The organism is Streptomyces sp. NPDC091682 (genome assembly GCF_044756625.1).
Lineage (GTDB): Bacteria > Actinomycetota > Actinomycetes > Streptomycetales > Streptomycetaceae > Streptomyces.
The window spans coordinates 310,153-364,086 of sequence record NZ_JBIVTH010000001.1 but is presented as its reverse complement, the minus strand read 5'-3'; the positions used below and the strand labels follow the sequence as shown (position 1 = coordinate 364,086).

Genomic DNA, 53,934 nt, shown 5'->3' with positions numbered 1-53,934 from the left:
GCGAGTGGACAGGGGCGGACAGGACTGAGCGGTCATCGTCCCCGCCCGGCATGGATAGTGGACACCGTCCGCGTCGAGTCTGTGCGTCATGAACCTTGGACGCACGAAGGGCGGGACCGCCGCCCCACCCCGCCAGGGGGCCGCGCTCGCGGCCCTGGCCGCAGCGCAGTTCACCGTGATGCTGGCCACCTCGATCGTGAACGTGGCGCTCCCGCAGATCCGGTCCGGAGCGGGCCTGTCGGACGGCGGGACCACCTGGGTGGTCAATGCCTACGGCCTGGCGTTCGGCGCGCTGCTGTTGGCCGGGGGCCGGGCAGGTGACCTGCTCGGCCGCCGCCGGGTGCTGCTGGCCGGCCTCGCGGTGTTCGCGGGGGCCTCGCTGGCTGCGGGGCTGGCCCAGTCTGCGGGCCTGCTGATCGCCGCCCGAGCCGTGCAGGGCGTCGGCGCCGCAGCCGTCGCCCCCGCCGCGCTCGCCCTCGCGATGAACCTGTTCCCTTTCGGCCCCGGCCGCGGACGCGCCCTGGGCGTGTGGGGCGCCGTCTCCGGTGCCGGGGGAGCGGGTGGCGTGTTGCTGGGCGGTGTGCTCACCCAGGCGTGGGGCTGGCCCTGGATCTTCCACTCGGTGGCACTCGGAGCGGCGGCCGTGCTGGTCGCCGTGGCGACGCTCGTGCCCCGGGCCGCCGATCGTGGATCCGGGCGGTTCGATCTGTTGGGTACTGCGACCGTCACCCTCGCCCTCACCTGTCTGGTCTGGGCACTGACCACCGCACGCGCCGCCGGCTGGACGGACGCCGGGGTGCTGGCCGCCCTCTTGGGGGCCTTCGTGCTGCTCGTCCTCTTCGCCCTGGTCGAACGTCGCCGGCCGGACGCCCTGATCCCGCCCAGGCTGTTCTCGACCGGCCGGGTCGCCGCGGGCAATCTACTGATGGCGCTGCTGGGGTCCGTGTGGATAGCCCTGTTCTTCTTCCTGCCGCTCTACCAGCAACAGGTCCTCGGAATGAGCCCGCTGGCCACCGGTGCGGGCCAACTCCCGCTCACCGTGGCGAACATGCTCGGCGCGGTCCTGGCACCCCGCATCTCGGGCCGCATCGGCGCCACGGCGACCGTCACCGCCGCCCTGCTGACCGAGGCCGCGGGTCTGCTGTGGCTGTCGTGGATGCGGGCGGACGGGAGCTACCTCGTCGATGTCTTCGGGCCGAGCGTCCTGATCGGACTGGGCCTGAGCATCGCCTTCGTCCAACTCACCGCGCTCGCCGTGGACGGCGTACCGCGCCAGGACGCGGGCCTCGCCGGCGGACTGGTGAACACCACCCGACAGGTCGGCGGCGCGATCGGACTCGCCGCCCTGGCCACCCTGGCCGGCTCCGTCACCACCCACGCCCCCACCGACCAGCCCCCGCTGGAAGCCCTCACCACGGGATACCAAGCCGCCTTCACCGCCTCCGCAGCAGTCCTCACCGCCACCGCACTCCTCGCACCGCTCCTCACCCGCTCGTCCCGGCGCGCCCGCCGCCCCCGCTGCCCCGTCCCGCCCCGTACGTCCGCATCCCCTGCACCGCCCCAACAGGGCCGAGCGGCCGACCGGGCACCCGCCTCCTGATCCGCGCCAAGACCCGATAAGGGCTCATAAGAGCCGATGAAGGCCGATAGGGCCCGATGGGAACCGGCGGCGACGTCCGTGCACGCCCTCGACCAGAGGTCCAGTGGCCACGACCAGTTGCTCGCCGCCCCGCCACCGCCACCCACCCCTGATGGAGGTCTCCACCATGTCCGGCCCCGCAACCGTTCTGCCGCCCGCCGCCCATGCCCGCCCCGCCGGTCGCCCGCGCGAGGTCGACAACCGCGCGGCCTACCTCAGCTTCGGACTCGCCTACCTACTCGGCCACGGCGCCGCCGCAGCTTCCGAGGGCGCTGCCCCCTTGCTCGACCTGCCCGGCTGGCTCCCCGTGACGCTGCTCGGAGGCGGACTCGCGGCCGGCATCGCCTTGACCACAGCCGCCGCCCTGCGGGCGCAGCGAGGAGCCACCCCACCGGAGATCCTCTCCGGCAAGCTGCTCGGCGCCGCCTGGATCACCGCCTTCACCGCCCTGTTCCTCGCCATCACCGGCCTCACCTCCGTGCTCGACCAGCCCGAACTCCAGTCCGTCCTCTGGCCCGCCGGATCCGGTCTGATCGTCGGGCTGCTCTACCTCGCCGAGGGCGCCGTACGCCGCAACCTGCTGCACTACGGCCTCGGCACCTGGCTCGCCCTGACCTCCACCGCGGCCCTCTGGCTCACCGCGCCCACCTTCTACGGGGTCCTGGCCGTCGCGGGCGGCGGCGCCTACGCCCTCGCCGCAGCCCTCGAACACCGCCGCCTCCGCTTCCTCGGGGCACACCACCGCGCCTGATGCTCGGCCCCTTCGCCCGTCAGGGTCGCAAGCCGGCCCGCCTGAGGGCGATCTCGGAGAGGTCGGCGATGACTTGCTGGTCCCCGCGCCGCCAAGCGTCAGCGAGACCGCCCGGAGGCGCGGGGAGCGCCGCGAGGTCGCCCAGCCGGCCGGTGAGGGCGCGCAGAGCCAGCAGGTCGGCGCCTCCGGGTGCGTCGAGGAGGCGCCGCATGGTGCTGCTGCGCCGGATCCAGCGCAGGCGAGCGGGGAACCAGAGCAGCAGGACGACGGCCACCGGCACCACGATCAAGGCCAGTGTGGTCAAGGTGGCGACCTGGCTGACGGCGTCCTGCAGCGACTGTCCGGCGTCGGCGATCCCGGTACTGGCATCGGCCGCGGACTGGAGGGGCTTCTTCAGGAGGTCGCCGACGAACGGCACGTTCGAGGCCGCGTCACCGGCGTTGTCGAGTTCGGTGGCGAGGCTGTCGCCCGAGCTTTCGACCCTCCGCCCCGGTTCGGTCAGCAGCATGATGGCTCCGTGCACGGCCAGGGCGAACCTCACGGCGGCGGCCACCAGGACCACGGCGATCAGGTCCGCGAGGATCTGACGGTTCCGACGTGCTGGAGTCTGTGCGTAGAGGCGCATCGGCGGGCTCCCGTTCGGGTCAGACGACGAGGAGGACCGGCCCCGCCCGGTGGGGCTCGGCCGGTCGATCGACCGTACGCCGGACTCGACCTCCGCACCGGTCTCTGTGGACGGACGTCCACCACGCGACGCCTGGTCGGCGCACCGGGACCGGCAAACGGCTTCCCGCGTCCGCGTCGCCGTCGCCGTCGCCGTCGCCGTCGCCGTCGCCGTCGCCGTCGCCGTCCCCGTCGCCGTCGTCGTCGGACGGGACGCGCACCGCAGCGGCGTCAGCGGACACGTTCACCTGCCCGGAGGCCGCACCCGGGGAACGACGCGTTGGCCCCGTACGGCGTCCCGCGCCCGTACCTCAAGAAGAGGGGCCGGTGACCGGAAGGGCCCCGATGCCGCCCTCGTGGTCGACCGCGAGGGCACCGGCAGGGCAGACTCTGAGGAGAAGGAAAGGGGCAGGCGATGACCGCACAGCCGATTCACCGGCACGAGCCGGAGCGGGTTCCGCGCAATGCGAGGGGCATCGCCGACGCGCTGACACAGGAGGCCGCGAAGGAGTTCTACGCCGAACTCCTGGCCGCCCGGCCCGAAGAGGCGAAGGGCGTACTGCTGCGCTGGTGGGGCCGCGCGATGCTCGAATCCGATCCGGGCCGGCAGCGCCGGGTCGAAGCCGCACTCGCGGGAACGGTTCCCACGATCGCCGTGCAGGACATGCTCGACCGGCGGCGGGCGGCGGGACTGCCCGTTGAATGAGGCCGTGGACGACGGCCCGGAGGGCTTGCCGTGCGTGCTGTCCGAGGACGTCACCGCCTTCATGACCGACCCGACGCTGCCGATCTGGGCGATGGGCCCGATCGTGGCCGCGATGGTGGAGATCGGCGAGACCAGGGGACTCGTCGCCGCGAGCACGGCGGCGGAAGACTGGCCGGAGTGCCGGCTCCTGCCGCTCGGTGAAGACGGGGCGCTCGGCATCATCGAGTACGTGATCGCCAAGGACGCCGTCCCACCGCAGGTGATCGTCACCCGCATCCTGCTGTACTGAACGACCTCGTAGCGCCGGCCGACGATGCGCCACACCCGCCCGTGGAGCCCCCGGAGCATACCCCCTCCGGGGCCCGGACATCCCGTGCGCCGCGACCCTCGTGGCCCCGGCGGCGGCTGCGCCGTACGGATGGACTCGGGCCGTACGGCAGCCGGTACGGGGTCTCGCTGCGCGGGGCGGCCTACCTTCGCACTGCTCGACCACCCTCCACGAAAGGCAGTACTCGTGCGATCGATCCGCCCCGCCCTGACCGCTCTCGCCGCCGGTGGCATCCTCTTGGCGGGCGCGTCCGCCGCCTCTGCCGACGACGCCTTCACCGTCTACGCACCGGTCAGCAACACGTACTCGATCGTCTTCGGTGACCTGAGCCAGGTGGCCGGTGACGACGTCTTCAACGCCGGCCACGACAACACCGTCGGCTCCCACAACGGTGCGGCGCCGGCCGGTGACATCGGCATGGCTGACGTCCCCGGGACCCAGATCCTGAGCAACGAGGCCCTGATGCAGCGGGCCGCCGGTCAGTGGACCGGAAGCATCATCGGCAAGTAGCCACCGGCAGTTCCCGGGGCGCGGGCCGTCACCTCCCAGCAGGGGTGGCGGCCGTTCCCGTTCTCCGCGGCGGATCCGGCATCGACGACTGCGGCCGATCGGTCATTCCCAAAAAACTTCTGCAAAAATACTTTTGGAGATCTTCTGAGGGGCTCTAACCTCCCTACATGGTCAGCGAAGAGCACAGACGCGTACTCGACCCCGAGCGGGACGCCGCAGCCCTGAAGGCCCTCACGCACCCGTTGCGCATCCGGCTGCTCGGGTTGTTGAGGCAGGACGGCCCGGCCACTGCGACTGAACTCGGGGTCAAGGCCGGGGAGTCGTCCGCTTCCACCAGCTATCACCTGCGGGTCCTGGCGAAGCACGCGTTCGTCGCCGAGGCCGATCACCGAGACGGCCGGGAGCGACGCTGGCGGGCGGTGCACTCCGCGACCGCCTGGAGCAACGAGTCGATGGAATCCTCCCCGGGCAGCCGTGCCTTGCTCAACCTGTCCCGCAGGGCCCAGATCGAGCACCTGGAGGCTTCCCTCGTCCGGCACGAGGCCGACATCGCCGACGGACGGCTGCCGCAGGAGTGGGTGGAGCCCTCCGGGATCAGCGACCTGATGCCCCGTCTGACAGCCGGATCGCTCGCCGAACTCCGGGAGGCGTTCTACCTCAAGCTCGAAGAACTGGCCGCCCGCGACGCAGGGGATGCCCGCGCGGCGCAGGTCGTGCTCCTCATGGCAGGGCTGGCCCTCGCGCCACGCGACCCCGCCACCGATCCGCACGTCTCGGGCCCCACGCCCACGCCCACGCCAACGGCGACGGCGACAGAGACCGAGACCGAGGACGCGTCGTGACCGGGTCGTTGGACATACCCACCGCACGCCGCCGCTACGTCACGGTCTGCGCGCTCTTCTGGCTGCCACTGGGCCTGAGCCTCGCCCCCCTGATCCTGCTGCTCACCGAGCGCGGCATGACCACGGCGACGATCGCGGGCCTGTTCGCCGCGCACTCGCTGACGGCCGCAGCACTGGAACTGCCCACCGGAGGGCTGGCCGACGTCCTCGGACGCCGCGTCGTCCTGGTGGCCGCCGGCCTGCTGAACCTGACCGCCCTGGTCCTCGTAGGACTCGGCTCTGCTCCCTGGCTGCTCGCGCTGGGCATGGTGCTGATGGGCGCCGGCCGTGCCCTGTCCAGCGGCCCGGCCGAAGCCTGGTACGTCGACACCGTCCACGCGGACTCCGGGCCCGATGCCGATCTGCGCCCCGGCCTGGCCGGCGGATCCTCCGCGACCTCCGCCGCACTCGCCGTGGGAACCCTGCTCGGCGGCGCCCTTCCCTGGCTGCTCGGAGTCGGCCCCGACCTCGGCGCCCGGCTGGGCGAAGCCTCCTCCGGGCTGGTAGTGCCCCTTTCCGTGCCGCTGTTGCTGGGCGCGGCGGTCGAGATCGCCTTTGTGCTGTACGTCTTGACCGCCCTGTCCGAGCCGCCCCGACCACCGGCCGCCCTGCGGGGCGTGCTCCGAGGCATCCCGGCCACCGTCGTGGGCGGACTGCGTCTGGGCGGTCGGGACGTGCTGGTCCGCCGGGTGTTCCTCAGCGCCGGTGCGGCCGGCAGCGCACTGGTCGCGCTCGAGCTGCTCGTACCGGGACGTGCTGCGACGGTCACGGGCGCCTCGGAGTCGGGGGCGGTGCTCTTCGCCGCACTGGCCTGCGCCGGATTCATCTGCTCCGCGTTCGGCAGCCGTCTCGCACCGCTGACCGCCCGATTGGCGGGCAGTGGTGAGCGTGCGGTCATGGTGGGCCTGGGCGCCGGCGCGAGCGGGCTGCTCCTGCTCGGCGCCACAGCGGAGGCCACCGGAGCGGGCGCCCTGGTGCTCTCGGCCGCCGGCTACGGCCTGGTCTACCTCGGGCTCGGCGCGGCGGGACCGAATCAGAACGACGTCCTGCACCGCCGTGTCACCAGTGCCGGCCGGGCCACCGCGCTGTCCGTCCAGTCCCTCGCCCTGCAACTGGTGGGAGCCCTCGCCGGCCTGGTCATCGGGGCCCTCCGGCCGGGACCGGCGCCCTGGCTACTCGGTGGCACCGCACTGCTAGCGGGATCCCTCCTGTGGCTGCGCCGCAGCGTTCCCACACCGCCCACTCCGGAGCCTTCTTCGTTCCCGCGTCGCCCGGACGGAGTGTGGTCCGGGCGCCCGCCCGGCGGCACACTGGAACTCCACGCCCCGCAGCGCCAGGAGTGACGTGCCCGTCCCGATCATCATCGACTGTGACCCCGGACATGACGACGCCCTCGCGATCATGCTGGCCGCCGGGGACCCGGCGGTGGACCTGCTGGCCGTCACCACGGTCGCGGGCAACCAGACCCTCGACAAGACCACGCTCAACGCCCGCCGGGTCTGCACGGTCGCCGGGATCACGGACGTCCCCGTCGCGGCCGGTTGCGACCGGCCGCTCGTCCAGCCGCTCGGCGTGGCCGCTGACGTGCACGGGGTCACCGGACTGGACGGGCCGATGTTCCCGGCTCCCACGGTGGACGTGGTCCCGGAGCACGCCGTGGACCTCATCCACCGACTGCTGGCCGAGCACCCCGAGCCCGTCACCCTCGTCCCGACGGCGCCGCTGACCAACATCGCCCTGCTGTTGCTGCGGTACCCCGAGGACGCCTCCCGCATCCGCGAGATCGTCCTGATGGGCGGTTCGACGGAACGGGGCAACCGGACCCCGGTCGCCGAGTTCAACGTCCTCACCGACCCGGAAGCCGCCGACATCGTCTTCCGCTCGGGGGTGCCGGTCACCATGTGCGGGCTCAACGTCACGCACCAGGCGCTGGCCACCCCCGAAGTGGTGGCCCGCTTCGTGGCCCTCGGTACGCCCCTCGGGCAGACCTGCGCGGACCTGCTGACCTACTTCGGTTCCACGTACCGAGAGTTGTGGGGCTTCGCCAGCCCACCGCTGCACGACCCGGTGGCAGTGGCCCGGGTCATCGATCCCGGGCTGGTGCACTGCGTGGACGCCCGCGTCGACGTTGAGTTGCACGGCCGCTACACGCGCGGTGCCACCGTGGTGGACCTGCACCGTTCCACGGGCCGCCCGGACAACGCGCGCGTGGCCGTGGCCCTGGAGGCCGGGCCGTTCTGGGACCGGATGGTGGCCGCCGTCGAGGTCCTCGGCGCGCGTGCCCACGGGCCGACGCCTCCCTGACGGCCGGCCCTTCCCCGGCCCCGACCGGGCCCCGACCACCCTCGTGGCGGTCAGCGCGGCAGGCGGGCGGAATCCAGCAGGGCGTGCAGCCGTACGCCCGGCAGCCCCGGGTTCGCCGCTGCGCCTTCGGCCGTCGCCGGGTCCTGGAGCAGCCTCTCCAGGGTGTCCCGGGAGAAGAGCGGGTTGGCCGCGGCCGCCCGGCGGACCTGCTCGTCTGGATCCCCGAGCAGCTCTACGGGGGCCCGTCCGGTCGGGTCGGCGGCAGCCAACGCCCGTACCTCCGGGTCCTCGTGCCCGAGCAGGTGGGCCAGACCGGTCCGCGGCAACCGGGACTGCAGCAGCAGGTGGGGGCGTTGGCCGGGGCGGGCGACGAAAGCCGCGAGGACGATCGCGGGCGGCGCCAGGGGGTGCCAGGAGGCCAGCCGGTGCCGCACCTCCTCGTCCGGGTCACGCGCCAGCCGTCGTACCAGGTCGGCGGGGAGCGCGGGGCAGCGGGCGGCTGCCAGGCGCAGCACCACCTCCTCGGACATCGCGCACGCCCGGTACCAGTCCGGGTCCGGAGTCGCGTACGGTTCCAGGATCGGACAGCAACACTCGAGCGGGCCCTCGCCCATCTCGTGGTCGACGGCCTCGCACTGGGCCCGGGTGCGAGGGAGCGGCTGTACCCGCGCACGGGTGCGCACCCGTGCGTCGGGGTCCTCGGCGAGTTCCGCCCACAGCGCCCGATCGAGGTCGGCCCGGGCGGCGACGCGTACGCGGACCGCGGGGTCCACGTCACGGGCGAGCCGGACGAGGGCGTCGCGGGGCGTGTACGGGTTGCCGGCGAGGGACCACCGGCACTCCGGATCGGGCAGGCACGCCGCGACGACGGCGTCCGACAGCGCGTAGTTGTTGAGGATCGACCACCGATGGTGGCAGGCCCTTTCCGGAAGCTCCGCTTCCATGGCTGTGGGGTCAGCCGTCCGCACGTGGTGCTCGGCGCGCGCCCGGACGTCCGGGTGGGGGTCGGCCAGCAGGGCGTCCTGCTGCTCGCTGGTGAGCCCTGACCACAGGTCCGTCGCGAGGGCCCGCAGTGCGGGGTGTTCGTGCCCCAGCATCCTGTAGCGGAAGGAAGGGGGCATCTGGTACGAGGACACGAGCTCCCCCGCGATCTCGTTGGCCGTGAGGTGCCCGGAGTCGCCGCCGTCCTCGGCCGTCAGCAGGAACACGAGCGCGTCGTCGGGCAGCGGCCGGGGCTGGCGCGGGCGCGGGAGGGGGCCTGAAGCGACCTGCGCGCGGACGAGGGAGTGGGGGTCCATGACCAGACGGGCCCGCTGGGCCGGTGGGACGTGGGGGTTGCGGGCGAAGGACCGGCGTACCCCGGCATCCGGGTGCGCGATCACCGCGTCCATGACCCCCTGGGGAAGGGAGCGCTTCTCGCACAGGATCCGCCGGGCCTCCCCGCCGGCCGGGTCCAGCAGTCGCAGCAGGACGTCGGCCGGGGCTCCCGTGTTGGCCGCGACCCCGCGCAGCCACAGGTCTTCAAGGGCAGGGGTGGAGTCGGACATCCGATCATCATGTCAGCTGCCGTGGGAACTTGGGTGACCTGCAGTCGGTCACGGCCGGGTGGCCCTTCACCGGTCACGGTCCCACAGGGCCGGTGAGGTGAACCCGTACGTCGGATGGCGGCGGGTCGGGTGGCAGCAGTGGCAGACCGCCGGCGCGGCCCCGAGGCTCTCTTGCGGAGACGACGACGAGGAAGGGCAGCAGTCCATGCCGCATGCCGAAGAGGAGGGCGTCGCCGTGCGCCCGGTCGATACGGTGGACCAGCAACGGAGTCGAGCCGGACACCTGCGAACTGCGATCAGGAGGACCCATCTGATCCCGGCGTTCCTGGTGCTCACGGTCATGATGGTGGCCCTGTGGTTGATGGGCATGCCGTTCCTCCAGGCCCTGACCATCTCCACCGCAGTGAAGATCGCGGTGGCTCTGCTCGAACTCCGCCGGCTGCCCGGCCCCGTCGACGACTGACGCGAGGCGGGTAGCGCCCCCGCGCGGACGCGCGTCGCGTGCAGGGGCCGTTCCTAGGCGGACCTGCGGCGCAGGGCCCGGCGGACCACGTACAGGACGACGAGCAGCACGATGACGACGACCACGACGATCAAGAGTTTCTTGAACAGCCCGCTCTTCTTCTTGCTCTTCTTTCCCTTCTTGCTCCCGGTGGTGGCCCGGACCTGGGACGACATCGGTGCCCGGAGGCCGGTTGCCACGCCGGAGCCGGCGAGGAGACCGCTCTGCGGGAGCGCTGCGGCGGCAGGAGCCTGCCGGACCGCCGGAGCGGCCGCTGAGACGGTCGCCGACGGGCCCAGTAGCAGCCCGGCGACCACGAAGAGCGGGATGAATGCCGCCGCGGCGATCGGACGCTTCTTCGGAATGCTGTTCGTTGTCACTGTTTCCCCTGTTCTCCCCTGCCCCGGCCGGGTTCGGTGGGATCCGGAAGGCCGTGGCTTGGAAGCATCGTCAACGAGTTCGACCGCCCCGGCAAGGACTTGGCGGCCGTTGGCACAGACTCTGGCACCCTGGGCGCATGACGACGGGGGACGGTCGGGTGCAGGGTGTGGGGCGGGGGTTGGGGCAGGGATTCGGGGTGGGGGAGGGGTACGCGTGGTACCGGGGGGTGTCGCCCGGAGGGTCCGTCCATCGGCACGCCGCCTTCCAGCTCGTCCTGGCCCCCCGGGACGAGGCGGCCCTCGTCGGGGCGGACGGCAGGGTCGTGCGGGGAGCGGCGTTGCTCGTCCCGCCCATGACCGCGCACCGGATGCTGTCGGCGCGGGATCTGCTCACCGTCTTCGTCGAGCCGCACTCGGCCCTGGCCGACCGGTTGCGCGGGCGATGTGGTTCCGGTTCGGGGATCGTGGCGGTGCCCGAGCTGCGCCGGCTCGACGAGGCCGAGCTCGGTCGGGCGGCGGCGCTGCCCTCGACCGGACTGGATCCGCGGTTGTTCGCCGCGGCGGCCCTGCTGGAGGGGCGAGCGGGGCAGGAGGAGCCGGTCCCGATGAACCTGGTCGCTGCCCGGGCGGGTCTGTCGCCGCAGCGGCTTCGGGCCCTGGCCCGAAAGCAGCTCGGCATGACGCTGGCGCGGCGGCGCATCTGGCTGAAGCTGCGCCGGAGCGCGGAAGCTCTGGCAGAGGGGTGCAGCCCGGCCGATGCCGCAGCCGCCGGAGGCTTCGCCGATCAGGCCCACCTCACCCGCCGGATGCGGGAGATGATCGGGATGACTCCGGCGGCCGTGCTGCGGGTGATGCAGGTGCTGCCGGCGTCAGCCGCCGGCGCGCCGGGCGACGTACACCGAAATGGACCCGGTGACGGTTGAGACGACCTCGGCCTCGCGGACCCGGTCGAATCCGGCCCCGGTGATGAGGGAGGGCAGGATGCCGTCGGAGTTGGGCTGGGTGTCGGCCCGGCCGTCGGCGAGTTGGACGACGCGGAACGCGGTGCGCATCAGACGGGTGCGCTGGAGTCCGTAGTCGGCCAGGACCAGCCGGCCGCCGGGCCGCAGCACGGTGTGCAGTGCGTCCAGGATCGCCCGCTTCATCGGGAGCGGGCACTGGTGGAGGACGAGGCTGGAGACCGCGGTGTCCACGCTGTCCGCGCCGAGTCGGTCCACCAGTTCGTCGCCCATGCCCTGGAGCCAGTCGACGAGTGCGCCCGCGGCCCGGGCCTTGCGGCGGGCGACGGTCAGGATGCGGGGGTCCGGGTCGATGCCGATGATGTGGGCGGCGGGTTCGATGCGGTGCAGGAGCAGGGCCTGGGAGCCGGTGCCGCAGCCGACGTCGACGATCACCTCTTCCGGCCGCGGAGCCACGTGCATGGCCAGCAGGCCGCGCCAGAGCCGCTCGCGCACCAGGGCGGCCACGGGGTCGTAGAGGCTGGTGGGGGCGAAGCGGCCCGCGGCGGGTGTGAACGCTCGGGCGGCGTGCGGGGTGTCGCGGGGCCGGGGCCCGGAGGGTCCGGGAGGTGCGGAGGGCTGACGGCTACGGCCGGGGGATTCGCTGGACCGGGCCATGACGGCAGTGTCCGGCGCCCCGGCGGTACCGGTCTTGTACGAACCGCTCGCCCCGGGACGCCTCCCGGGGCCGTTACGGCGCGGAGGCTGCCGTCGGACGATGACGCGTACGCCCGTACGCCCCGTCCGTCCCCCCGGTCCGTCCGCCCCCGGCCCGTCCGCCCGCCCGCCTGCCCGTCCGCCCGCCCGCGGTCCGGGAGGTGCGCGGTGGACCGGGGCGACCTCGATCGAGTACGAGCTCCGTTCGACGGCGGACCGCGAACGGAGCCCTCGAGCTCAGCGCCGGTGTGCGACCGCCGCCAGGGTGTCCTTGACTTCCTGCACCACGCGGGCCGCGTCCTCCGGGTTGTGCACCACATCCGTGTGGTTCATGTCGATGACGAGGACCTCGCTGGCCGAGTAGTGCTTGTGCACCCAGTCGTCGTAGCCGGACCACAGCGTCCGGTAGTACTCGACGAGGCTCTCGTCCTGTTCGAAGCCGCGGCCCCGCAGCCCGATGCGGTGCAGCACCGTCTCGAAGTCCGCCTTCAGGTAGACCATGAGATCGGGTGCCTTGCGGTACGGCAGACCGTCGATCTCGCGCATCATCTCGTTCAGCAGCCCCTCGTACACCTGCATTTCGAGGGAGCTGATCCGGCCCAGGTCGTGATTGACCTTGGCGAAGTACCAGTCCTCGTAGATGGACCGGTCGAGGACGTTGTCCCCCTGCTTGTACGCCTCCTTGATCGAGGCGAACCGCGTCTGCAGGAAGTAGAGCTGCAGCAGGAAGGGGTAGCGCTTCGCCTGGATCTCTTCGGGGCTCGCCGTGTAGAAGAGCGGCAGGATCGGATTGTCTTCCACGCTCTCGTAGAAGACGTCGCTGCCCAGCTCCTTGGCGAGCAGCTCGGCCACACTCGTCTTGCCGATTCCGATCATGCCTCCGACGCAGATCACTGGCATACCTCACTTCTCCCTGGGGGTCTTCTGTTCGTGGGCGGGTGGGCCGTGCGCCCCACTCCACTGAGACGCACGCCGGCGGTCACGCGATTCCCCGGGATCTTCATGATCAGCGTCATGTGGTCGCCGGCCGGACCAGGGCCCTCGTGCGGGCTGGTCTCCTCGACCGGTCGGCCCGGCCGTTCCGCAGCCGCCGCGCAGAGCGACGAGCCGCAGCCCAACGGCCGCCTTGAATCCTAAATGATGATCAGCCTCTCGCTGGCCAGGGAGCCGGCACCCTCCGTCGCCCGCTGCGGCCCGGGCCGGTACGCCACGGAGGACCCGGACCGCTACGCGGTGCTGGAGCCCGGCCGCCCGTACGCCATCGCGGTCCAGTCCGGATCGACTGCGGGTGCCACAGGCGCCGCGGGCACCGGGGCGTGGACCTGGTACGCCGAGCCGGTCCGACGGGGCGTCGCCGGAGAACGGGAGCACCGGCGGGAGGCGGCCCAAGGGCGAAGTGCGGGGTCCCCTCCGGAGCTCTTCTAGGGGCATCTATATTTAGGGCGCCCTAACTTCCAGGTCGTGCGAGTGCTGCCCGCTTGCCGGTCCTGGCCGACCGAGCAGAAACGGAACCTGTATGAGACCCGAATCCACGGCCCTCGTCTCCCCGCGAGCGGACGTCCTGACCGAGACCGTCGAGGGCTTCGGCACGGTCCGCTTCACTCCGGTCGACCCCGTTGTGGACTCCGCCGTGTTGCACTCCTGGGTCGTCGAGGAGCGCGCGCAGTTCTGGGCATGAACGGCGCCAGCCGGGAACTGGTCCAGGAGATCTACGAGGACGTGGACCGCCGAGACACGCACCACGCGTACATGGTCCGGCTGGACGACGAGCCCGTGGCGCTCTTCCAGACGTACGAGCCCTCCGAGGACCGGGTCAGCTACTGCTACGAGGCGCGGGAGGGAGACATCGGCGTCCATCTGATGCTGGCCCCGGCGACGGACCGGCCCCGGCCCGGATTCAGCAGGACCCTGATCGGATCGCTCATCCGGTTCACTTTCCGCGACCCGGCCGTCCTGCGCGCGGTGGCCGAACCCGACGCCTCCAACGCCAAGGCGGTCGCTCTGCTGAACCGGCTCGGCTTCGTCCGGCAGGGCGAGATCACCCTCCCGGAGATCGACTTGCCCGAGGTGTACCTCCCGGAGAAGCGGGCCGTGTTCGCGTTCCTCGACCGCCCCGCCGTACTCCCGGCCGCCGTTGCGGCCGTCCTCCCGGCCTAGTCGTCGACCGGCTGCGGCGCCCCTGCCTGGTCGTCCCTACCGGCCCGGGGCGCGCAGCAGGCCCGCCGGCAGGTAGCCGGAGCGCACGTTCAGCGCCCAGCCGTGTGCCTGTACGGCGAGCGCGGCCAGTGCGATGGCCGTGACCGGTAGCAGCGTCCTCGGCGCGGCATCCGGACCGGTGCTGTCGCGGTGTTTGAGGAGACGGCTGGTCAGGGCCTGCTCGAACGCGGGCTGGTCGTCGTCGAGAAGTACGCGCAGCAGCCGCTGGTCGGCGGTCAGCGCGCCCGCCCCGTCGAGCCGGGCGGCGGCCGCGGCGCGCTCCTCCGCGTCGGGTGTGCGCAGGGGCGGCACCCCGGAAGCGACCCAGGGTGAGCGGGGCGTCTCCACCAGGTGGAGGTAGGCGCAGAGCGCGTCCATCTCCGCGAGTTCGGCCGGGTCGGAGACCGAGCTCAGGGACGAGTGGGGCAGTCCGGCGTGGAACATCGGCGCGTAGTCCGTCTTCAGCAGGGGACCGATCACCCGGGCCCGTTCCCAGACGAGTCCGGTGATCACGTTCAGGGTGAAGGCGTCCACCCAGACCCGGGCCGTGGGCGCCTGGTCGACCGCGTCGCCGAAGTCGAAGTCCTCGCTGCTGAGCTCCTCGCCGATGAGGGGGAAGAGACCTCGTAGTCCCCGCCGGGGCACGTTCCGAGCGTCAGCGCGCCGAGCGCGCACTCCGCCGCCGTACGCAGTGCCAGTCGGCCCGGCTCGCCCACCAGCTGCGGATCCTGGAGGGTGAAAGCGCCGACGTGGTCCAGGAGCTCGTCGCCCATCTCCTGAATTCCCTTGATGGACAGGCTGTTGTAACGCAGTCCGTGCCAGCGGCCGAAGGTCCGCCCGTCAATGTCCTCCAGGGCCCGGCTCGTCCGCTCCGGAGCCCGCTTCGCACGCGGCCGCCTTGTCGAACGGCCCGAGGCAGTTGCGGCCTAACCAATCGAGAAGACGGCACCAGGTGCGGCGTAGTCGACGGGACCGTCGAACCGGGCCGAGGCGCGTGCGACCGCCTGTCGCGGGGTAAGGAACCGGCCGACGTGGGTAACGATCAACCGGCCTGCCCGGGCCGCGCCGGCCGTGTCGCCGGTGTCTTCCGGTGTGTGGTGCACCTTTTCGCCTACGGTCGGCGCCTGGGCGCTGTCGGCCTCGCAGAGCAGCACGTTGCATCCCTCGGCCAGCCGCGTGAGGTTCGCGCACGGTGCTGTGTCCCCGGAGTAGACCAGCGATCGGCCCTCGGCCTCGATGCGTACGGCGAAGGCCGGGACGCCGTGCGCCACTGCCCGGCTGGTCATGGTGAGCGCGCCGACGCGCGTCTGGTGCCCGTCATCCAGTTCATGGACGGAGAAGGCGGACTCGACCGGGCTACGCGTCGAGGTGTTGGTGAGGAAGTGGGCGAGCCGGTTGGCGATGCCCGGCGGCCCGTACAGGGGGATGGGCGCGGCGAGCCGAATATCCGAAAAGAGCGCCGCGTAGTAGGCGGTGAGCAGGTCCGCGCTGTGATCGGCATGCAGATGCGAGATCCAGATTGCATCCACCTCATCGAGCCGGACATGCCGCTGCAGCTGCGCCAGCGTCCCGCTGCCCGCGTCCATCCACACCCGAGTGTCTCCGCTGGACACCAAATAGCCAGAGCAAGGGTTGTCCACGCTCGCATAGGGCGTCGCGGATCCCAGGACGGTGAGACGGAGAAGACGGCTGGTCATCCGGAGAGTCTATGGAACGCTTGAGCCACAGGTGTTGGCGATTTCTCCCTCATCAACCCTGGGTTCGGCAGTGTCCGCCTCGGCATTGCGCCAGACCGTCAGGCCGACGGTGATGAACCCGATTGCCTCGGCGACGCCGACGGTCGGCAGCGGCTCGGTGCGCACCGGCAGGGCGGCGACTCCGCCGTTACCAGCCGAAGCGTCGGTTGACCACGGCCGCGAATTCCTCGAACGTCAGCACGCGGTCGCCGTTCTGGTCGGCCGCGTCGAACAGTGCCGAGGAGTCGTGGGTGTCCCCGACGCCCCAGAAGGGGATGGCTCCCTGCGCCGCGAGGGTCGGCCCCTTGGAGCGCAGGGCGCCGATGACCTCGGCGCGGGTCAGGGTCCCGTCCTGGTCGAGGTCGAGGGCGTCGAACAGGCGCCGGGCCTTCTCACTCATCACGTGGTCCTCTCAGCGGTACACGCACCGTCTCTCGGGCGGCGCGTCCTGTAGGTGAGGACGTCGTGAGCCCCTGTCGGGTTGCCCCGCCGGTCTCGGTCTCGGTGTCGGTTTCGGCGCGGCGCGGCGCAGCGCGGCGCGGCGGGGCGTGCTCATGGGTGGCTCCCGGCCCCGCGGCGGTTGAAGGGCAGCCTGCCGAGGACGACCGCCATGCCGCAGGTGTCGGTGAGCGCGGAGAAGACCAGGCCGCCCCCGATCGCCGCGGACAGCAGCGCGAGGGCGGGGTGGAGGAGCAGCCCGAGGGCCAGGCCGAGCAGCACGCCGACGCCCGCGGTGAAGCGGGCCTGGCGTTCCATCGCCCAGACGGCCCGCGTCCGGGACCCGTCGGGATGCTGCAGGACGTGGCCCTCGGCGGTCCAGGCCTGGGTGCCGCCCCTGAGGCTCGACGCGGGGATGCCACGGGAGACCAGGGTCCCGGCGGCGTTCTCCGCACGGGCACCGGAGGCGCACACCACGAGCAGGGGCCTGTGTTCGGCGGCACTCCGCAGCTCGGGCAGGCTCCGTGTGAGTCGGTCGAGGGGGACGTTGACGGCGTCGGGCAGGTGGCCGGACGCGAACTCGGCCGGAGTCCGGACGTCGACGACGGTCAGCTCGGACAGCCGTGGGTGCGCCTGGCTGACGTCGAGGCGGGCGGGAACGCTCATGGCGGACCTGGTCCTTGGCAGAGGGGGCGGGAGAAGGGGCTCCGCGGTACGCGGTACGCGGTCACGGGGCTCGGTGCGGCGGGCGACACCGTTGCCGTGTCGGGGATGCTAGGTACCCCGGGACGACCAGACCAGGGGCCGGCGAACCCCGCCACGGAACCGCCACACGCCGGCAACAACCCGCAACGAGCGGCCGGGCCCGCCCTCATCCCCCACCCGCGCGCGGCGCCGCTCGACGGGGTGGACGGCCGCCGCGCTACCAGGTGACGTACAGGGCCTGCGGTGAGCGGTGGATCAGCGTGGGGCGCATCTGCGGCCGCGGGCGGTCCCGGTCCAGCCGCAGCTCCGGCATGCGACGGACGAACAGCTCGAGGGTCAGGCGGAGCTGATCGCGGGCCAGTTGGGATCCCGGGCAGCCGTGGGTCCCGTACCCGAAGGCGAGGTGCTGCCGGTTCCCCGGCCGGGTGATGTCGAACTCCCCGGCCCGCTCGTACCGTCGTTCGTCGCGGTTGGCCGAGCCGAACGCCACCAGCACGGTGGACGCCGCGGGCAGCTTCGTCCCGGCGAGCGTCACCGGCCGGGTCGTGGTCCGCCGGAAGGCCTGGATGGCCGTGTCGTGGCGGACGGCCTCCTCCACCGCCGCCGGGACCAGGGACGGATCGGCGCGGAGCGCCCGCCACTGCCGCCGGTCGCCGAGCAGGTGCAGCAGCATCGTGCCGATGAGGGCGCTCGTCGTGAGGAATCCGGCGATCAGCAGGTTCTGCAGGCTCGTCACCAGCTCGTGGCGCTGTTCGAGGGTGAGCTCGGCGTCACCGGGGGCCAGGGCGGCCACCATGGTCGAGCACATGTCGCCCCGGGGGCGCTCGCGCCGCTCGCGGACGTACCCGTCGAGCAGGTGCTGGAGCGCGACCACGTCCTCGGCCGCGGCCACCTGCCCCTCCGGCGACAGCGGGCGGAACAGCAGCTCCTCGGCCCGGTAGCCGCCGTGCACGGCCGCGGGCACGTCGGCGGGGTCCAGTCCGATCAGCCGTCCGACCACCATCCCGGGCAACCGGCTGGCGTACGCCTCCACCAACTCCGCGGACCCGTCCGCCGCGAAGCCGTCGACCAGTTCCTCCGCGCACGTGCGGGCGTACGGCAGCAGCGCTGCCACCCGGGCGGCGGACAGCCCCCGGTTCAGCGGGGCGCGGTGCCGCCGGTGGGCCGCGCCGTCACTGGACACGACGGTGGGCCGGGGCCCGAACCCCCGCGGCAGGACGCCGAGCGCCGCCTCCGAGAGCGGCATGTCCGGCAGCAGGGCGTTGGCCGAGGAGAAGTCCTCCGTGCGCAGCAGCACCTCCCGTACGTCCTGGTCGCGCGCCACCAACCACGCGTCGAACTCGGGGACGTACATCAGCCCCTCGGCCCGGCGCGCACGGTCGTAGAGCGGATAGGGGTCGCGGTACAGCTCGTCACGCCGCGCCTGGTCGTCGAGCCGAGCCACTGGGACCTCCGGATCACGGTCGGGACCGGGCGGTGGCCACCGCCGCGGGTGTCCTCCGGTGCGCCGGGTCATCCTGCCCGAAACCCGCCCGGCCCGGTAGGGCGCCTGCCAGGAGCGGTGCGGGCCGGGACCGGTGCGGGCCGGGACCGGTGCGGGCCGACCGGTGCCGGGGGCGGGCGATGCGCGACCGGGACGATCTGTGACGGAAGTCTGACGTTCCGCCGGTCCGCCTGGATTCCACTACCCCGGGGTGCTGGAATCGAAGGGTGACGACAGACCACTCCGACTTCGAGGGAACCCCCGTCGGTCGCCGTCTGGTGCTCGGCATGCTCGGGCTCGGCGCCGGGGGCCTCGTGGCCGCACCGTACGTACAGCGCGGGATCGAGGCCTTCCTCGGGGCCGCCTCGGACAAGGACCCGACCGGGCTCACCGGGCTGCTCCCCAACGGAGGTGGCTTCCGCTACTACTCGGTCGCCGCCTCCGTACCGCGGAAGAACGAGCAGGACTACCGGCTCACCGTGGACGGTCTGGTCGAGCGCCCCGCGACGTACACCCTCGACGCCCTGCGCGCCCTGCCGCAGCACCGGGTGGTGCGGGACGTGCAGTGCGTCACCGGCTGGCGGGTCCCCGAGACCCCCTTCGCCGGCGTCAGGCTGTCCCTGTTGCTGGACGCCGCCGGAGTCGGTCCCGAGGCCAAGGCGGTCCGCTTCACCTGCTTCGACGGTGCGTACAGCGAGAGCCTCACGCTCCCGCAGGCCCGGCGCGACGACGTGCTGGTCTGTCTGCAGATGCAGGACGAGCCGGTCAGCCACGCGCACGGCGGCCCGGTCCGGCTCTACGTCGCGCCGATGTACTTCTACAAGTCGGCGAAATGGCTGTCCGGGATCACCGTCACGTCCGAGGTGCGGCCCGGTTACTGGGAGGAGCGGGGCTATGACGTCGACGCCTGGGTCGGAGGGTCCAACGGGCGCAGTGACACCTCCACCGTCTGAACCGGCCCGACGGGTCGTCCGGTTCACCCGTGCCGAGCGCTGGGTCCACCGCACGACCGCCGCACTGACCCTGCTGTGCGTGGCGACCGCCGCCGCTCTGTACGTACCGCAGTTCGCCGAACTGGTCGGCCGCAGGGCTCTCGTGGTGACGGTCCACGAATGGGCCGGCATCCTGCTGCCCGTGCCGTTCCTGATCGGTCTCGCCTCTCCCGCCTTCCGGGCCGATCTGCGCAGGTTGAACCGCTTCGGACCGCACGACAGGAGGTGGCTGCGCGCGGTGCGCGGACGCGACCGCCGGCGCGCGTCCCGGCCCGCGGGGAAGTTCAACGCCGGTCAGAAGCTCTACGCGTCGTGGACCGCAGGTGCTGTCCTGGTGATGCTGGCGACCGGTCTGCTGATGTGGTTCACCCATCTGACACCGCTGATCTGGCGCACCAGTGCCACCTTCGTGCACGACTGGCTGGCCCTGGCCGTAGGGGTGGTACTGGCCGGGCACATCAGGATGGCGCTCGCCGACCCGGAGGCACGCAGGGGCATGCGCACCGGGTCCGTCGAGCGCCCCTGGGCGGAGCGGGAGCACCCGCTGTGGCTGAAGGACGAGCCGAGGAACGAGCGCGCCGAACGGCCGTGAGAAGGGGCTGAGGTCGAGGTCGAGGCGGATGCCGGATGCCGGACGGGCGTTCCGGCGGAACGAGGACGGCCGGGTGTTGCAACACGCTGCAACCAGCGCCGATCCAAGTTGAGTTGACACCGACCCCATCCCTGCACCACCCTTTCACTACTTATCTAGTGAAAGGGTGGTGCAAGGCGTGCTGGAATACCGCATCGACCGGCGCAGCGGCATCGCCACGTACGTGCAGATCGTCCAGCAGACCAAGCAGGCCCTGCGTCTGGGCCTGCTGGAGCCGGGCGACAAGCTGCCGACGGCGCGAGAGGTCGTGGAAGCCACCGCGATCAACCCGAACACCGTCCTCAAGGCCTATCGCGAACTGGAACGCGAAGGCCTCGTCGAGGCGAAGCGGGGGATGGGCACCTTCATCCGCAAGTCCTTGGGCAGCGCCCCGGCCGAGTCCCCGTTGCACGCCGAACTCACCGACTGGGCCCGGCGGGCCCGGGACGCCGGTTTGGAGCGCGACGACGTGGCCGCACTCTTCACATCCGTACTGGAACGACACTTCAAGGGGGACGGCGAAGCATGACGGAAACCGTGATCGAGGCCGAAGGCCTCGGACTGCGCCACGGACGCCGGGGAGGTTGGGCGCTGCGCGACTGCTCCTTCCGCCTCCCCGCAGGCCGGGTGTGCGCGCTCGTCGGGCCCAACGGCGCCGGGAAATCGACCCTCTTGGGCCTCGCCGCCGGCCTCGCGCTCCCCACGGAGGGCACCCTGCGCACCGTGCCGCGCGAGAAGCTCGCGTACGTCGGACAGAACAAGCCCCTCTATCCGCAGTTCACCGTCGCCGAGACCCTGCGGATGGGCCGCGAGCTCAACCCGGGGCGCTGGGACGCGGCGACGGCGCAGCGGATCGTCGAGGCCGGGGAACTCGACCCGCGTACCAAGGTCCGCAGCCTCTCCGGCGGGCAGCGCACCCGCGTCGCGCTGGCCCTGGCCCTCGGCAAGCGCCCCGACCTGCTGCTGCTCGACGAGCCGATGGCCGACCTCGACCCGCTCGCCCGGCGCGAGCTCATGGGCACCCTGATGGCCGACGCCGCAGACAACGGCACCTCCCTGGTGATGTCCTCGCACATCCTGACCGAGCTGGAGGGCGCCTGCGACCACCTCCTGCTCGTCGACCGCGGCCGGATCCGCCTGAGCGGCCCCATCGACGAGGTCGTCGCGGTCCACCGACTGCTCACCGGCCCCGCCGCCGCCTCCGCTCGACTCTCCGCCCACACCGTCGTCGAGTCTCGTACGACCGGCCGCCAGCTCACCGCCCTCGTGCGGCTGCAAGAGCCCGTCGACAACGGGGTCTGGCAGACGGAGCACCCGACCCTGGAGGAAATCCTGCTCGCCCATCTGCGTTCCCCCGATGCCCCGTCCTTCACCGGCCAGGACTCCCTCACCACCTCGGGGGCGCGGGCATGAGCGGCACGACACTGAGGGGCCCGTACTGGGTCGCCGTCCGCCAGCACCGGCACGTGCTGTGGGCGTTGCCCGTCGTCGTGGCCGTCTGCCTCGCCGCCATGGTCGCCCTGCGTTCCTGGGCCGGGGATTCGTCCTCGGACCAGGTGGGCGCGGCGTGGACGAACGACGGCTACCTGCTGCTGCGGCTCTGTGTGCAGTACGCCGGTACGGGCCTGCTGTTCCTGCCGTCACTGGTGGGGGCCTTCGTGGCCGGCCCCATGACGGCCCGCGAGTTGGAGAGCGGCACCTGGCGGCTCGCCCTCACCCAGTCGACCACCCCGAAGGCCTGGCTCGGCTCGAAGGTCGTGGTGGCGGCAGCCGCGTCGGTGCTCGGCGCGGTCGCCCTCGTCGGGGTCTACCGCATCGGCTGGGCGCGGATGGCCGGCACCTACCAACTCCATTGGGCGGACCGGGGAACGTACGAAGCCACCGGCCCGGTACTCGCCGCCTACTGCCTGCTCGGCGTGGCCCTCGGCGTGCTCGTGGGCCAGCTGGTCCGGCGGACGCTGGTGGCCATGGCGCTCACCGGATTGCTCACCGGCCTGGTGCTGCTGGGCGTCGGCGCGCTGCGGTGGTCGATCCTCCCCGTGGAGACGGGCACGATGCCGCTCCAGGGGAACCTCGCGAAGCTGATCCCCGGCGACTCCTTGATGATGGACACGGGGCTGCTCACCTCCACGGGGGAGCGCCTTCCCGAGTACGCGTGCTTCGAGCGGACCCACCACCTGAGCACCTGCCCGGCGGACCTGGACGTCACCGGCTGGTACGCGGAGTTCCACCCGGTCTCGCACTACTGGCCGACGCAGCTCATCGAGAGCTCGCTGGTCCTGGCCGTGGCCGGCGTCGCCCTGTTCGCCGCCTTCCGGCTGGTGGGCGCCCGGCGCGCCTGAGTCCGGGACGGGGCGGTGGGCGGTGTGCGGTGTGGGGAGTACGGCAGATGGCGGACGGCACTTGTGGAGCCGCCCCGCGGTCAGCACGCTTGATCCATGACCACACCCGTCCCCGGTCCGGTGCGGCCCCCTGCGGCGGTCCGGCCGGACGGCGCGCGCCGGGCGCTGGTGGCGGGATCCGTCGGCAACTTCATCGAGTGGTACGAGTTCGGGATCTACGGCTACTTCGCCAGCGTCATCGCGGCGCAGTTCTTCACTCCCGAGGGCGGCAGCGAGGTGGAGGGGCTCGTCAAGGCGTACGCGTCGTTCGCCCTGGCGTTCTTCTTCCGGCCGGTCGGGGCAGCAGTGTTCGGGCGGTTCGGCGACCGGGTGGGCCGGCGGCCCGCGCTCGTCGTGGTCGTCTGTCTGATGACCGGAGCCACGGCAATGATCGGTCTGTTGCCGACGTACGCCTCGATCGGCGCGGCCGCGCCGTGGCTCCTGACGCTGCTGCGGATCCTGCAAGGGCTCTCGGCCGGCGGGGAGTTCGGCGGGGCGGTCTCGGTCATGACGGAATGCGCACCACCGGGCCGCCGGGGCCGGTACGGGGCCTGGCAGTCGTTCACGGTCGCGCTCGGCCTGCTCGCGGGCGCCGCCGTGGCGGTGGTCCTGGCGAGCGCACTGACCGCGTCGCAGCTGCACGGGTGGGGCTGGCGGGTGCCGTTCCTGCTGACCGTGCCGCTGGGGCTCGTCGCACTGCGGCTGCGGTTGCGGCTGCCCCCGGACGAGCCCCGCACCGTGGGACCGCCCCCGGACGAGCCCCACGCCCTCGGACCCGAACACCGACCCGAACGCCGACCCGAACACCGGACCGGGCCCCGCTCCCGGCCGCGCCCCGTGCCGCGCCCAGGGGAGACGGTCCGGGCCGTGGTCCTGGGCATCGGGCGGATGATGGGCTGGTCGGCCGCCGGATACACCTTCCTGGTGGTCATGCCCTCCTACTTGCAGAGCACACTCGGTACCACCTTCCAGCAGGCACTGCTCGGCACCGTCCTGGCCAACCTGGGGTTCGCCGCGTCGGTCCTGCCCGCCGGCCGGCTGAGCGACCGGATCGGGCGGCGGACGGTGATGGTGGCGGGTGCCCTGCTGGTGGCCGTGTTCGCCCTCCCGCTGCTGCACCTGGTGCAGGACCCCGCCGGGTCGGCGCACACGAAGGGAGCGGCGCTGTTCGCCGCGGGCGCCGGCGTCGGCCTGATGGCGGGTCCGGGGCCCGCGATGCTGGCCGAGATGTTCCCGGCCAGGGTGCGCTGCACCGGGCTCGGACTGGCGTACGCGCTGTCCAACGCTGTGTTCTCGGGCTGTGCGGGACTGATCATCACCGAGGTGATCGAGCGGACCGGGAACGTCGACGTCCCCGGCTACTACGCCGCGGCGACCTGCGCGGTCAGCGTCGCCGCGCTGCTGACGCTGCGCGGCGACGACCACCATTGGGCGCTGCGATGAGCACCCTGCGCGTGGTCGGGCTGATGTCCGGCACGTCGTACGACGCGATCGACGCGGCCGCCGCCGACCTCTCCCTCCACGACGACACACTGGTGTTCACGCCCCTGGGGATGATCAGCACGGCCTACGACGACGCCCTGCGGGCGGACCTGGCCGGGGCCCTGCCGCCCGCCGGGGCGGACCTGGCCACGGTGTGCCGGCTCGACACCCGCATCGGACGGGCCTTCGCGGCGGCGGCGGTGCGGGCGGACGAGGAACTGTGCGGCGGACGGGCCGACCTGGTGGCGTCGCACGGGCAGACGGTTTTCCACTGGGCCGAGGACGGCAGGGTGCACGGCACGCTCCAGATCGGCGAGGCGGCCTGGATCGCCGAGGCGACCGGCCGGCCCGTCGTCTCCGGCTTCCGCACCCGTGATGTGGCGGCCGGGGGACAGGGGGCGCCGCTGGTCAGCATCGTCGACGTGATGTGGCTGCGGGGACGCCCCGGGGTGCCGGTCGCACTCAACCTGGGCGGGATCGGGAACGTCACGGTCGTACCGGGCGTGGCGGACGGGAGCGGAGGAGAACCGCTGGCCTTCGACACCGGACCCGCCAACGCGCTGATCGACGCGGCAGTGCGGGCCCTGGCCGGGCGGGACGCCTCGGGCGGGGCGTACACGATGGACGCGGGCGGGGCGCTCGCGGCGCGGGGCGCGGTCCACCCGCCGCTGCTGCGCAGGTTGCTGGACGACCCGTACTACGCCCGTCCCGCGCCGAAGACGACGGGCAAGGAACACTTCCACCTGCCGTATCTGCGCACGGCGCTGGACTCGTGCGCGCCGCTGCCCGTCGAGGACGTCGTCGCCACGCTGACCCGGCTCACGGCCCGGACCGTCGCCGACGCGATCCGGCCCTTCGGTGCCACCGAGGTGATCGCGTCGGGCGGGGGAACGCGCAACCCGGTGCTGATGGACTGGCTGCGGGAAGAGCTGGGTGGGATCGGCGGGGCCGGCAGGGTCGGTGGGGCAGGCGGGGTCGGTCGGTGCGTGGTGCGGTCCTCGGACGAACTCGGCCTGCCCGCGGGGGCGAAGGAGGCGTACGCCTTCGCCGTTCTGGGCTGGCTCACCGTGCACGGTCTGCCGGGCACCGTCCCCGCGTGCACGGGCGCCCGGCACGCGAGCGTCCTCGGCTCGATCACGCCCGGCGCCACGGGCCTGCGACTGCCGCGACCACCGGCGACGGCGCCGGTCCGGCTGACCGTCGGCGGAGGTACCGACGGCGGTGGGTCTCGCCTTTCTATTTCCAATCTGCATTGCTCCTAGAATGGTCGCGTGAACGATATCGATGCGATCGCGATGTTGCAGGATCCGGTGCGGCGCCGCCTGTACGAGTACGTGGCGGCACAGGGTCGGGAGGTCGGTCGCAACGAGGCCGCCGAGGCGGCCGGGGTGGCGCGCACGCTCGCTGCGCACCACCTGGACAGGCTGACCGAGGCTGGACTGTTGGAGAGCGGCAGCCGCCGCCTGACGGGCCGCTCGGGTCCGGGGGCCGGCCGGCCGGCCAAGGTGTACACGCGGGCGCGGGCCGAGCGGTCGGTGTCCTTGCCCGCCCGCGACTACCTCACCGCCGCCGAGTTGCTCGCCGAGGCCGCCGAGCAGGCGGGGCTGGACGCGGTGCTGCGCGCGGCCGCGGGCCGCAGGGGCGAGGCCCTGCGGGGTTCGGCGGCGCCCTGTGCCGGACTGGAAGAGGTCGTGGCGATGCTGGCCGACCGCGGCTACGAACCGTACCTGGAAGGCGGCGAGGGCGCGGAGGGTGCCCGGGACGACGCAGGCGCGGGGGCGATGACCGGGGCGGCCGCGCGCGTCGTCCGCATGCGCAACTGCCCCTTCCACGCCGTCGCCGAACACTTCCCGCCGCTCGTCTGCGGCATGAACCTCGCGTTGCTGGAAGGACTGTTCGGTACGGATGGTCCCGTGCGCCCCCGCATGGACGCCCGGCCCGGGGAATGCTGCGTGGTGATCGAGAGTTCTAAAAGCAATGATCATTGACATAGAAAGGGGGTCGTGCTGGGATGAGGGCATGACCGCACCCGCGCATGCCAGCCACCTCGCCCAACTCAACGTCGCGACGCTCCTCCACCCCTTCGACGACCCGCGCATGGCGCCGTTCGTCGAGATGCTCGACCCGGTCAACGCCGCCGCCGACGGCGCGCCCGGCTTCGTGTGGCGCCTCGTCGAGGAGGGTGCGGCCGACGCCACGGGCCTGCGCCCGGCGGGGGAGGACGTCGTCGTCAACCTGTCGGTGTGGCAGACCCAGGAGGCCCTGTGGGACTTCTCCTACCGCAGCGGGCACCTGGAAGTGATGCGCCGGCGCCGCGAATGGTTCGAGCGGCACGTCCAGGCGCACCTGGTGCTCTGGTGGGTCCCCGCCGGGCACCGGCCGACCGTCGCCGAGGCCCTGGAGCGGCTGGCCGACCTGCGGGTGCACGGGCCTTCCCCGAGCGCGTTCACGTTCGCCTCCGCCTACACCGCCGCCCAGGCCGCCCAGCACCTCCGGGCCGTGCCACCGGCGTAGCCCGAGCACGTCGGCCGGACCGCGAGGCCGATGCCGTCCGGGGGTCCGCAGCCCCCTTTCACGTGCGCCGGCGACGTGCTGGTGAGCACGGTTGATCGGTAACAAGGGCTCCATCCACTCCCGCGCCGCCTCCGTCAACTCGCCTCGACCTGCCCCAAGATCAATTTTGAGACAGATGGCCTTAGCATGGGCATGCCACCCCCCCCGTGCCGTGACCAGCCGACGGAAGACCCCCATGCGCCTCCAGCGGATATCCGCCGCGACCGCGGCCCTCGCCGCGCTCACCACCCTCGCCACCGCCTGCGAGGACTCCCCCAAGCCTGGCCCGCCCGCCGCGAGCCCCTCCGCGAGCGCTCGGGGCGCCGCCCCCGCCTCCCCCACGCCCGCCGGCGCCGCGCCCGCCACGCTGGCCGGGGCGCAGGCCCACGTACAGCAGTACACGTCCTGCGAGAACCTCAGCACCGACCCGAACGACAGTCGGGTGCCGCTGAGCGGGTTCATCGGCGCCGGGGACTGGGGCATCACGGAGCGCGGCGTCTGCACGGACAAGAAGGCGCGGGGCGAGATCGTCCTCTTCCTGACCCCGGACATGAAGGCCTTCCAGCAGGCCGCCAAGGACCACGCCGCGAAGCTGCTCGCCGAGGGCCGGGGCGACACCGACCTCGCCAGCCGCACGGTCGTGGGCAAGACCTTCGCCCTGACCGCGCTCAAGACCGCCACCGCCGTGTCCCTGGTCGACCCGCCCAACTCCGACCTGCGCATCCTGAGCTGCAACCCCCACGTGTTCGTCCCGGAGGGGTTCAAGAAGGAGCAGGCCCTGGTAGAGGGCTGCTTCCTCACCGACTACGTCAACAGCCCCGACGGCCAGGGCAGCCCCCACCGCGGGGCGGTCCGCGACCCCTCCACCGAGGGAGCCGCGAAGCCGGGCCAGCCGTCCACCGGCAGCCCGGGCCTGCCGAGCGCCGGCAGCATCGACGAGCTGAAGAAGCTCGTCAGCCCGCACACGGTCGACTGCACGAGCATGGAGGTCACCGACGAGCAGGTACGGTCGATCGACTACATGCCGGTCGTCGACGGCCCCGCGAGCGCTTGGGGCGTCAAGCAGCGAGCGGTCTGCGGCCAGCTCGGCGGGGAGCAGCGCGCGCACAACCTGAACTGGCTGGACACCGTCTCCGACATGAAGACCCTCCAGACCAAGGCCAAGGCGGCGCAACTGGCCGACCTGAAGGACGACGGGCGCCTCAAGGCCACTGCGAGCAAGCTGCTGGTCGGCACGAACATCGCCGTGGAGACCAACAACGCGAACGTCCGCCGAGGGCTGTACCAGCTCCAGTTCCTGTACCTGAACTGCGAGACCGGCTTCACCGCGCCGGCCGGCTACCGGCTGGAGAAGTCCCAGGTCGAGGGCTGCGTCCTGACCAACTACGAGCGCCCGAGCTGACACACGGCTGTCCGGGGCGTGCGCGGCGCGCCCCGGGGGGTATCGACTGCGGTGTTCCGCCATCCGCGCGCCAGGGGTGCCAGGAGCACCAGGAGCCGCCCTGTCACTCTTGATCCCGGATTTCGACGACTCCGTGGTAGTCCGCGGCGGCGTGCGACCAGACGGTCTGCCACGGCCCGTACCGCTCGGGCAGGTCACGCCACGGGCGTCCATGCCCATCCACCTGCGGCAGCTCAGTAGCAGTCCATGCGCGAACCGTTGGAGTCCGCCTCGGTGGACCACGTGTACCAGGTCCTGGCGTCCACTCCGAGCAGCTCCGCCGGATGCGGTTCCGCCCCGTAGGACTCGCGGAGCGTCTCGGGTGAGGTGAAGGCGAGGGTCATGCTCGGCCGATCGGCGGATTCGAAGCAGAAGACGACGAACCCGCGGTCGGACCCCATGTCCAGGTCGTTCACCGGACGCCATCCCGCCGCCGACGCCTCCCGGCCGTAGTACTTCAACACTTCGTCCCTGGTCCCGTGGTACGCGTAGAACCGCTCCGCGGTGAGCCAGGCGCCCGCGGTGTCGTCGACGCAGTGGGCCCCGGACCATGGGGCGCCGTCCACGGCCACCGCCCCCTTCGGACGCAGCTCCAGCGTGGGCAGCTGGTCGAGCTCGGTCACGGCCGCCGCTGTTCCCTCACACGTCTCGGGGTGGAGGAAGGAACACCCGCTCAGACCGGTTCCCACGAGCAGGGCTGCCAAGCACGCCCGCACGACAAGCATGTTCATGGCGAGATTATGACCTTGCCCGGAAGTCGTCCGTCCGACGGGGGCGGTTCACGCAGGGACCACCCCTGCGGGGGCGGGAAGCGGTTGCCTCGTGCACCTCGCACCGAACAGGCTCCACCGGTCCGTTTCACCGGTCCGTTTCACCGGTCTGGGGCAGGACCTGCCGGGCCACGCTCCACCACGCGCCATCGCCACCGTGGACCACCGACTGCCGGCCCGCTTCGTGGTCCCAACCGGAAACAGAACCCGGGGGCGTTCGGTGCGGAGACCCGGGTCCGGTACGTCGGCTGAGTCCGACGGCGACTTGCACGGCCAACCGGGGGGTCGTGGCGCGCGCCTCGGGCGCGGCGGGCCGCTCGTGCTGCTACTGCTGGGCCGGGCCGGGCGCCGCCCGTCCCGGCCGTCCCCGCGCAGATGAGGAGCCACGCACATGCCGACCCGTGTCCGCGACCGCGACCGCGACCGTGCCCGCGCCCGCCGGAGCCGTCTCCGCACCGGGCTGTCCGCCGCCGTCCTGACCGCCACCGCGGTCGGAGGGCTGCTGCAGCCCGCACAGGCGGCCGGCGACCCGCAACCGGGCGACGGCCGCCAACGCCACGACAAGGGCCTCCAGCGGCAGCTCGACCGGCTGGTCGCCCAGGAGGACGGCCCACCCGGGGCGATCGCCATGCTCACCCGGGGCGACCGTACGGAGGTGTACACGGCGGGGGTCGGCGACATCCAGACCGGCCGCCCACCGCACCCCGACGACCACATGCGCATCGCCAGCATCGCCAAGGCGTTCAGCGGGGCCGTTGCCCTCCGGCTCGTCGACCAGGGCCTGCTCTCCCTCGACGACACCATCGGCGAGCGCCTCCCCGACCAGCCCGCGGCCTGGCACGCGGTGACACTGCGCCAGCTCCTCCAGCACACGAGCGGCCTGCCGGACTACTCGGCCGACCCCGGATTCCTGGAGATCCTCACCGCCGACCCGCGCCACGTGTTCGACCCGCGCACCCTCCTCGACTTCGTGGCCGACGAGCCGCTGCGCTTCGTCCCCGGCTCCCTGTACGAGTACTCCAACTCGGACAACATCGCCGTCGCGCTGATGGCCGAGGCCGTCACCCACCGCAGCTACGAAGACCTCCTCAGGGAGCTCGTGTACCGACCGCTGGGGCTGCGCCGCACCAGCCTGCCCCTGGGCTACCGGCTCCCGCGTCCCTACCTGCACGGCTACGACGTCCAGCCGCCGGCCGAACCGGAGGACATCAGCGAGGCCGTGGGCGCCTCCGGTGTCTGGGCCTCCGGCGGGATCGTCTCCACCCCCAGGGAACTGGGCACCTTCATCCGCGCCTACGGCGGTCCCGCCCTGCTGTCGCCGCAGACCCGCAAGGAGCAGCTGACCTTCCGGCCCGGCGACTCCTCGGAACCGGCCGGCCCCGGCACCAACGCCGCCGGGCTGGCGATCTTCCAGTACACCACCCGCTGCGGAGTGCTCTACGGCCACACCGGGAACTTCCCCGGGTACACCCAACTCGCCGCCACCACGCCCGACGGCACCCGATCGCTGACCTTCTCGATCAACACCCAGACCAGCAAGGGGAACAAGCCCGCGCTGCTGGCCCGACTGCGCACCGTGCAGGAGAACTTCGTCTGCGCCCTGCTCAAGGGGCACTGAACCGCAGTAACGGGTCCGGTTGCGGCGACTCCGGTTGTAGCGACTCCGGTTGTGGCGGCGCGGCGGCGTGGCGCGAAAACGATCACGCTTGCCCGTGTCGCCACCCGTGCTCCCTATGCTGACGTCATGCTCGACATACCCCTTTCAGCGCTGGAAGTCGCGATGGTGCAAACCGGCACCCGAGCCGCGGACACCCTGCGGGACACCACGGCCTTCGCCCAAGGACTGGAGGACCTCGGCTACCACCGCATCTGGTACGCGGAGCACCACCACTCTCCCGCGATCGGCGCGTTCCCGCCGGTCGTCCTGACGGCGCACGCGGCCGCGTCGACCTCGGCCATCCGTCTCGGTTCGGGCGGGGTACTGGCCCCCAACCACGCCCCCATCACGCTGGCGGAGCAGTTCGGCACGCTGGCCGCCCTGCACGAGGACCGCATCGACCTGGGCATCGGCCGCGGTCCCGGCACGTTCGACGACGCCACCGCGCGGGCACTGCGCCGCGGTGCCGACCCGGCGACGGACGCCGAGTACCGGACCGACGTGGCCGCGATCCTTTCGTTCCTGGTGGACGAGGTGGCACTGGGTCCGCTGCCGGAGCCGTGGCTACTGGTCTCCAGTACCGCGGGGGCCGCGCTCGCCGCGGAACTCGGCCTGCCGGTCGCGGTCGCGCACCACATCAGGCCGGACAACACCCTTGCGGTTCTCGAGCACTACCGGTCGGCGTTCTCCCCGTCCCGCTGGTGCGAGCGGCCCCGGGTGCTGCTGTGCGTGGAGACGGTGTGCGCGGAGACGGAGGAGGAAGCGGTCCGGCGTGCGGGGCCGATGAACGTCGTCAAGGCCGGGCTGCTGAAGGGGGAGAGCCAGACGCCCTTCCCCACCCCCGTGCAGGCGGCCGCCCACGCCTTCACGGAGCCCGAGCGGCAGGCGCTGGCGGGCTTCCGCGCCCAGCAGGCCGTCGGCACGCCCGAGACCGTCGTGCAGCGGCTCGCACGCCTGGTCGCCGAGACCGGGGCGGACGAGCTGATGCTGGCCACGCCCGTTTACGACCTCGCTGACCGCATCGCCTCGTACGCGCTCGTCAGGAAGTACTGGGGAGCCGCGACGGCGCCGTAGGCCGGGGGCCGCCGCTGCGGGCCGCCGCGCTGCGGGAGCGGGCGGCGGTCCGCGCGCCGCCGCAGCGTCGGCGGGTCGTGACACTGCTCACACGCGGCGCGGCACCACGGGAGCCGCCACGGCCGTTGGCGCTGCGAGGTCGTCGGTCCCTCGCCGGGGGATCCGTGTGCGCTGAAGCACACAAAACGGGCCATTTGGTCGAGGAGGGGCTCCGAACGGATGACCTAGCCTGGACCGACCAGCGAGATCCGGGGGCTGAGGGCAAAGGAAGAGCACGTCCATGCGCATCACCACCAGTTCCGCACGTCGTCGACGGGCGGGGTACGTCGCTGCGGCCGCCCTCCTCGGCCTCCTGGCGGCTGCCGGTACCCCGGCGTACGCCGCCACCGACGGGTCGGCGGTCCGCACCCCGGACGCACCCCCCGTCGGCCACTCCGCACCGGCCGGATCCGCAGGCGCCGCCCAGCACGCCGCCCAGGGAGCCTCCGGGGTCCCCGTGGGGATATCCCGGCTGGCGCAGGGCACGGGCCGCCAGGTCGCGATCACCATCGACGACGGCCCGGACCCCCGCTGGACGCCCCAGGTCCTGGAGACGCTGCGGAAGAACCACGTCAAGGCCACCTTCTGCATGATCGGTACCAAGGCGCAGAAGTACCCGGAGCTGGTGCGTGCGGTCGCCGCCGACGGCCACCAGCTGTGCGACCACTCCGTCGACCACGACGTCACGATGGACCACAAGCCCGTCGCCTACCAGCGGCAGCAGATCCTCGACGGCAAGGCGATGATCGAGAAGGCCGTTCCGGGCGTCGCCGTCAGCTACTACCGCGCGCCGGGCGGAGCCTTCACCCCCGACAGCCGCGCGATCGCCGCCGCGAGCGGGATGCGGCCGCTGGGCTGGAGCGTCGACCCCCAGGACTGGAGCAGGCCGGGCCTGAAGGCCATCCTCGCCACCGTGGAGGGCAAGCTCCCCCAGCAGCCGACGGTCCTCTTCCACGACGGCGGCGGCGACCGCAGCGAGACCGTCGCCGCGCTGAAGAAGTACCTGCCCTGGCTCACCGAGCAGGGCTACGGCTTCTCCTTCCCGGCCCGCACCGCCCCTTGAGCGCCCTACCGGCCCGCCCCTGCGCTACGCGGGGAGGCGGAACCCGTTGAAGAGGTCGTCCATGCCGCGCAGGGTCAGCCGGGCCGGGGTGACGCGGAGCGCGAGATCACGGACGGCCACCACCACCGGGTTGCGCAGTACGCCCAGACGCCCGACGCGGCGGGCACGAAGGCGCACGGCGTCGGTGCGGGCGCGGCGAGCGGCGGTGTACGCGGCGAGGGCGGCCGCAACGGCGCCGTCCCCGCCGTCCCCGCCGGCGCCGCGCTCTGCCGCGGGCAACAGATGGGCGAGCACCACCGCGTCCTCGATGGCCTGGCAGCCGCCCTGGCCGAGGTTGGGGGCCATGGCGTGGGCCGCGTCGCCCAGCCAGGCGATCCGGCCGTGGTGCAGGTGCGGGAGCGGGGCGGCCAGATCGTAGAGGTCGTTCCGCAGGACATCGGCAGCGTCGAGGCGCCCGACGCGGTCCAGCAGGGCCGGAATGGGCTCGTGCCACGAGCCGAAGCGCTGCCGCAGCTCGGTGCGCGGGTCGGCGAAGCGGGTGCCCGGGGGGACGACCGCGGTGGCGTAGAGGTAGTAGCGGCCGTCCACGAGCGGGGTCACCCCGAACCGCGCCCCCCGCCCCCACGTCTCGCTCATGGCCGGTATCCGCAGGTCCGGGGCGTCCACGATGGTCCGCCAGGCCGTCTCGCCGATGTAGTGCAGTCCGGGGTGCGCGGGGAAGTGCGCGCGCCGCAGCGGACTGTGGATGCCGTCGGCGGCGACGACCAGATCGGCGTAAAGGCCCGGGCCCGCCGCCGTACGGACGGTCGGACGGCCCTCGGCATCGTCGACGCCGGTCACCTCGGTGCCGTAACGAAGGGCCGATGGCGGCAGGGCGGCGGCGAGGGTGGCGGTGAGGGCCCGGCGCGGGACGGCGAGGGGTGCCGTGCCGTAGCGGGCCGCCATGTCCGCGGTGCCGGCCCGGGTGAGCCACCGGCCGTCGGGGCGGCGCACGCCCATCGTCGCGGGTACGTCACCGCCGATCGCACGGGGGACGTCGACGCCGATGGAGTCGAGCGCGTGCAGGGCGTTGGGGGCGAGGCCGATGCCGGCGCCCGTGACGGGGGGTTCGGGGGCGCGCTCGCAGACGGTGACGTGCCAGCCCCGGCGGTGCAGTGCGACGGCGGCCGTGAGGCCGCCGATTCCGGCTCCGACCACCACTGCGTGACGGTTCGTCATGGCCACCCTCTCCGCTCGGTCCCCCCACTCTAGATCGGTGGGCGGACGGTGCGTGCGCCCGTACCGGACCTCGACTCCCGCGCCCGCCCGCCCCGATCGAACTCAGCCCTTGGTACCGGCCTCCACCTCGGCGAAGAACGCGTCGGCGACGGCACGGGCACGGTCGACGTCGGTGAGCGGTTCGCCGACGATCCGCCCGGCCAGCTCGGTGGCCAGCCCGAGGACGTGCTCGTGGAGCTCCGCCCCGGCGATCACTCGGTCGGCCTCCAACTGCACGGTGGCGGCGGCGACCATCTCCTCGCGCGCCCTTTGCCCCTCCGAACGAACGGCGGCGAGGAGGGCGAGGCCCTCCTCGTGTGCGGCCTGGCGGATCTGCGAGGCCTCGTGACGGGCGGCGCTCAGCTCCGCCTGGTACTCGGCGCGAACGAGCTGTGCCTCCCGCTGGACCGTTTCGGCCCGCTCGAGCGTGCCCGTGGTGATCTCTTCACGCTCGGCCAGGGTCTGGTTGATCCTCGGAAGGAGGACTTTGGCCAGAGCGATGAAGACGAGGGAGAAGGTGATGAGGCCGACTATGAGTTCAATGAGATTCGGTTTCAGGGGTCCCATGATCGAATCGTAGCGGCGCACTATTGATTCCGGTTTGAAATATGGTGCCACGATGGCCGGAAAACGCCCGTCAGGCAGTCGATATGAAGGGATGTCGGTCGTCACCGCGCCGAGCTCGACGAACTCGCCTCGCCACTCGCCTTGTCGCACGCCTCGACCGTGAGCTTTCTGCCCCGGGCTCCGCAGACGAGGAGGAGAAGGAGCGGCTTGCTACGGAATTCACCGCCGGGCGCGCCGAACCGTTCAAAGATCACGGCAACGCGAAAATCTACGATCCCGCGATCGAAACGATGGTCAAGGCCACCCGGTGAACGCGTCCGCGTACGCGGATACGGAATCGGCACCCTCCTGGCGCCTGAACCTCGACGCCGCGAAGGACGGGGCCGGCGCGGAGCGGCGGGCTCGGGCGGCCGGCGTACGGTCAGCAGGGTGACCGCTTGCGGGCGGCCCGGGTCACGCGGATCCTGCGGAGCGTCCGGCCGGAAGCCGCCCGGTCGCGGCGGCTCGTCCGTCCGCCCTTGCCCGGGGGTCGGCCCAGCGCGACTCCACCCAGTACGAGTGCCAGCCCACACAGCTGTCGGCCCGTCAGCACCTCCCCGGCGGCCACCGTCCCGAGCAGTACACCGGTGACCGGGTTGAGCAGCCCGATCAGACCGACCGTTCCGGCGGGCAGGCGGCGAAGCCCGGCGAACCAGGCGACGAAGGCCAGCGCGGTGGCGACCAGGCCGACGTAGCAGAACGCGAGGAGGGTCGACGGGGACACCGGTGGCGGGGCGCCCTCCACGGCTACGGCCACCGGCAACAGGAGCAGGCCCCCGGCGGTGAGTTGCCACGCGGTCGAGGCGAGCACTCCGGCGTCGGCGGGGCGGGTGTTCCACCGCTTGGTCAGGACGTGGCCGACGGACGACACCAACACCGCGGCAGCCGAGGCCAGGACGCCCGGCACGCTGATCCCGCCCGCGCTCCCGAGCAGCATGAGGCACACCCCGCCCAGCCCGATCACGGCGCCCGCCAGGTGGGCGCCGCTGGGCCGCTCGGCGACCAGGGGCCAGGCGGCGAGCATCATGATCAAGGGGGAGACCGCCATGACGGTCGAGGCCACGCTCGTCGGCAGTAGCTGGGAGGCGGTGAAGACGAGGAAGAAGAACACGCTCACGTTGAGCAGCCCGAGCACGGCGGACCGCCCCCACCATGCGCCGCGCGGCCGTTGGCGGCACAGCGCCAGCAGGACCAGGCCGGCCGGCAGCGCGCGTAGGGCGGCCCCGTACAGCGGGTGGTCCGCCGGTAGGAATGCATGGGTGACGAAGTAGGTGGCCCCCCAGGCCACCGGCGCCACTGCCGTCAGCGCCACCCAGCGCAGATTACCTTCCATGGAAGGTAATATAGCTTCCATGGAAGCAAACGTGTCGTCCGCGGACCACGGCCCACCCCCGGACCGGGTGGCCCGGATCCAGGCAGAGTGGCGCCGTGAAAGGCCTGACCTCGATGTCGGCCCCCAGGGGGTGATCGGCAGATTGCACCGCCTCGCCGACCGGCTCGGCGCAGAACTCGGCCTCGTCTACGACCGTTACGGCCTCGGTGAGGGGGAGTTCGACGTCCTGTGCGCCCTGCGCCGGGCGGGTGAGCCCTTCGAGCGGGCGCCGGGTGAGCTCGCCGGACACACCATGGTCACCACCGGTGCGATGACGAAGCGGATCGACCGTCTGGAACGGTCCGGGCTCGTCACCCGGCGGCGCTCCGACGACGATCAGCGCGGCCGGATCGTCGCCCTCACCCCGGCCGGACGCGACCTCGTGGACCGGGCGTTCACCGACCACATGCGCAACGAACGCCGCCTGCTGGACCTCGTGACGCCCGAGGAAGCAGCGGTACTCGAAACGCTGCTCGCCACCTGGCTGTCCCGCCTGGAGGACTGAGGTGCGGAGGGTTAGCCCGGCGGCACGGGTCGGTGGTGCGACGCCCCGGTCGCCATGGCTGGTGGCACCCGCCGCTCCCCGCCTCCAACTCGCCCTGGAGAATGCCGCGGTATGAACTCTCAGTCACCGTCGGGTCCTCTGGGCGGACTGCTCCGCGTCGTGCGGGGGTACCCGCGCCGCGCGCCGCTGACCCTCGCCTACGTCTGCCTGCTCCTGGTCGGTCACGCCTGGATCGGGTACGGCCTGTCCGCCGATCGGGCGGCCACCGTATTGGGCTACCTCAGCACCAACCTGGACAACCTGCGGGACCATCCGTTGCCCGCACTGCTCGGCAGCGCGCTGTTCTTCGACGGTACGCTCACGGACGTCACCTCGACCGACTTCGTGGGCACCTTGATCACCTTGGGCCTCGGTGTCTGCTGCTTCCTGGCCTGGGTGGAGCACCGGTGGGGGAAGGCGCGCGCCGTTGCCGTGTTCCTGGGCGGGCACGTCGTGGCCACCCTGCTCACCGCAGTCGTCATCTCCGTTGGGCTGCAGCACGGTTGGTATCCGACGGTCGTCCGGCAGGCCTTGGACTACGGGGTCAGTTACGGAGCCCAGACCGTGCTGGCGATCGGCACGCTCGCCCTGCCGCGCTGGGGCCGCCTCCCCTGGGCCGCCTTCGTCCTCGCATGGCCCCTCGGCGGTGCCGATTGGACCGGGCCGCTGCCGGACTTCACCACCATCGGCCATCTCGTGGCGGCGGTCATCGGCTTCGGGCTGTTGGGCGTCCCGGCCCTCAGGCGGCAACGGGTCCGGGCTACCGGGTCGCCCCGCGCTGCGAGCGACTTCGGGTTGCAGCGCGGCTCCGCCCCGGAACCGGCGCCGTCACCGGCGGCTGGAACGGAGCCGCCCCCATCGGTCTGAGCTCCTGCGACGGGGAGGGCCGTCCGTCAGCCGGAGCGTGCGCTGCTGCGGCGCCGAGTGTTCCTCCCCCCAGGTCCGCCCATGGGCGACCGCCGTCCCTGCCGATGACCCCGTCATCCAGCGCGAACGAGGCCCCTCCCCGGATGGTCCGTCATGCGGGCTGCGAGACTTCGGTGATGAGCACAAGGCGCCGCCCCCTCGGGCACGGACCGGTTCCCCTCCGCGAGGACCAGGAGCCGCGCGTCGTACGCGGCCGCACGGCTGCTGAGCGGGCCGTCGAGGACCCGACCCCGGCCGCCCCGCTCGAGGTGGAGCCCTTGACGGCCCGGCGGGCACTGGGCTTCGGACTCGGCCCCCGCACCTGAGGCGGATCGCCTGCACCCCCACTGCCGGTGCGGGGCAGGCCCTGTCAGGGGCCGCAGACCCTTGCCGTTGGCTGCCGGGGGTGCCGGCGTGCCGGTGAGCCAGTCGACGCCGCCGCGCACCTCGAGGTCGCAGTGGTCACCGGCGATGCCGCTGTCGACGACTGCGAGGCCGACGCCCTTCACTGCGGCCTTGCAGTCGCCCGAGCGGGCGGAGGTACGGTCGGCCCCGACCCGGTCCGCCCACTCGGGCAGGCGCCGGCCCTCACCCGTAGAGACCCGGCAACTCGCCGGGGCCCCGTGCCGAGGAGGGCCGAGCTGTTGGCGGCGCCGTTTGCTGACGGACCGTACGTCGCGCTCCGCCCGCAGATCCCGCACCTGCACACCGGAAACGCGCTGGTGCACGGATGGTGCGTGAAGGCCGGACGACAGCTGCGGACTACAGTCGTCCCCCGGTCATCCAGATGCGTGACATCGCATCGGCCAGGGCCGGGTACCGGGCGGCCTCGCAGAGCATTTCCGAGAGCACGAGCATGCCGTGAGCAGTGCTCCGCGGATCGCGGTTCTGGTGCAGCCGGATGACCGCGTCGCTCAGGGGCCGGCGCCCGAGCGTGATCCCCGAACGCCGGACGGCGGCGGCCCTCTCCAGCTCGGCGCGGCCCCCGCCGAACGGCAGGGCTTCCGTTCGGCGCAGGCCCGGCGGGGCGGCCGAGTCCCGCACGTGGCGGACGTACGCTTCCGGCGGGGCCTGACCGTTCTCGAAGATGTTCCGGAAGCCGGCGATCCGGAGGCTCGTATTGCGTGGGCGGAGCTCGATGAAGAGCTCGATGAACAGACCACGCAGCTGGACGTGGAGGGGGAGGTAGGGCATTTCGCCCTCCTTGCGCGTGGCTCCGCCGAAGAATCCCTGCGCATCTTGCGCCTTCGACCGGATGGTCGACGTCAGGGATCGGTACTCGTCGGCAGAAGCGACCGCGGGAGAAAAAAGCATCGGTATCAGCATGGCCGGCCTTATCGGGGGAGAGTTCCAGAACTCGGGCTTCCCATGGCCGATCTGACCGCAATCGCTTGGATCCTGCTGCATTCACGCATGCACATCACCGCCTTCGCCATATTCCGACGACGGGTTCATCACCCCGTCGGTGCCGGGTTCGGTCCGATGCGGTCCTTTGTAGTCGCCCGGGAGACAGGCAAGAGAGTTATTGGCCTGTGATGCTAAGAAATCAGTCCGTGATCCCGAAAGTCCGGACCACCGGATGCACGCCCCAACGAGGCCTGCTGGAAGCCTGGTTGACGGCGGGGCCCCGCCGCGAGCCCCTGCCGCAAGCCCTCCGACCAGCCGCTTCCGGTAAGTCGACGTCCCCGACCTGGGCGCTCAACCACCGCACGGATCAACCGACTTCTGCAGAAAATGCCATTCAGGCAGCTGGTACTTCGTCACTTGTGGAGCCCATTCTCTGAGTTGTGCGAGCCGGCAGGCCCCGCCGTCGTCCGGACCGGTGCAGCTGCATTCCTGCACGGGCGAGAGCCCAGAGATCTCCTGAACGGAACGCCGTTCACCTCGCGTGATCGGGGGAAAGGAGTTCTGCCGTGCTCCGGCTCAGCGGGTATACGCGCTCCGCGGGCAGAAAGCGCCGGGCCTGCGGAGCGCGTCCGTTCCGGACGAGCGCTGCGGCCTTGTGGACCTGTGGGGTGAGGTCCGTGATGCTGACGACCCAGTCTTCGGCGAACGTGCGGATCAGGTGGCGACCGATACCGACCTGAATGCTGTAGTGGTTCAGAGCCGCTCCGCGCACGGAGCGCTCGGGGTCCCACTGAAGGTGCACGGCGGCCCCCGCCACCTCCTTCGGGGCGGCGGTCGTCCGCACGGCCTGGGACAGGGCCCGTTCCCAGCCCTCGCGTGTCATCCGCACGGCGAGCACGCGCTCCTGCCCCGCTTTGCGCGCCCAGTTGCTGCGGTGCATCAGCCACAGGAAAGAGGGCTTGATCCACGTCATCCGCTGGAACGAGAACGGCGTGATGAAGCGTCCCGCCCGTAGCGCGGCGTCGGCGATCGCGGACGAGTACGCCTGGTAGACCACGATGGTACGGGCGTCGTAGTCCGCACGGATCTGATACTGCGGCGTCATGCACCGCACCTTGTCATCTGCCGCGCTGCCGTCGCCAACGGTTTCCCACCGCCGGGGCGGGCCCGCGCGACGCCCCCGAGCGGCCCTCCGGCCGGCTACGGGCCGCTCGGGGGCGGAGTGGTGCCGGAGACACCCCTCTCCTCGACCGTTCCGCCCAGAGTCGCCCGCAGGGACTCCATGTACTCCTTGGACTTCGCCGAGAGCGCCCTTCGTAGGGCGCACGCCGTCACCGCCTGCGGGGTGGCTACGTGATGCGCACGGTCCCGTGCACGGTGACCTGGTCGATCTCGGTGGTGCGCACCGTGACGTCGAGGGTCCACTCGCCGGGCATGGGCAGCCGCAGGTCGTAGGTGGCCCAATACCCCTTCTGGTTCTTGAGCTTGGCGTCGAGCGGGCCGATTCCCAGGTCGCGCTGGGTGAGCGTGAGGCGGAGTTCGGGGACGGTGGCGAAACCGCCGTCCCCGCTGAACACCACGGCTTCGACCGTGTTCTCGCCGACGCGTCCGGGAGCCAGGGTGATCTGGACCTGGCCGCGGTGGTTGGCCGTCCCCATGTCGAACGGGATGGTGACCACCTTCGCCTGCGGTTCCTGCCCGACGGCGACCGATGCGGACTCGGCCGCCGCGGCGCGGCTGGGCTGGGTTCCGGTCAGCAAGGTGGTGATCGCCAGGACCACCACACCGAGCACGGCTTCGGCAGCGACGGTGCGGCGCAGGCTGCGCCGGTACCGTTCGCGCTCCTCGACGGGCGAAGGCCCCGTACCGCCGCCCGCCTCTGCTTCGGCGGGGGCGTCGGGACCGCTGCTCCCGCCGGGCGCCTCCGGGGGACCGGACGCGCCGACCAGCTGCGCCACTCGCACCGCTTCGGTCACGGGCGCCTCCTGCACCTCCTCGGCGGGTGCCGGCTCGTGCAGGAGGCGGGCGGTCCACCGGCGGGAGTACGACGCCACGTACAGCACGAGGACCACGGCGGCGACCTTCACGACGAGGGTCTTGCCGTACGTAGTGGTGACCAGCGCCTCCCACGAACCGACCTGCCGCCAGGACTGGTACACCCCGGTGCCGACCAGAACGGCGACCGCGCGGAAGGCCAGCGTCGAGAAGAGACCGACCGCGGCCGCGGGGACGGCGCGGCCGCCGGGCCCCCGGTCGCGCAGGGCGATCACCAGCGTGATCAAACCACCCAACCACACGCCCATCGACACCAGATGGAGCGCGGCGACCGGAACGGCCAAGGGCACCTGCGGCCCGGCAGAGGCGTGTTCCGCAGTGGCCCAGGTGAAGGCCAACCCCAGGGCGAACACCGCCCCGGCCAGGCGGAGCCGGACGCCGAAGTCCGGCAGCTGCGCCCCGTCGTCTTCGCGGGCGGGGCGCACGGCAGGGTGCCACCGCAGTACGGCAGCGGCCGCGAGCAGCAGCACGAGCCGGGCGGTCAGCGCCACTCCGGGCTTCTTGGTGGCGGTCCGGCCCAGTTGACTCAGGTCGAACGCCGATGTCAGCGGGCCCGCCGTCTCGTACGCGCCGCGCAGCAGGAGCAGGGCCACGGTGGCCACGGCCAGGGCCGCCCACCCGACGACGAGCAGCCGCCGCACCGGACGGAGCACGGCTGCTGCCGGCCAGCACACGAGGATGAACGCGGCCGCCCCCACGAGGAGGGCGAGGCCGCTGTAGGCGACGTAGCGGAAGAAGCCGTAGAGGCGGCCGACCGCCGTGTCGTCCGGTGAGCCGGTGGCCACCGTGACGGCGGTCCCGGAGGGCTTGCCGATGGAGAAGGTGAACGCGCCGGAGATCGGATGGCCGTCGGCGGAGATCATCCGCCAGGCCACCGTGTAGGTGCCCTGGGGCAGTGCGTCGGACAGTTCGACCCGGGCCGTGTTCTCCTTGCCGTCGGCGTGCTGCGCCGGGCGGGGGTTCACGCGCTCGTTGGCCGGTGACAGGACCCTCAGGGCGTGGTCGGGGAAGCTGACCGACTCGGTGAACGTGAGCGTGACCTGGCGGGGCGGTGTCTCGAGGACGCTTCCGTCGGCGGGATCGGAACCGCTGAGGGCGGTGTGCGCGAGGGCGGGTCCGGCCCCGCCGAACAGCAGGACGAGTACGGAGGCGACCAGTACCAGGACGGTCAGCGGCTTCCTGGCAAGAGGTGATCCTGGTGATGCTGTGTGCATGACGGGCGGTCTCCGGTATGGCGGTCGTGAGCGGGGGGCCATCGCCACCCGGGACTCGATCGTGCGGAGGGGCGGTCGGACGGTGCGGCTCACGGAGGTGGCACGGCGGACTCCGGCGGGACTGGGACTGACCACGAGATGGGGACGATAGTGCTGGCGGACGGGGTGCTGGGCCGGGTGCGCAACTTCGGCTAAAGCCGGGAACCGGAGACCCGGATCGGGCGTTCTCCCTGTACATTGCTCCGGCTGTTCGGGATCTGGCTCCGGTGCGTTCGGCGGTGACCCGGAACGGCCCGACACCGTACTGGATGGCACCGGGCGGTCCTGAGCGGCAGGGGCGGGTGTCTCGGCGCGAGCCGTACCCACCCCTGCCCCTCCGCTCCGGTCAGACCTGGTTGCGGCTCCGGCGCAGCCACCAGAAGGCGCCCGCGGCGGCGAGCACCAGAGTGGCCGCGACCGAGCCGAGGACGACGCCGGTGCCGCTGCCCGCCCCCTTCAGGTTCGTCGTGGCCGTCGTCGTCGCCGTGCTCGAGGCACCTGAGGGAGCGGACGGAGCTGCCGCCGACGGCTGTTCGGACGGGACGGCGCTCGGCGGCGGTGTCGGCGAGGGTGACGGACTCGGGGCGATCGGCTTGGCCCCGGGGGCCGCCGCCTTCAGTTCGAGTACGGGTGCCGGGTTGTCGACCTTTTCCCCGTTCGCGGGCACCTCGATCCAGCGGGAGACCTTGCCGTCTCCGTAGGTCTCCAGCGTCTTGAAGGCCAGGGCCTTCTCGTCGGGGAGCTGGCGCACCGTGATGCTGTACTCGGCATCGGTACCGGTGGCCAGGGCCGTGCCACCGATGCTGTACCCGTCCGGGGTGGCCGTCAGCTTCCACCCCTCGGGGGCGTCCTTCAGGGTTACGGCGTCCGGGGTGATGCCCTTCGGGAGCACGACCCGCAGCTCCGCGATGCCCGCGGAGTCCGACTCCGCTTCGGAAGTGAAGGAGAGCGTGACGTTCTCGGCGAGGGCGCGGGGGTCGGATGCGGTGACCCCGGCGTGTGCGGCGGCCGGCCCGGCGGCGATGCCGAGGACCACCAGGGCGCCGAAGGCCGTCAGCCCCAGGCCGGGCAGACGAGGAAGGCGCTGTGCTCTGGTCATGAGGGAGGAACCTCTCGGTACGAGGGGACTCGGGGGAACGTCTCCTACGTACGCGACAGGGGGCCCCCGACGCACCACCGTGTGACAGAGCGTCGTCGCGACCGCCCGTCCTACGACAAGACCGCTGCGCGGTACGGGCGCGGTTCTCGGCAGCGGGATCTGCCACGGCCGGTACAGGGCACCGAAGCCGGCGGCGGCAGCGGCGGCGGCCCGCTGGACCAACAGGTCCACCGTCTCGGGCAGGCGGCTGAGCACCTGATCCGCCCGGTACATGAGCAGAGCCATCGCACAGGTGGCCACACCGTGGGCCGCCGCCATCGCCCACGTGCCGTGGTGTGCGGAGGCACGCACGATCTGCGGCCCGGTGCCGTGGGCTTCGGCGTGTCCGTGAAACACCGGATGCTGCACGAACAAGGCACGGTGCAAGGCGAGTTGGGCGACACCGGTCATCGAGACCACGTGCCACCAGGGCCGGGATGTCCGGGTGAGGGGCAATGACAGCGCGAAGGCGACCGCCGCGCCGCCCGCCAACCGCTGCCAGGGAACGGGGTCCCCCGCGGCCAGGTGATGGCCCACGACGGCCAACGCCGAGCTCAGCGTCGTGAACACGGCAGCCCGCAGCCACCGTCCGCTCTGCCACTCGGGCGGCGGACACGGGCGCGTCCTTGCACGGTCTTCGGCCATGTCCGGTCATCATCCACCGGCTCTGCCGTCGGCAGGCTCCAACTGTCAATTGTGGAGCATCTTTCCGGATCGACCGCGCTGCGGCGGGGGCGGGTAGGCGGGTACGAGGGACGTATCAGCCGGGATCGGCATCAGCGAGGACCGTCAGATCAGGGCCAGGCACCTGCGAAGTCGATCTCCTCGGCCCAGTCCGGGTGGTCTATCAGCGGATTGCGATTTCCTTGTATCTCGGCTATCGCCGCGTTGCGGTGCTGCTCGTAGAGGCCCACCGGATGGTCCTTGTGCCAGCCCAGCAGCGTCTCGAGGCCGGTCCGCTGGAGTTCGCGCGCCTCGTCGCCGATCTTGCCGGGGTAGCGGAGCAAGAAGTAGAGCGTCGCCCTGGCGACCGGTCCCTTGCCCTTCGAGGGCTCGAACTTCCCCGGTTCCCGGCGCCCGCAGTCGTGCTGAACGACCTCGTTGAAGTCCGGGAAGTCGAAGTAGGGGATGTTTCCGCGGAAGCTGTTGCACGTCGCCTCGCAGGCGAAGAGATGGTGCAGGTCCCCACGCATCGGTTCCTTGTGGGTGAACCAGGACTGGGGTACGACGTGTTCGCAGTTGAAGGGCAGCGACGCCTCCAGGAGGGCGAGTTCGGCTTCGATGGCCTCCGGGCCGGGTGCGCTCTCGTGGAGCATGAACTCCTGCCAGCGTCCGATCCGGGCGGCCTCCACTGCCGCGTCGGCTTCCATGAGCTCCTGTGGGGTGAAGCCCTTGTCCGAGTAGATGCTGCGGAGCATTTCGTCGGGGTGCAGGTCCACCCACGGGTAGAGCAGACGCATCGGCTTGTACGACGGCCGGCGCTCGTGCGTGGACTCCAGATGCTCGGTGAGCGCGAGGCGCAAGCTCGTGGGGTTGCCGACGTGAAGGCCCGCGTAGTAGGCGTCGCGTGCCATCAGGTCCGCGGCCTCGTCGAAGTAGGGGCGGGCCCGGAAGGCCGCGAGGTTGACCATGGCGGCTGCCAGGTCCCGCGCGGCGGGCGACTGACCGTCGATACTTCCGATCCCTGCCGGCAACCCCACGTACGAGGGGGTGGTCGTCTGCGGCGCAGGTCCCGCAGCAGGTCCGGCAGCAGGTGATGCGGGCCGGGGCTGCGGGGCGTCGGCGTCGAGGCTGACGCTGATGTGCAGCGGGACGCTCCAGCGGACCGATCCCGTGGTGGCGTGCTGCTCACCGCTCCCGTCCATCGCCCCGTTCTGCGGCGCGTCACCGTTCACCCGGTTCGTCAGGACCGTCGGCGGCGAGACTTCCACCGGGTGCAGGGACGAGCCGGCCGCGAACAGCTCCGCGCGGAGCGTTGCGGCGCCGCCGGACAACGGGAACCGCTGGATCGCGCCGAGGATGCGGCTGACCCGCACGCCCTCATTGGCCTTCCAGTCCACCCGGTGCTCTCCCATGCTCGGATGCCAGCGGGTTCCGTCGACGGCCAGCACGTTGCCGTCGCGGTCCTTGCGGGGAGCACCTGCGTGGTGCAGTGCCACGACCTCCCACTGGTCGTTGAACACGGGAGCACCTGAGGAGCCGCGCGCCGTGTCGGCCGAGTAGTGCACGAAGTCGTCCAGCACGTCCACGATCTGGTTGTCCCGGAGGGCAAGTTGCTTGGGCTCGCCGTTGGGGTGCTGAATGATGTTGACGAGTTCCCCGATGACGGCCTTGCCCTGGGCTTCCTTGAGCGGCAGCCTCCCGAAGGCCGCCAGCGGCTGACCGTCTCGGGAGCGGTCGGAGACCGCGACCACGGTGAAATCGAGGTCACGGTGGGTGATGAAGAGGCTCTGCGGATCGAGCGGGAACACGACCGGAGCGAGCTGCTGCCCGTCCAAGCCGGCCTGGAAGTTGAACTCGATCACTGCGGCGGCCGCTTCCTCGGCGGAGCCGAGCACGTGGTTGTTCGTCATCAGCAATGAGGGGGACACCAGGAAACCGGTTCCGTGGTGGGTCGACCCGGGACTCCGGACGGTTATTCGGCCGACCGAGCGGGCGGCGAGGAAACCGCCTTCTAGGTAGTCGATCCCGATGAGATCGTTGCGGCCCATGAACCGTTCAAGCGTCAACAGGTCGGTGCTGACCAGCTCGCGGTCCAGATCCAGGCTGGTACCGGTCGTGGCGGTCGCCGGTGTCCGCTCGATCGCCGTGGCCATCGCCCAGTCGACGCCCAGACGGGTCAGCCTGCTGCTGACCCGTTCCCGGGTGTCTGCATAGAGGATGCCGTGTTGCTCGAGCGCCTCCCGATGGCCGTCACGCTCTCCGGTACGGCTTGCATAGCGCCGACCGGCATCCTCCATCTGCTCCAGGAAACCCTTGTCGACCCGTGACACCTGCTCCACTGTCATGTCGGCTCGCCTCCTCGGCGGCACTCTTCATGCTCAGATGTCGGAAGTACCCCCCTTCCTTCCAGTATGAGGACAGGGCCTGGGTGCCGCTCAGCCGAACAGGACTGCGCTGCGGAGTGGTTGCTGCGTCAATTTCTCGCCGAGCCCCGGGCCGGGCGACTCGCTCGGAAAGCCGCTCACCGCGCACGGGCAATCCCATCTGCTCACCGAGCGCGTGGAGGGGCGCGGGCCGGCGGGGACGGAACCGGTCGGAGGGAGGGTGTGCGCCGAGTGGTGGAGGATCGGCTTGCCGGGGTGCGGGTACTGGTGAAGCATCAGATTACGGGACGTACCGCCTACGCATCGTGATGCCACGATGCGTAGGCGGTACGTCCTCCACCTGCCTGCTCGACTGCATGAGGAGTGGCCATGGAAGACGACCCGCTGAGCCGTCGACGGCTGTTGTGGGGTGCTGCCGGCGCTGCGGGCACGGCTCTGGCCGCTGCCGGTCTGCCCCTGCTGATGGGGCCCGAGGAGAAGGTGGCGGCTGCGCCACCGAGACCCGTGCGCAAGGCCCCCGTCGCCGCCGCCGGGCCGCCCGCGGCGCGGCGAACGGATCCCTCGGTGGACTACGCCCCCGCCGTCTGGGTCGAAGCCTCCGAGTCCAACTACACGGCCTCCGAGCGTCCCGAGGCCTATCCCATCGAATACGTCGTCATTCATCTGACAACGGACATCTTGCCGGTCATGTTCGCCAAGTTCAAGGACCCCGCCGAGAGGGTGTCCGCGCACTACATGATCAGCGCAACCGGCACGCGGATCGCCCAGTGCGTGCGCGAGCGCGACGTTGCTTGGCACTCCGGCAGCGTTTGGTACAACCACCGGAGCATCGGCATCGAGCACGAAGGCTGGACCGATCAGCCCGTTTACACCAACAAGATGTACGAGGCATCCGCCGTGCTCACGGCCACGATCTGTGCGAAGTACGACGTGCCGGTCGACCGGGACCACATCCTGGGTCACGTCGAGGTCCCGCTGTCCACTCACGACGACCCCGGGACCGTATGGAACTGGGACAAGTACATGAAGCTCGTCGATACCGCCCGCCAGCGCATCAGGACCTGAAAGCGCGTCGCCCCGTCACGCCGGCTTGCCGTCCCCGTAGAGCCACGGGTCCCAGATCGAGTCGAGGTCCCGGCCGGCCCTGGCCTCCACGTACGCGGTGAAGTCCTCCGTGGCGGCGTTGCCGTGGCGGTGGCGCAGGGTCCAGCCCCGCACCAGGGCGCGGAAGGCCGCGTCGCCCACGGCCTGGCGGATCTTGTGGATCACCATCGCGCCGCGCACGTACACCGGCTGGGCGGAGATGTCCGAAGCGCTCGGCGGCTCTGCGGGCGGGAAGTCCCACTCGTCGTCGTCCGCGGCCTTGGCGTGGTTGCGGTCGAAATGGTCCTGGGCGCTGGCCCCGCCGTGGTCTTCGGTCCACAACCACTCCGCATAGGTCGCGAAGCCCTCGTTGAGCCACATGTCCCGCCAGGTCCGCGGGGTGACGGAGTTGCCGAACCACTGGTGGGCCATTTCGTGCACCACGTTGGTGGTGTGGAAGATGCCGGCCGGAATGGTCGGCCTGGTCTGGGTCTCCAGGGCGTACGGCACGTCCGCCGCCTGATCGACGATCAACCCGGCGGCGGAGAAGGGGTAGGGGCCGAACCTCCCCTCGGCCCATTCCATGATCTCGGGGAAGCGGCCGAGGACCTCGCCGTCCTCGTCCACGCCCGCGGTCGTGTCCACCGCCGACACGACCGGCACGCCCGAACGGGTCCGGGAGGTCTTGATGTCGTAGCTGCCGATGGCCACGGTCGCCACGTAGCTGGCCATGGGCTCGGGCTGGTGCCAGTGGAAGGTGGCGCGGTCGCCGCTGGTGCGCCGGGAGCGCAGCTGCCCGTTGGAGATCGCTTGTACCTCCTTGGGGACCGTGACGGTGATGTCGTACGAGGCCTTGTCCGCGGGGTGGTGGTTGCCCGGGAACCAGGACATCGAGCCCGTCGGCTCACCGAACGCGACCGCTCCCTTGCCCGTCCTCAACCAGCCTTCGCGCCATCCGTGGTCATGGGTGATCGACTCCGGCACGCCCGCGTAGTGCACGACGCTGCGGAACGTGGCGCCCTTCCTGAGGTGATCGCGCGGCTGCAGGGTCAGCTCCTGCCCGTCCCTGCGGAACCGCGCCGTGCGGTCGTCGACGGTGGCGCTCAGCACCTCGATGCCGAGGAGGTCGAGATGGAAGGCGCTGAGGTCCTCGGTGGCCTTGGCGGTGATCTCCGCCGTTCCGTCGAGGCGGCCGCTGCCGGGGTCGTAGGCCAGGGTCAGGGCGTAGTGGGTGACGTCGTAGCCGCCGTTGCCGAGCTCCGGGAAGTACGGGTCACCGGTGCCTGCGGCGGCGGGGTGCCCGCCGCGGAACGCCGTGCCAGCAGCCCCCGCCCGAGCGGTGACCGCACCGGAACGGGCCCCCGTTCCGCCGCCACGGCCGTCGGACTCCGAGCACGCGGGGAGCACGGCGAGCAGGCCCGCGACCGCGAAGGCGGCCAGACGTCCGGAAGTCTTCACGCAGCCGATCATGACCCAGCCCCCGAGCGCCCCGACCTCGCCACGCCGTGCCCATGGCCCCTCCGGCGGGCACCGCCCCGGACGCCACCGGCTGTGGTCCGCTGACGGCGCCCGGGAACGCCTGCTCCAGCAGGTCCGGGCCGCCGAGGCCCTCCACGTGCCCCGAGCGGGCGCTGGAGATCCAACTCGCGCTGCGCCTCCGCCGGGTGAACGGCAGTGACGGCCCGGACCGGTCGACTTCGCGGCGTGGCCCGCGCGGACCCGGTTCAGCTGGCAGGCTGGACGGTATGTGCGGCCGATACGCTTCCACCCGCAGTCCCGAGGACCTGTCCGGTCTCTTCCGGGCCACGCCCCCGGATCCGGGCCACGTGCTGGAGCCCAGCTGGAACGTTGCCCCCACCGATGCCGTGTGGGCGGTGCTGGAGCGCGCCGACCGGGAGAGCGGGGTGCTGGAGCGGCAGCTGCGCCCCTTGCGGTGGGGGCTGGTGCCCTCGTGGTCGAAGAGCCTGTCCAGTGGCGCGAAGATGATCAATGCGCGGGTGGAGACGGTGCACGAGAAGCCGGCCTACCGGCGCGCCTTCGCCAAGCGCCGGTGCCTGCTGCCAGCCGACGGGTTCTACGAGTGGGAGCCCGTCCCCGCTTCCGGTTCTGCGAAGGCGTACAAGCAGCCGTACTTCATCCGGCCCGAGGACGGCGACGTGATGGCGATGGCCGGGCTGTACGAGTTCTGGCGCGACCCCGCGGTCGCCGTCGACGACGATCCGGCGGCGTGGTGGGCGACCTGCACGATCATCACCACCGAGGCCACCGACGCCGCCGGCCGGGTCCACCCCCGGATGCCGCTCGCGCTCGCCCCGGCGGACTACGAGGCCTGGCTCGACCCGTCCCACCAGGACCCGGACGCGCTGCGCGCCCTGCTCGCCGCTCCCGCGGGCGGCCGGCTCGACGTCCGCGCCGTGTCGACCGCGGTCAACAACGTGCGCAACAACGGGCCCGAGCTCCTCGACGCGCCCCCCGCCCCGGGGCGCTGAGCAGCACGGCCCGACTCCCGCTCCTGACTCCCGCTCGTGACTCCTGACTCCTGACTCCTGACTCCGCTTCGGCCGGTGCCGCGCCGCCCGCCGCGCGGCGAAGTAAAGAAATATTGACACCGTGTCCTGATTCATTGACACTACCGATGTCGGGTTTTCTTTACATCAGGAGTGGCAGTGGCAGTCGAGGAGAAACGCGCGTGGATCATGATCGTGGTCACGCTCGCGTCGTACGGGGCGTATCTGGCCATCGTTCTCGGGCGGTCCGGGAGCGGCCCCCTGACCCAGCAGCCCTACGCGGCCGCACTCCTGTGGACCGTCGGCGCGGCGATCATCGCCTCGATCGTCCTCCACATCACCGTGTCGCTGCTCTCGCCGGAGGAGGGCAAGGTCAAGGACCAGCGCGACCGGGAGATCAACCAGTTCGGTGAACACATCGGCCAGTCGTTCATCGCGATCGGCGCCGTGGCCGCGATGCTCCTGGCGATGGCCGAGGCGGACCAGTTCTGGATCGCCAACGCGATCTACCTGGGATTCGTCCTGTCCGCCCTGCTCGCGTCCACCGCGAAGATCGCCTCCTACCGGCTCGGCTTCCACCCGTGGTGAGGCCCACCCGGGTCACCAACAGCATCCGGGCCCTGCGCTTCGCCAACGGCGAGATGACCCAGGCCGAACTGGCCCGCCGGATCGGCGTGACCCGTCAGACCGTCATCGCCATCGAGCAGGGCCGCTATTCGCCTTCCCTGGAGAAGGCGTTCGAGATCGCGCGCGTGTTCGCAGTACCGCTCGACACCGTGTTCCAGTACACCTCCACCGAAGGAGACGAAGCATGAAGGCCATGGTCCAGGACGTTTACGGATCGCCCGAGGTCCTGCGCATAGCAGAGGTGGACCGGCCGGTCGCGGGCCCGGGCGAGGTCCTCGTCCGGGTGCACGCGGCCGGCGTCGACCAGGGCGTCTGGCACCTCATGGCGGGCCTGCCCTACGCGGTCCGCGCCGTGACGGGCCTGCGCAGACCCCGGACGCGCGTCCGGGGCCTGGACGTCGCGGGGGTGGTCGAGGCCGTCGGCCCGGACGTCACCCGCTTCCGGGAGGGCGACGAGGTGTACGGAAACTGCACGGGGTCGTTCGCCGAGTACGCCCGTGCCAAGGAGAAGGCCCTCGCACCCAAGCCGGCCTCCCTCAGCTTCGAACAGGCCGCGACGGTGCCCGTCTCCGCGTGCACCGCGCTGGGCGCGGTTCGGGACAGCGGACGGGTCAAGGCCGGTCAGAGCGTGCTCGTCCTCGGCGCCTCGGGCGGTGTGGGCAGTTTCGCCGTACAGGTGGCCAAGGCCTACGGCGCCCACGTCACCGGAGTGTGCAGCACCGCCAAGGCCGACCTGGTCCGCTCCCTCGGTGCCGACGAGGTCCTCGACTACACCCAGCAGGACCCCGTCGACGGCACCCGCCGCTACGACGTCATCCTGGACATCGCCGGCAACCGGCCCATCGCCCGGATGCGCCGCGCCCTGACCCCCCGCGGGACCCTCGTCATCATCGGCGGGGAAGACGGCGGCAAGTGGATCGGCGGCAACCAGCGGCAGCTGGGCGCGATGTTGCTGACGCCCTTCGTCGGCCACCGGCTGCGTGCGCACGGCACCGTAGTGCGCCACCGCGACCTCGAAGCCCTCACGGAGCTCATCGAGGCCGGCTCGGTGACCCCCGCCGTCGACCGGACCTACCCGCTGGCCGAACTCCCCGACGCCATTCGCCGGATGCGGGACGGCCAGGTGCGCGGAAAGATCGCCATCCGGCTATGAGGCGTCCAGCCTGATGCGGGCGGCGACCGGTAGGTGGTCGCTGCCGGTGGCGGGCAGCGTCCACACCTCGGCAACGGTCGCCGAGCGGGTGAGGACCTGATCAATCCGGGCGACCGGGACGGCGGCGGGCCAGCTGAGGGCGAGCCCCCGCCGCGGCGCGCTCAACCGGGAGGTCAGCGGGGCGATCCCGCGATCGTCCACCGTCCCGTTGAGGTCACCCAGCAGGACCACCCGCTCCAGCTTCTCGGCGGCGACCGCCGCCCCCAGCAGTCGCGCGCTCTCGTCCCGCGGGCCGGAGCCGAAACCGCCCGCCCGGAAGCGGACCGAGGGCAAGTGCGCCACGTACACCGCGATCTCACCCCGTGGCGTGCGCACCCCGCAGCGCAGGCCGCGGTTCCAGCCCTCTCCGATGCCCGAGGGCCTGATGTCCACCCGGCGGACGTCGGTGAGCGGATGCCTCGACCAGAGGCCGACCGTGCCCTCGAGCGCGTGGTACGGGTACACGGCCGCCAGCGCCGCCTCGTAGGCCGGCAGCGCGGAGGGCGTCAGCTCCTCCAGGGCGATGAGATCCGGCGCGGAGGCGATCAGGGCGCGCGCCGTGCCGGCGGGGTCCGGGTTCTCGTCACTCACATTGTGTTGGACGGCCGTGATGTCGTGCGCGCCGCGGTCCGCCGGCAGCAGCAGCCCGCCGAACAGGCCCGCCCACGCGGCCGCGGGCAGCAGCACGGCCACCAGCGCGGTGAACGAGCGGCGCACCAGCGCCGAGACCAGCAGGCCCGGGACCGCGAGGCCCAGCCAGGGCAGAAAGGCCTCCAGCGCACTCCCCAGCCTGCCCACCGCGTTGGGGACCGCGGAGTGGAACACCAGCAGCGCGGCGCTCAGTACGGCGAGTGCCGCGAGAACGCGCCCGCGCGTCCAGGGAGTACGGCCCCGGGCGTCGGTACCCCAGCGCCGCCGGGCGGTGCGCCGCGCGTCGTTCCCCGCCGCGTCCACCGCCACCGCAGCCCCACCCGTCTGCCTCGGACCGTCTTCCACCTCGAGTACGACGCGTGATCGGGCGGCCGGGTTCCCGTCGGGGAGGGTGTGGAAGAGTGATCATCCGGGCCCCCGCCCGCACCGGGCGGTCGGGGGAGTGAGGGCGGGAGACGCGCATGGGTACGGCGAGGGTCGCGGTCGTGACGAGCAAGGGCGGCGCAGATCAAGACGCGGACCTCCCGCTGATCCTGACCGCGTTGCGCGCCGCCGGCCTGTCGGCGCAGGCGGTGGCCTGGGACGCGGACACCCCGCGATGGGACGGCTACGACCTCGCGGTCATCCGGTCGACCTGGGACTACGCGGACCGCCTCGCGGAGTTCCTGGCCTGGGCGGATACGACGGCCGAGGTCACCCGGCTGTGGAATCCGGCGCCGTTGGTGCGCTGGAACAGCGACAAGCGCTATCTGCTGGAGCTCGCCGCGCGCGGAGTGCCGGTCGTACCGACCCGGGTCGTCGAACCTGGCGGGGTCTGCGACGCGGCGGACTTCGACGGACCGCACGGGGTGGTGGTCAAGCCGGCCGTCTCCTCGGGCGCACGGGACACCGCGCGCTACGAGCCGGGCCGCCGGGTGGACGCCGAGCGCCATGCGCGGACGCTGCTCGACCAGGGCCGCACGGCGATCGTCCAGCCGTATCTGCCGCTGGTGGAGGAGGGGGAGCGGGCGCTGGTCTTCTTCGGCGGCACCTTCAGCCACGCGATCCGCAAGCAGGCCCTGCTGACGGAGGCGGGGCTGATCGACAACTTCAGGGTGCCGCACCCGGGTGCCGCCCCCTACCAGCCGTCCGAAGCGGAGCTCCGTACGGCTCGGGCGGCGCTGGCCGCGGTCCCCGCCCCGGGCGACCTGCTCTTCGCCCGGGTGGACCTGGCGTTGAACGGGGCCAGGGAACCCGTCGTCATGGAGCTGGAACTCATCGAGCCGAACCTGTTCCTGAGCATCAACCCGCAGGGGCTGGAGCGCTTCGCCGAGGCGGTCGCCGCCGCGGTGCCCACGGGCCGTTAGCACACGGCGCAGGGGGTGTCCCGTCGATCGGGTCCCGCCCGATGGACACGACACCCCCTGGCGCTCCGGCCCCGGTGACCGGGGCCCTACGGACCCGCCCTGACCGGGTCCGGCCGAGGAGCTCCAGCCGAGCCGTTCTAGCCGAGGCGGTCGAGCCGCAGGCGCCGCCGGCGGCGGAGCAGGAGACCCACGGCCGCGCCGGTCACGGCGGTCACCGCCACACCTGCCGTCGTCCACCAGATGGCGTACCCCTCGGTGTCGGCGGCCGGTTCCGCGGCCTGCGCCGAAGGGGCGGCCGGGGTCGGGGCGGCGGAGTCCGCCGAGGACACCGGCGCGGCGGACGACGGGACGGGGGCCGGTGCGGAGGCGACCGGGGTCGGAGCGACCGGGGCCGGGTCCACCACGGGTACCGCCACATCGAGTTCGCCGTGCCCCAGGGCCGGGAAGCCCACGTCGATGCTGACCTTCCACGAACCCGGCGGCAGCACTTCGGCCG

General features: G+C 72.0%; 59 protein-coding genes (1 of these 59 only partly in view). 35 read left to right on the top strand and 24 right to left on the bottom strand.

Annotated features, from left to right (window positions below; genetic code table 11):
- Nucleotides 1–88 precede the first annotated feature (88 nt).
- Both ACIQK6_RS01785 and ACIQK6_RS01780 read left to right on the top strand, forming a co-directional pair.
- Nucleotides 89–1,600 carry an MFS transporter gene (locus ACIQK6_RS01785; RefSeq protein WP_402694104.1) on the top strand — a complete coding sequence of 504 codons (1,512 nt, stop codon included), beginning with the start codon at nt 89–91 and terminating at the stop codon, nt 1,598–1,600.
- Between the two features lie 166 nt (nt 1,601–1,766).
- On the top strand, nt 1,767–2,390 hold the full coding sequence (locus ACIQK6_RS01780; protein WP_329105999.1) for an ABC transporter permease: 624 nt from the start codon (nt 1,767–1,769) through the stop codon (nt 2,388–2,390).
- Between the two features lie 19 nt (nt 2,391–2,409).
- On the opposite strand, the gene ACIQK6_RS01775 is transcribed toward ACIQK6_RS01780, so the two are convergent.
- Entirely contained in the window at nt 2,410–3,015 is a 606-nt protein-coding gene (locus ACIQK6_RS01775; protein WP_402694103.1) for a hypothetical protein, read from the bottom strand.
- Nucleotides 3,016–3,034: 19 nt separating this feature from the next.
- On the bottom strand, nt 3,035–3,295 hold the full coding sequence (locus ACIQK6_RS01770; RefSeq protein ID WP_402694102.1) for a hypothetical protein: 261 nt from the start codon (nt 3,293–3,295) through the stop codon (nt 3,035–3,037).
- Nucleotides 3,296–3,468: 173 nt separating this feature from the next.
- Between ACIQK6_RS01770 and ACIQK6_RS01765 the strand changes: the two genes are divergently transcribed.
- The 6 genes from ACIQK6_RS01765 (at nt 3,469) to ACIQK6_RS01740 (ending at nt 7,782) form a co-directional block, all read left to right on the top strand.
- The gene (locus ACIQK6_RS01765; protein ID WP_329106004.1) at nt 3,469–3,759 is read left to right on the top strand and encodes a hypothetical protein; all 291 of its coding nucleotides are present in this window, start codon (nt 3,469–3,471) and stop codon (nt 3,757–3,759) included.
- Between the two features lie 4 nt (nt 3,760–3,763).
- Nucleotides 3,764–4,048, top strand: coding sequence for a hypothetical protein (locus tag ACIQK6_RS01760; RefSeq protein WP_329106006.1), 285 nt, complete (start codon nt 3,764–3,766; stop codon nt 4,046–4,048).
- 225 nt (nt 4,049–4,273) lie between these two features.
- The gene (locus tag ACIQK6_RS01755; RefSeq protein WP_402694101.1) at nt 4,274–4,597 is read left to right on the top strand and encodes a hypothetical protein; all 324 of its coding nucleotides are present in this window, start codon (nt 4,274–4,276) and stop codon (nt 4,595–4,597) included.
- A gap of 167 nt (nt 4,598–4,764) precedes the next feature.
- Nucleotides 4,765–5,439 carry a helix-turn-helix domain-containing protein gene (locus ACIQK6_RS01750; RefSeq protein WP_402694100.1) on the top strand — a complete coding sequence of 225 codons (675 nt, stop codon included), beginning with the start codon at nt 4,765–4,767 and terminating at the stop codon, nt 5,437–5,439.
- Complete coding sequence (locus ACIQK6_RS01745) at nt 5,436–6,821, top strand: MFS transporter (RefSeq protein WP_402694099.1); 1,386 nt, start codon at nt 5,436–5,438, stop codon at nt 6,819–6,821. Before ACIQK6_RS01750 ends, ACIQK6_RS01745 begins: the two co-directional genes overlap by 4 nt.
- A gap of 1 nt (nt 6,822) precedes the next feature.
- Nucleotides 6,823–7,782: a nucleoside hydrolase gene (locus tag ACIQK6_RS01740; protein ID WP_402694098.1), complete on the top strand. Its 960-nt coding sequence runs from the start codon at nt 6,823–6,825 to the stop codon at nt 7,780–7,782.
- Between the two features lie 50 nt (nt 7,783–7,832).
- On the opposite strand, the gene ACIQK6_RS01735 is transcribed toward ACIQK6_RS01740, so the two are convergent.
- Complete coding sequence (locus ACIQK6_RS01735) at nt 7,833–9,329, bottom strand: hypothetical protein (protein ID WP_329106018.1); 1,497 nt, start codon at nt 9,327–9,329, stop codon at nt 7,833–7,835.
- 205 nt (nt 9,330–9,534) lie between these two features.
- On the opposite strand from ACIQK6_RS01735, the gene ACIQK6_RS01730 reads away from it, so the two are divergent.
- Nucleotides 9,535–9,792, top strand: a complete 258-nt coding sequence (locus ACIQK6_RS01730; RefSeq protein WP_329106019.1) for a hypothetical protein — start codon at nt 9,535–9,537, stop codon at nt 9,790–9,792.
- 53 nt (nt 9,793–9,845) lie between these two features.
- Here the strand turns inward: ACIQK6_RS01730 and ACIQK6_RS01725 are convergent, their stop codons facing one another.
- Complete coding sequence (locus ACIQK6_RS01725; RefSeq protein ID WP_329106020.1) at nt 9,846–10,211, bottom strand: hypothetical protein; 366 nt, start codon at nt 10,209–10,211, stop codon at nt 9,846–9,848.
- A gap of 137 nt (nt 10,212–10,348) precedes the next feature.
- Between ACIQK6_RS01725 and ACIQK6_RS01720 the strand changes: the two genes are divergently transcribed.
- On the top strand, nt 10,349–11,134 hold the full coding sequence (locus ACIQK6_RS01720) for a helix-turn-helix domain-containing protein (RefSeq protein ID WP_402694097.1): 786 nt from the start codon (nt 10,349–10,351) through the stop codon (nt 11,132–11,134).
- On the opposite strand, the gene ACIQK6_RS01715 is transcribed toward ACIQK6_RS01720, so the two are convergent.
- Together ACIQK6_RS01715 and ACIQK6_RS01710 are read right to left on the bottom strand one after the other, a co-directional pair.
- Nucleotides 11,081–11,827 (bottom strand): class I SAM-dependent methyltransferase, encoded by a 747-nt coding sequence (locus ACIQK6_RS01715; RefSeq protein ID WP_329106024.1) that lies wholly within the window; start codon nt 11,825–11,827, stop codon nt 11,081–11,083. The two genes, ACIQK6_RS01720 and ACIQK6_RS01715, sit on opposite strands and share 54 nt — an antisense overlap.
- 276 nt (nt 11,828–12,103) lie before the next feature.
- Nucleotides 12,104–12,766: a deoxynucleoside kinase gene (locus ACIQK6_RS01710; protein ID WP_329106026.1), complete on the bottom strand. Its 663-nt coding sequence runs from the start codon at nt 12,764–12,766 to the stop codon at nt 12,104–12,106.
- A 237-nt stretch (nt 12,767–13,003) separates the two neighbouring features.
- Here ACIQK6_RS01710 and ACIQK6_RS01705 point away from each other — a divergent pair, with 237 nt between their 5' ends.
- The 3 genes from ACIQK6_RS01705 (at nt 13,004) to ACIQK6_RS01695 (ending at nt 14,023) form a co-directional block, all read left to right on the top strand.
- Nucleotides 13,004–13,291 carry a hypothetical protein gene (locus ACIQK6_RS01705; RefSeq protein ID WP_402694096.1) on the top strand — a complete coding sequence of 96 codons (288 nt, stop codon included), beginning with the start codon at nt 13,004–13,006 and terminating at the stop codon, nt 13,289–13,291.
- Between the two features lie 91 nt (nt 13,292–13,382).
- Complete coding sequence (locus ACIQK6_RS01700) at nt 13,383–13,544, top strand: hypothetical protein (RefSeq protein WP_329106030.1); 162 nt, start codon at nt 13,383–13,385, stop codon at nt 13,542–13,544.
- Entirely contained in the window at nt 13,541–14,023 is a 483-nt protein-coding gene (locus ACIQK6_RS01695; protein ID WP_329106031.1) for a GNAT family N-acetyltransferase, read from the top strand. The genes ACIQK6_RS01700 and ACIQK6_RS01695 overlap by 4 nt, the downstream gene beginning before the upstream one ends.
- A 36-nt stretch (nt 14,024–14,059) precedes the next feature.
- On the opposite strand, the gene ACIQK6_RS01690 is transcribed toward ACIQK6_RS01695, so the two are convergent.
- From ACIQK6_RS01690 to ACIQK6_RS01665, 6 genes are all read right to left on the bottom strand, one after another.
- Complete coding sequence (locus tag ACIQK6_RS01690; RefSeq protein WP_329106033.1) at nt 14,060–14,707, bottom strand: immunity 49 family protein; 648 nt, start codon at nt 14,705–14,707, stop codon at nt 14,060–14,062.
- 281 nt (nt 14,708–14,988) lie between these two features.
- Entirely contained in the window at nt 14,989–15,759 is a 771-nt protein-coding gene (locus ACIQK6_RS01685) for an MBL fold metallo-hydrolase (RefSeq protein ID WP_329106035.1), read from the bottom strand.
- A gap of 9 nt (nt 15,760–15,768) precedes the next feature.
- Nucleotides 15,769–15,924: a hypothetical protein gene (locus ACIQK6_RS01680; protein ID WP_329106037.1), complete on the bottom strand. Its 156-nt coding sequence runs from the start codon at nt 15,922–15,924 to the stop codon at nt 15,769–15,771.
- A gap of 22 nt (nt 15,925–15,946) precedes the next feature.
- Nucleotides 15,947–16,198 (bottom strand): EF-hand domain-containing protein, encoded by a 252-nt coding sequence (locus tag ACIQK6_RS01675; protein WP_329106039.1) that lies wholly within the window; start codon nt 16,196–16,198, stop codon nt 15,947–15,949.
- A 152-nt stretch (nt 16,199–16,350) separates the two neighbouring features.
- Complete coding sequence (locus tag ACIQK6_RS01670) at nt 16,351–16,902, bottom strand: rhodanese-like domain-containing protein (RefSeq protein WP_402694095.1); 552 nt, start codon at nt 16,900–16,902, stop codon at nt 16,351–16,353.
- Between the two features lie 256 nt (nt 16,903–17,158).
- On the bottom strand, nt 17,159–18,385 hold the full coding sequence (locus ACIQK6_RS01665; protein WP_402694094.1) for a cytochrome P450: 1,227 nt from the start codon (nt 18,383–18,385) through the stop codon (nt 17,159–17,161).
- A 326-nt stretch (nt 18,386–18,711) separates the two neighbouring features.
- Between ACIQK6_RS01665 and ACIQK6_RS01660 the strand changes: the two genes are divergently transcribed.
- The 10 genes from ACIQK6_RS01660 to ACIQK6_RS01615 all read left to right on the top strand — a co-directional run bounded on the left by ACIQK6_RS01660 (nt 18,712) and on the right by ACIQK6_RS01615 (nt 27,865).
- Entirely contained in the window at nt 18,712–19,377 is a 666-nt protein-coding gene (locus tag ACIQK6_RS01660; RefSeq protein WP_402694278.1) for a molybdopterin-dependent oxidoreductase, read from the top strand.
- Nucleotides 19,319–20,008: a cytochrome b/b6 domain-containing protein gene (locus ACIQK6_RS01655; protein ID WP_329106045.1), complete on the top strand. Its 690-nt coding sequence runs from the start codon at nt 19,319–19,321 to the stop codon at nt 20,006–20,008. The genes ACIQK6_RS01660 and ACIQK6_RS01655 overlap by 59 nt, the downstream gene beginning before the upstream one ends.
- Before the next feature lie 178 nt (nt 20,009–20,186).
- Nucleotides 20,187–20,576 carry a GntR family transcriptional regulator gene (locus tag ACIQK6_RS01650; protein ID WP_329106047.1) on the top strand — a complete coding sequence of 130 codons (390 nt, stop codon included), beginning with the start codon at nt 20,187–20,189 and terminating at the stop codon, nt 20,574–20,576.
- Nucleotides 20,573–21,460 (top strand): ABC transporter ATP-binding protein, encoded by an 888-nt coding sequence (locus ACIQK6_RS01645; RefSeq protein WP_329106049.1) that lies wholly within the window; start codon nt 20,573–20,575, stop codon nt 21,458–21,460. The genes ACIQK6_RS01650 and ACIQK6_RS01645 overlap by 4 nt, the downstream gene beginning before the upstream one ends.
- Nucleotides 21,457–22,389, top strand: a complete 933-nt coding sequence (locus ACIQK6_RS01640; protein WP_329106051.1) for an ABC transporter permease — start codon at nt 21,457–21,459, stop codon at nt 22,387–22,389. Before ACIQK6_RS01645 ends, ACIQK6_RS01640 begins: the two co-directional genes overlap by 4 nt.
- Nucleotides 22,390–22,485: 96 nt before the next feature.
- The gene (locus ACIQK6_RS01635; protein WP_329106053.1) at nt 22,486–23,871 is read left to right on the top strand and encodes an MFS transporter; all 1,386 of its coding nucleotides are present in this window, start codon (nt 22,486–22,488) and stop codon (nt 23,869–23,871) included.
- A 5-nt stretch (nt 23,872–23,876) separates the two neighbouring features.
- Entirely contained in the window at nt 23,877–25,172 is a 1,296-nt protein-coding gene (locus tag ACIQK6_RS01630; RefSeq protein WP_329108224.1) for an anhydro-N-acetylmuramic acid kinase, read from the top strand.
- Nucleotides 25,173–25,181: 9 nt separating this feature from the next.
- Entirely contained in the window at nt 25,182–25,898 is a 717-nt protein-coding gene (locus ACIQK6_RS01625; RefSeq protein WP_402694093.1) for a helix-turn-helix transcriptional regulator, read from the top strand.
- 31 nt (nt 25,899–25,929) lie between these two features.
- A complete protein-coding gene (locus tag ACIQK6_RS01620) occupies nt 25,930–26,424 on the top strand; it encodes a DUF3291 domain-containing protein (RefSeq protein WP_329106057.1) in 495 nt (164 codons plus the stop codon).
- Between the two features lie 235 nt (nt 26,425–26,659).
- A complete protein-coding gene (locus tag ACIQK6_RS01615; RefSeq protein WP_329106059.1) occupies nt 26,660–27,865 on the top strand; it encodes a hypothetical protein in 1,206 nt (401 codons plus the stop codon).
- 233 nt (nt 27,866–28,098) lie between these two features.
- Here ACIQK6_RS01615 and ACIQK6_RS01610 read toward each other — a convergent pair whose 3' ends face one another.
- A complete protein-coding gene (locus ACIQK6_RS01610; protein ID WP_329106061.1) occupies nt 28,099–28,635 on the bottom strand; it encodes a hypothetical protein in 537 nt (178 codons plus the stop codon).
- A 430-nt stretch (nt 28,636–29,065) separates the two neighbouring features.
- On the opposite strand from ACIQK6_RS01610, the gene ACIQK6_RS01605 reads away from it, so the two are divergent.
- The 3 genes from ACIQK6_RS01605 to ACIQK6_RS01595 all read left to right on the top strand — a co-directional run bounded on the left by ACIQK6_RS01605 (nt 29,066) and on the right by ACIQK6_RS01595 (nt 32,507).
- Nucleotides 29,066–30,292: a serine hydrolase domain-containing protein gene (locus ACIQK6_RS01605; protein ID WP_402694092.1), complete on the top strand. Its 1,227-nt coding sequence runs from the start codon at nt 29,066–29,068 to the stop codon at nt 30,290–30,292.
- 126 nt (nt 30,293–30,418) lie between these two features.
- Nucleotides 30,419–31,405, top strand: coding sequence for an MsnO8 family LLM class oxidoreductase (locus ACIQK6_RS01600; RefSeq protein WP_329106065.1), 987 nt, complete (start codon nt 30,419–30,421; stop codon nt 31,403–31,405).
- A 280-nt stretch (nt 31,406–31,685) separates the two neighbouring features.
- On the top strand, nt 31,686–32,507 hold the full coding sequence (locus ACIQK6_RS01595) for a polysaccharide deacetylase family protein (RefSeq protein ID WP_329106067.1): 822 nt from the start codon (nt 31,686–31,688) through the stop codon (nt 32,505–32,507).
- 24 nt (nt 32,508–32,531) lie between these two features.
- On the opposite strand, the gene ACIQK6_RS01590 is transcribed toward ACIQK6_RS01595, so the two are convergent.
- The 3 genes from ACIQK6_RS01590 to ACIQK6_RS01580 form a co-directional block, all read right to left on the bottom strand.
- A complete protein-coding gene (locus ACIQK6_RS01590; protein WP_402694091.1) occupies nt 32,532–33,725 on the bottom strand; it encodes an FAD-dependent oxidoreductase in 1,194 nt (397 codons plus the stop codon).
- Nucleotides 33,726–33,827: 102 nt separating this feature from the next.
- A complete protein-coding gene (locus ACIQK6_RS01585; protein ID WP_329106071.1) occupies nt 33,828–34,331 on the bottom strand; it encodes a hypothetical protein in 504 nt (167 codons plus the stop codon).
- Between the two features lie 421 nt (nt 34,332–34,752).
- Nucleotides 34,753–35,703 carry an EamA family transporter gene (locus ACIQK6_RS01580; RefSeq protein WP_402694090.1) on the bottom strand — a complete coding sequence of 317 codons (951 nt, stop codon included), beginning with the start codon at nt 35,701–35,703 and terminating at the stop codon, nt 34,753–34,755.
- Between the two features lie 19 nt (nt 35,704–35,722).
- Between ACIQK6_RS01580 and ACIQK6_RS01575 the strand changes: the two genes are divergently transcribed.
- From ACIQK6_RS01575 to ACIQK6_RS01565, 3 genes are all read left to right on the top strand, one after another.
- Nucleotides 35,723–36,247: a MarR family transcriptional regulator gene (locus ACIQK6_RS01575; protein WP_329106077.1), complete on the top strand. Its 525-nt coding sequence runs from the start codon at nt 35,723–35,725 to the stop codon at nt 36,245–36,247.
- Nucleotides 36,248–36,358: 111 nt separating this feature from the next.
- Nucleotides 36,359–37,153: a rhomboid-like protein gene (locus ACIQK6_RS01570; RefSeq protein ID WP_402694089.1), complete on the top strand. Its 795-nt coding sequence runs from the start codon at nt 36,359–36,361 to the stop codon at nt 37,151–37,153.
- Nucleotides 37,154–37,329: 176 nt separating this feature from the next.
- Nucleotides 37,330–37,518, top strand: coding sequence for a hypothetical protein (locus ACIQK6_RS01565; RefSeq protein ID WP_329106081.1), 189 nt, complete (start codon nt 37,330–37,332; stop codon nt 37,516–37,518).
- Nucleotides 37,519–37,954: 436 nt separating this feature from the next.
- Here ACIQK6_RS01565 and ACIQK6_RS01560 read toward each other — a convergent pair whose 3' ends face one another.
- From ACIQK6_RS01560 to ACIQK6_RS01540, 5 genes are all read right to left on the bottom strand, one after another.
- Nucleotides 37,955–38,506 carry a ribosome-inactivating family protein gene (locus ACIQK6_RS01560; protein ID WP_402694277.1) on the bottom strand — a complete coding sequence of 184 codons (552 nt, stop codon included), beginning with the start codon at nt 38,504–38,506 and terminating at the stop codon, nt 37,955–37,957.
- Nucleotides 38,507–39,071: 565 nt separating this feature from the next.
- On the bottom strand, nt 39,072–39,644 hold the full coding sequence (locus ACIQK6_RS01555) for a DUF4291 domain-containing protein (protein ID WP_402694088.1): 573 nt from the start codon (nt 39,642–39,644) through the stop codon (nt 39,072–39,074).
- Nucleotides 39,645–39,888: 244 nt separating this feature from the next.
- Nucleotides 39,889–41,808 (bottom strand): copper resistance CopC/CopD family protein, encoded by a 1,920-nt coding sequence (locus ACIQK6_RS01550; protein ID WP_402694087.1) that lies wholly within the window; start codon nt 41,806–41,808, stop codon nt 39,889–39,891.
- Between the two features lie 385 nt (nt 41,809–42,193).
- The gene (locus ACIQK6_RS01545; protein ID WP_329106088.1) at nt 42,194–43,555 is read right to left on the bottom strand and encodes a DUF1775 domain-containing protein; all 1,362 of its coding nucleotides are present in this window, start codon (nt 43,553–43,555) and stop codon (nt 42,194–42,196) included.
- A gap of 224 nt (nt 43,556–43,779) precedes the next feature.
- Nucleotides 43,780–45,993, bottom strand: coding sequence for an endonuclease (locus ACIQK6_RS01540; RefSeq protein WP_402694086.1), 2,214 nt, complete (start codon nt 45,991–45,993; stop codon nt 43,780–43,782).
- Nucleotides 45,994–46,401: 408 nt separating this feature from the next.
- On the opposite strand from ACIQK6_RS01540, the gene ACIQK6_RS01535 reads away from it, so the two are divergent.
- Nucleotides 46,402–47,097 carry a peptidoglycan recognition family protein gene (locus ACIQK6_RS01535; RefSeq protein ID WP_329106092.1) on the top strand — a complete coding sequence of 232 codons (696 nt, stop codon included), beginning with the start codon at nt 46,402–46,404 and terminating at the stop codon, nt 47,095–47,097.
- 15 nt (nt 47,098–47,112) lie between these two features.
- On the opposite strand, the gene ACIQK6_RS01530 is transcribed toward ACIQK6_RS01535, so the two are convergent.
- Complete coding sequence (locus ACIQK6_RS01530) at nt 47,113–48,585, bottom strand: M1 family metallopeptidase (RefSeq protein WP_402694085.1); 1,473 nt, start codon at nt 48,583–48,585, stop codon at nt 47,113–47,115.
- Between the two features lie 275 nt (nt 48,586–48,860).
- Here ACIQK6_RS01530 and ACIQK6_RS01525 point away from each other — a divergent pair, with 275 nt between their 5' ends.
- The 4 genes from ACIQK6_RS01525 (at nt 48,861) to ACIQK6_RS01510 (ending at nt 51,402) form a co-directional block, all read left to right on the top strand.
- Complete coding sequence (locus tag ACIQK6_RS01525) at nt 48,861–49,604, top strand: SOS response-associated peptidase (RefSeq protein ID WP_329106097.1); 744 nt, start codon at nt 48,861–48,863, stop codon at nt 49,602–49,604.
- A gap of 177 nt (nt 49,605–49,781) precedes the next feature.
- Complete coding sequence (locus ACIQK6_RS01520; RefSeq protein WP_329106100.1) at nt 49,782–50,210, top strand: hypothetical protein; 429 nt, start codon at nt 49,782–49,784, stop codon at nt 50,208–50,210.
- A 23-nt stretch (nt 50,211–50,233) separates the two neighbouring features.
- Entirely contained in the window at nt 50,234–50,437 is a 204-nt protein-coding gene (locus tag ACIQK6_RS01515) for a helix-turn-helix transcriptional regulator (RefSeq protein WP_314246239.1), read from the top strand.
- Complete coding sequence (locus ACIQK6_RS01510) at nt 50,434–51,402, top strand: NAD(P)-dependent alcohol dehydrogenase (RefSeq protein WP_402694084.1); 969 nt, start codon at nt 50,434–50,436, stop codon at nt 51,400–51,402. Before ACIQK6_RS01515 ends, ACIQK6_RS01510 begins: the two co-directional genes overlap by 4 nt.
- On the opposite strand, the gene ACIQK6_RS01505 is transcribed toward ACIQK6_RS01510, so the two are convergent.
- Nucleotides 51,397–52,284, bottom strand: a complete 888-nt coding sequence (locus ACIQK6_RS01505) for an endonuclease/exonuclease/phosphatase family protein (RefSeq protein ID WP_402694276.1) — start codon at nt 52,282–52,284, stop codon at nt 51,397–51,399. The genes ACIQK6_RS01510 and ACIQK6_RS01505 overlap by 6 nt on opposite strands.
- 269 nt (nt 52,285–52,553) lie before the next feature.
- On the opposite strand from ACIQK6_RS01505, the gene ACIQK6_RS01500 reads away from it, so the two are divergent.
- Entirely contained in the window at nt 52,554–53,438 is an 885-nt protein-coding gene (locus tag ACIQK6_RS01500) for a RimK family alpha-L-glutamate ligase (protein WP_402694083.1), read from the top strand.
- A 137-nt stretch (nt 53,439–53,575) separates the two neighbouring features.
- Here the strand turns inward: ACIQK6_RS01500 and ACIQK6_RS01495 are convergent, their stop codons facing one another.
- Nucleotides 53,576–53,934: the 3' portion of a hypothetical protein gene (locus tag ACIQK6_RS01495; RefSeq protein ID WP_329106106.1), read on the bottom strand. 277 nt of this gene lie beyond the right edge of the window; only the last 359 of its 636 coding nucleotides appear in the window; its start codon lies beyond the right edge, outside the window — the gene reads right to left on this strand; it ends in the stop codon at nt 53,576–53,578.

What these genes read in the sequence shown, in the direction of transcription:
- ACIQK6_RS01785 (WP_402694104.1), top strand. Translation starts at nt 89, where the DNA reads ATGAACCTTGGACGCACGAAGGGCGGGACCGCCGCCCCACCCCGCCAG.
- ACIQK6_RS01780 (WP_329105999.1), top strand. Translation starts at nt 1,767, where the DNA reads ATGTCCGGCCCCGCAACCGTTCTGCCGCCCGCCGCCCATGCCCGCCCC.
- ACIQK6_RS01775 (WP_402694103.1), bottom strand. Translation starts at nt 3,015, where the DNA reads ATGCGCCTCTACGCACAGACTCCAGCACGTCGGAACCGTCAGATCCTC.
- ACIQK6_RS01765 (WP_329106004.1), top strand. Translation starts at nt 3,469, where the DNA reads ATGACCGCACAGCCGATTCACCGGCACGAGCCGGAGCGGGTTCCGCGC.
- ACIQK6_RS01750 (WP_402694100.1), top strand. Translation starts at nt 4,765, where the DNA reads ATGGTCAGCGAAGAGCACAGACGCGTACTCGACCCCGAGCGGGACGCC.
- ACIQK6_RS01735 (WP_329106018.1), bottom strand. Translation starts at nt 9,329, where the DNA reads ATGTCCGACTCCACCCCTGCCCTTGAAGACCTGTGGCTGCGCGGGGTC.
- ACIQK6_RS01730 (WP_329106019.1), top strand. Translation starts at nt 9,535, where the DNA reads ATGCCGCATGCCGAAGAGGAGGGCGTCGCCGTGCGCCCGGTCGATACG.
- ACIQK6_RS01720 (WP_402694097.1), top strand. Translation starts at nt 10,349, where the DNA reads ATGACGACGGGGGACGGTCGGGTGCAGGGTGTGGGGCGGGGGTTGGGG.
- ACIQK6_RS01715 (WP_329106024.1), bottom strand. Translation starts at nt 11,827, where the DNA reads ATGGCCCGGTCCAGCGAATCCCCCGGCCGTAGCCGTCAGCCCTCCGCA.
- ACIQK6_RS01710 (WP_329106026.1), bottom strand. Translation starts at nt 12,766, where the DNA reads ATGCCAGTGATCTGCGTCGGAGGCATGATCGGAATCGGCAAGACGAGT.
- ACIQK6_RS01705 (WP_402694096.1), top strand. Translation starts at nt 13,004, where the DNA reads ATGATGATCAGCCTCTCGCTGGCCAGGGAGCCGGCACCCTCCGTCGCC.
- ACIQK6_RS01700 (WP_329106030.1), top strand. Translation starts at nt 13,383, where the DNA reads ATGAGACCCGAATCCACGGCCCTCGTCTCCCCGCGAGCGGACGTCCTG.
- ACIQK6_RS01695 (WP_329106031.1), top strand. Translation starts at nt 13,541, where the DNA reads ATGAACGGCGCCAGCCGGGAACTGGTCCAGGAGATCTACGAGGACGTG.
- ACIQK6_RS01685 (WP_329106035.1), bottom strand. Translation starts at nt 15,759, where the DNA reads ATGACCAGCCGTCTTCTCCGTCTCACCGTCCTGGGATCCGCGACGCCC.
- ACIQK6_RS01675 (WP_329106039.1), bottom strand. Translation starts at nt 16,198, where the DNA reads ATGAGTGAGAAGGCCCGGCGCCTGTTCGACGCCCTCGACCTCGACCAG.
- ACIQK6_RS01670 (WP_402694095.1), bottom strand. Translation starts at nt 16,902, where the DNA reads ATGAGCGTTCCCGCCCGCCTCGACGTCAGCCAGGCGCACCCACGGCTG.
- ACIQK6_RS01660 (WP_402694278.1), top strand. Translation starts at nt 18,712, where the DNA reads ATGCTCGGGCTCGGCGCCGGGGGCCTCGTGGCCGCACCGTACGTACAG.
- ACIQK6_RS01655 (WP_329106045.1), top strand. Translation starts at nt 19,319, where the DNA reads ATGACGTCGACGCCTGGGTCGGAGGGTCCAACGGGCGCAGTGACACCT.
- ACIQK6_RS01645 (WP_329106049.1), top strand. Translation starts at nt 20,573, where the DNA reads ATGACGGAAACCGTGATCGAGGCCGAAGGCCTCGGACTGCGCCACGGA.
- ACIQK6_RS01640 (WP_329106051.1), top strand. Translation starts at nt 21,457, where the DNA reads ATGAGCGGCACGACACTGAGGGGCCCGTACTGGGTCGCCGTCCGCCAG.
- ACIQK6_RS01635 (WP_329106053.1), top strand. Translation starts at nt 22,486, where the DNA reads ATGACCACACCCGTCCCCGGTCCGGTGCGGCCCCCTGCGGCGGTCCGG.
- ACIQK6_RS01620 (WP_329106057.1), top strand. Translation starts at nt 25,930, where the DNA reads ATGACCGCACCCGCGCATGCCAGCCACCTCGCCCAACTCAACGTCGCG.
- ACIQK6_RS01615 (WP_329106059.1), top strand. Translation starts at nt 26,660, where the DNA reads ATGCGCCTCCAGCGGATATCCGCCGCGACCGCGGCCCTCGCCGCGCTC.
- ACIQK6_RS01610 (WP_329106061.1), bottom strand. Translation starts at nt 28,635, where the DNA reads ATGAACATGCTTGTCGTGCGGGCGTGCTTGGCAGCCCTGCTCGTGGGA.
- ACIQK6_RS01605 (WP_402694092.1), top strand. Translation starts at nt 29,066, where the DNA reads ATGCCGACCCGTGTCCGCGACCGCGACCGCGACCGTGCCCGCGCCCGC.
- ACIQK6_RS01600 (WP_329106065.1), top strand. Translation starts at nt 30,419, where the DNA reads ATGCTCGACATACCCCTTTCAGCGCTGGAAGTCGCGATGGTGCAAACC.
- ACIQK6_RS01595 (WP_329106067.1), top strand. Translation starts at nt 31,686, where the DNA reads ATGCGCATCACCACCAGTTCCGCACGTCGTCGACGGGCGGGGTACGTC.
- ACIQK6_RS01590 (WP_402694091.1), bottom strand. Translation starts at nt 33,725, where the DNA reads ATGACGAACCGTCACGCAGTGGTGGTCGGAGCCGGAATCGGCGGCCTC.
- ACIQK6_RS01585 (WP_329106071.1), bottom strand. Translation starts at nt 34,331, where the DNA reads ATGGGACCCCTGAAACCGAATCTCATTGAACTCATAGTCGGCCTCATC.
- ACIQK6_RS01580 (WP_402694090.1), bottom strand. Translation starts at nt 35,703, where the DNA reads ATGGAAGGTAATCTGCGCTGGGTGGCGCTGACGGCAGTGGCGCCGGTG.
- ACIQK6_RS01575 (WP_329106077.1), top strand. Translation starts at nt 35,723, where the DNA reads ATGGAAGCAAACGTGTCGTCCGCGGACCACGGCCCACCCCCGGACCGG.
- ACIQK6_RS01570 (WP_402694089.1), top strand. Translation starts at nt 36,359, where the DNA reads ATGAACTCTCAGTCACCGTCGGGTCCTCTGGGCGGACTGCTCCGCGTC.
- ACIQK6_RS01565 (WP_329106081.1), top strand. Translation starts at nt 37,330, where the DNA reads ATGAGCACAAGGCGCCGCCCCCTCGGGCACGGACCGGTTCCCCTCCGC.
- ACIQK6_RS01560 (WP_402694277.1), bottom strand. Translation starts at nt 38,506, where the DNA reads ATGCTTTTTTCTCCCGCGGTCGCTTCTGCCGACGAGTACCGATCCCTG.
- ACIQK6_RS01555 (WP_402694088.1), bottom strand. Translation starts at nt 39,644, where the DNA reads ATGACGCCGCAGTATCAGATCCGTGCGGACTACGACGCCCGTACCATC.
- ACIQK6_RS01550 (WP_402694087.1), bottom strand. Translation starts at nt 41,808, where the DNA reads ATGCACACAGCATCACCAGGATCACCTCTTGCCAGGAAGCCGCTGACC.
- ACIQK6_RS01540 (WP_402694086.1), bottom strand. Translation starts at nt 45,993, where the DNA reads ATGACAGTGGAGCAGGTGTCACGGGTCGACAAGGGTTTCCTGGAGCAG.
- ACIQK6_RS01535 (WP_329106092.1), top strand. Translation starts at nt 46,402, where the DNA reads ATGGAAGACGACCCGCTGAGCCGTCGACGGCTGTTGTGGGGTGCTGCC.
- ACIQK6_RS01530 (WP_402694085.1), bottom strand. Translation starts at nt 48,585, where the DNA reads ATGATCGGCTGCGTGAAGACTTCCGGACGTCTGGCCGCCTTCGCGGTC.
- ACIQK6_RS01525 (WP_329106097.1), top strand. Translation starts at nt 48,861, where the DNA reads ATGTGCGGCCGATACGCTTCCACCCGCAGTCCCGAGGACCTGTCCGGT.
- ACIQK6_RS01510 (WP_402694084.1), top strand. Translation starts at nt 50,434, where the DNA reads ATGAAGGCCATGGTCCAGGACGTTTACGGATCGCCCGAGGTCCTGCGC.
- ACIQK6_RS01500 (WP_402694083.1), top strand. Translation starts at nt 52,554, where the DNA reads ATGGGTACGGCGAGGGTCGCGGTCGTGACGAGCAAGGGCGGCGCAGAT.